This window comes from Flavobacterium sp. FlaQc-49 (assembly GCF_044005985.1).
GTDB lineage: Bacteria > Bacteroidota > Bacteroidia > Flavobacteriales > Flavobacteriaceae > Flavobacterium > Flavobacterium cupriresistens.
The window spans coordinates 1-57,671 of the sequence record NZ_JBIPCS010000011.1 but is presented as its reverse complement, the minus strand read 5'-3'; the positions used below and the strand labels follow the sequence as shown (position 1 = coordinate 57,671).

47 protein-coding genes and 3 tRNA genes (1 of these 50 running past the window's edge) are annotated in these 57,671 nt (G+C 34.7%); 26 read left to right on the top strand and 24 right to left on the bottom strand.

Annotated features, from left to right (window positions below):
* On the bottom strand, positions 1–858 hold the 5' portion of the coding sequence (locus ACHRV3_RS18885) for a lysylphosphatidylglycerol synthase domain-containing protein (RefSeq protein WP_395435846.1). 87 nt of this gene lie to the left of the window's left edge; 858 of the gene's 945 nt are visible here — the first part of the coding sequence; it begins with the start codon at positions 856–858; its stop codon lies off the left edge, out of view.
* 177 nt (positions 859–1,035) lie between these two features.
* On the opposite strand from ACHRV3_RS18885, the gene ruvC reads away from it, so the two are divergent.
* The 8 genes from ruvC (at position 1,036) to ACHRV3_RS18845 (ending at position 6,761) form a co-directional block, all read left to right on the top strand.
* On the top strand, positions 1,036–1,590 hold the full coding sequence (gene ruvC, locus ACHRV3_RS18880) for a crossover junction endodeoxyribonuclease RuvC (protein WP_082210647.1): 555 nt from the start codon (positions 1,036–1,038) through the stop codon (positions 1,588–1,590).
* 62 nt (positions 1,591–1,652) lie between these two features.
* Complete coding sequence (hemW, locus tag ACHRV3_RS18875) at positions 1,653–2,783, top strand: radical SAM family heme chaperone HemW (protein WP_395435847.1); 1,131 nt, start codon at positions 1,653–1,655, stop codon at positions 2,781–2,783.
* Between the two features lie 87 nt (positions 2,784–2,870).
* A complete protein-coding gene (locus ACHRV3_RS18870) occupies positions 2,871–3,653 on the top strand; it encodes a cyclase family protein (protein WP_395435848.1) in 783 nt (260 codons plus the stop codon).
* Positions 3,654–3,702: 49 nt separating this feature from the next.
* A complete protein-coding gene (locus tag ACHRV3_RS18865; protein WP_395435849.1) occupies positions 3,703–4,104 on the top strand; it encodes a GNAT family N-acetyltransferase in 402 nt (133 codons plus the stop codon).
* Positions 4,101–4,454 carry a DUF4260 domain-containing protein gene (locus ACHRV3_RS18860; protein ID WP_395435850.1) on the top strand — a complete coding sequence of 118 codons (354 nt, stop codon included), beginning with the start codon at positions 4,101–4,103 and terminating at the stop codon, positions 4,452–4,454. Before ACHRV3_RS18865 ends, ACHRV3_RS18860 begins: the two co-directional genes overlap by 4 nt.
* A 93-nt stretch (positions 4,455–4,547) precedes the next feature.
* On the top strand, positions 4,548–5,609 hold the full coding sequence (locus ACHRV3_RS18855; RefSeq protein WP_395435851.1) for a DUF4421 family protein: 1,062 nt from the start codon (positions 4,548–4,550) through the stop codon (positions 5,607–5,609).
* A 4-nt stretch (positions 5,610–5,613) separates the two neighbouring features.
* On the top strand, positions 5,614–5,985 hold the full coding sequence (locus ACHRV3_RS18850) for an MmcQ/YjbR family DNA-binding protein (protein WP_395426502.1): 372 nt from the start codon (positions 5,614–5,616) through the stop codon (positions 5,983–5,985).
* Positions 5,986–6,056: 71 nt separating this feature from the next.
* Entirely contained in the window at positions 6,057–6,761 is a 705-nt protein-coding gene (locus tag ACHRV3_RS18845) for a PH domain-containing protein (RefSeq protein ID WP_395435852.1), read from the top strand.
* A 329-nt stretch (positions 6,762–7,090) separates the two neighbouring features.
* On the opposite strand, the gene ACHRV3_RS18840 is transcribed toward ACHRV3_RS18845, so the two are convergent.
* Positions 7,091–8,191, bottom strand: a complete 1,101-nt coding sequence (locus ACHRV3_RS18840; protein ID WP_395435853.1) for a DUF4407 domain-containing protein — start codon at positions 8,189–8,191, stop codon at positions 7,091–7,093.
* Positions 8,192–8,432: 241 nt separating this feature from the next.
* Here ACHRV3_RS18840 and ACHRV3_RS18835 point away from each other — a divergent pair, with 241 nt between their 5' ends.
* Both ACHRV3_RS18835 and ACHRV3_RS18830 read left to right on the top strand, forming a co-directional pair.
* Positions 8,433–11,243 (top strand): TonB-dependent receptor, encoded by a 2,811-nt coding sequence (locus tag ACHRV3_RS18835; RefSeq protein WP_230004348.1) that lies wholly within the window; start codon positions 8,433–8,435, stop codon positions 11,241–11,243.
* 75 nt (positions 11,244–11,318) lie between these two features.
* Complete coding sequence (locus ACHRV3_RS18830) at positions 11,319–12,377, top strand: phytase (protein ID WP_395435854.1); 1,059 nt, start codon at positions 11,319–11,321, stop codon at positions 12,375–12,377.
* A 199-nt stretch (positions 12,378–12,576) separates the two neighbouring features.
* Here ACHRV3_RS18830 and pckA read toward each other — a convergent pair whose 3' ends face one another.
* Positions 12,577–14,181 carry a phosphoenolpyruvate carboxykinase (ATP) gene (pckA, locus tag ACHRV3_RS18825; protein WP_395435855.1) on the bottom strand — a complete coding sequence of 535 codons (1,605 nt, stop codon included), beginning with the start codon at positions 14,179–14,181 and terminating at the stop codon, positions 12,577–12,579.
* A 209-nt stretch (positions 14,182–14,390) separates the two neighbouring features.
* A complete protein-coding gene (locus ACHRV3_RS18820) occupies positions 14,391–14,777 on the bottom strand; it encodes a DUF423 domain-containing protein (RefSeq protein WP_230004345.1) in 387 nt (128 codons plus the stop codon).
* Between the two features lie 193 nt (positions 14,778–14,970).
* Here ACHRV3_RS18820 and ACHRV3_RS18815 point away from each other — a divergent pair, with 193 nt between their 5' ends.
* A complete protein-coding gene (locus tag ACHRV3_RS18815; protein ID WP_047777731.1) occupies positions 14,971–16,335 on the top strand; it encodes a saccharopine dehydrogenase family protein in 1,365 nt (454 codons plus the stop codon).
* Between the two features lie 88 nt (positions 16,336–16,423).
* On the opposite strand, the gene ACHRV3_RS18810 is transcribed toward ACHRV3_RS18815, so the two are convergent.
* The 5 genes from ACHRV3_RS18810 to ACHRV3_RS18790 all read right to left on the bottom strand — a co-directional run bounded on the left by ACHRV3_RS18810 (position 16,424) and on the right by ACHRV3_RS18790 (position 21,342).
* On the bottom strand, positions 16,424–17,899 hold the full coding sequence (locus ACHRV3_RS18810) for a M56 family metallopeptidase (RefSeq protein ID WP_395435856.1): 1,476 nt from the start codon (positions 17,897–17,899) through the stop codon (positions 16,424–16,426).
* The gene (locus ACHRV3_RS18805) at positions 17,896–18,267 is read right to left on the bottom strand and encodes a BlaI/MecI/CopY family transcriptional regulator (protein ID WP_205625362.1); all 372 of its coding nucleotides are present in this window, start codon (positions 18,265–18,267) and stop codon (positions 17,896–17,898) included. The genes ACHRV3_RS18810 and ACHRV3_RS18805 overlap by 4 nt, the downstream gene beginning before the upstream one ends.
* A gap of 2 nt (positions 18,268–18,269) precedes the next feature.
* Positions 18,270–19,229 (bottom strand): DUF6624 domain-containing protein, encoded by a 960-nt coding sequence (locus ACHRV3_RS18800; RefSeq protein ID WP_395435857.1) that lies wholly within the window; start codon positions 19,227–19,229, stop codon positions 18,270–18,272.
* A gap of 11 nt (positions 19,230–19,240) precedes the next feature.
* Entirely contained in the window at positions 19,241–19,666 is a 426-nt protein-coding gene (locus ACHRV3_RS18795) for a hypothetical protein (protein WP_395435858.1), read from the bottom strand.
* A gap of 287 nt (positions 19,667–19,953) precedes the next feature.
* Positions 19,954–21,342 carry a dipeptidase gene (locus ACHRV3_RS18790; RefSeq protein ID WP_230004341.1) on the bottom strand — a complete coding sequence of 463 codons (1,389 nt, stop codon included), beginning with the start codon at positions 21,340–21,342 and terminating at the stop codon, positions 19,954–19,956.
* 109 nt (positions 21,343–21,451) lie between these two features.
* On the opposite strand from ACHRV3_RS18790, the gene ACHRV3_RS18785 reads away from it, so the two are divergent.
* From ACHRV3_RS18785 to ACHRV3_RS18775, 3 genes are all read left to right on the top strand, one after another.
* Positions 21,452–21,533 (top strand) — tRNA-Leu (locus ACHRV3_RS18785).
* 466 nt (positions 21,534–21,999) lie between these two features.
* Positions 22,000–22,539 carry a DUF6934 family protein gene (locus tag ACHRV3_RS18780; protein ID WP_047777721.1) on the top strand — a complete coding sequence of 180 codons (540 nt, stop codon included), beginning with the start codon at positions 22,000–22,002 and terminating at the stop codon, positions 22,537–22,539.
* 60 nt (positions 22,540–22,599) lie between these two features.
* On the top strand, positions 22,600–22,770 hold the full coding sequence (locus ACHRV3_RS18775) for a hypothetical protein (RefSeq protein WP_165579381.1): 171 nt from the start codon (positions 22,600–22,602) through the stop codon (positions 22,768–22,770).
* A 357-nt stretch (positions 22,771–23,127) separates the two neighbouring features.
* Here ACHRV3_RS18775 and ACHRV3_RS18770 read toward each other — a convergent pair whose 3' ends face one another.
* The 11 genes from ACHRV3_RS18770 to ACHRV3_RS18720 all read right to left on the bottom strand — a co-directional run bounded on the left by ACHRV3_RS18770 (position 23,128) and on the right by ACHRV3_RS18720 (position 35,904).
* A complete protein-coding gene (locus ACHRV3_RS18770; protein ID WP_395435859.1) occupies positions 23,128–23,358 on the bottom strand; it encodes a hypothetical protein in 231 nt (76 codons plus the stop codon).
* Between the two features lie 244 nt (positions 23,359–23,602).
* Positions 23,603–25,186 (bottom strand): MFS transporter, encoded by a 1,584-nt coding sequence (locus ACHRV3_RS18765; RefSeq protein ID WP_395435860.1) that lies wholly within the window; start codon positions 25,184–25,186, stop codon positions 23,603–23,605.
* 1 nt (position 25,187) lies between these two features.
* Positions 25,188–26,234, bottom strand: coding sequence for an HlyD family secretion protein (locus tag ACHRV3_RS18760; RefSeq protein ID WP_395435861.1), 1,047 nt, complete (start codon positions 26,232–26,234; stop codon positions 25,188–25,190).
* Positions 26,235–26,252: 18 nt separating this feature from the next.
* Positions 26,253–27,563 (bottom strand): TolC family protein, encoded by a 1,311-nt coding sequence (locus tag ACHRV3_RS18755; RefSeq protein WP_395435862.1) that lies wholly within the window; start codon positions 27,561–27,563, stop codon positions 26,253–26,255.
* A 384-nt stretch (positions 27,564–27,947) separates the two neighbouring features.
* Positions 27,948–28,772, bottom strand: a complete 825-nt coding sequence (locus ACHRV3_RS18750) for an AraC family transcriptional regulator (protein WP_395435863.1) — start codon at positions 28,770–28,772, stop codon at positions 27,948–27,950.
* A 210-nt stretch (positions 28,773–28,982) separates the two neighbouring features.
* Positions 28,983–29,056: transfer RNA gene (locus tag ACHRV3_RS18745), tRNA-Asp, on the bottom strand.
* Between the two features lie 1,721 nt (positions 29,057–30,777).
* Positions 30,778–30,851, bottom strand: a tRNA-Asp gene (locus tag ACHRV3_RS18740).
* Between the two features lie 86 nt (positions 30,852–30,937).
* Positions 30,938–31,864, bottom strand: coding sequence for a DUF58 domain-containing protein (locus ACHRV3_RS18735; RefSeq protein WP_047777708.1), 927 nt, complete (start codon positions 31,862–31,864; stop codon positions 30,938–30,940).
* Positions 31,861–34,437, bottom strand: coding sequence for a M1 family metallopeptidase (locus tag ACHRV3_RS18730; protein WP_395435864.1), 2,577 nt, complete (start codon positions 34,435–34,437; stop codon positions 31,861–31,863). Before ACHRV3_RS18730 ends, ACHRV3_RS18735 begins: the two co-directional genes overlap by 4 nt.
* Before the next feature lie 155 nt (positions 34,438–34,592).
* Positions 34,593–35,189, bottom strand: coding sequence for a hypothetical protein (locus ACHRV3_RS18725; RefSeq protein ID WP_395435865.1), 597 nt, complete (start codon positions 35,187–35,189; stop codon positions 34,593–34,595).
* A gap of 139 nt (positions 35,190–35,328) precedes the next feature.
* A complete protein-coding gene (locus ACHRV3_RS18720) occupies positions 35,329–35,904 on the bottom strand; it encodes a hypothetical protein (protein ID WP_395435866.1) in 576 nt (191 codons plus the stop codon).
* A gap of 237 nt (positions 35,905–36,141) precedes the next feature.
* Here ACHRV3_RS18720 and ACHRV3_RS18715 point away from each other — a divergent pair, with 237 nt between their 5' ends.
* Positions 36,142–36,849 (top strand): LytR/AlgR family response regulator transcription factor, encoded by a 708-nt coding sequence (locus ACHRV3_RS18715; protein ID WP_395428080.1) that lies wholly within the window; start codon positions 36,142–36,144, stop codon positions 36,847–36,849.
* Entirely contained in the window at positions 36,846–38,924 is a 2,079-nt protein-coding gene (locus tag ACHRV3_RS18710; RefSeq protein ID WP_395435867.1) for an ATP-binding protein, read from the top strand. Before ACHRV3_RS18715 ends, ACHRV3_RS18710 begins: the two co-directional genes overlap by 4 nt.
* 51 nt (positions 38,925–38,975) lie before the next feature.
* On the opposite strand, the gene trxA is transcribed toward ACHRV3_RS18710, so the two are convergent.
* Positions 38,976–39,293: a thioredoxin gene (gene trxA / locus ACHRV3_RS18705; protein WP_012023423.1), complete on the bottom strand. Its 318-nt coding sequence runs from the start codon at positions 39,291–39,293 to the stop codon at positions 38,976–38,978.
* A gap of 264 nt (positions 39,294–39,557) precedes the next feature.
* On the opposite strand from trxA, the gene ACHRV3_RS18700 reads away from it, so the two are divergent.
* The 5 genes from ACHRV3_RS18700 (at position 39,558) to ACHRV3_RS18680 (ending at position 49,558) form a co-directional block, all read left to right on the top strand.
* Positions 39,558–42,020 (top strand): AsmA family protein, encoded by a 2,463-nt coding sequence (locus ACHRV3_RS18700; protein WP_395435868.1) that lies wholly within the window; start codon positions 39,558–39,560, stop codon positions 42,018–42,020.
* 197 nt (positions 42,021–42,217) lie between these two features.
* On the top strand, positions 42,218–43,288 hold the full coding sequence (locus ACHRV3_RS18695; protein WP_395435869.1) for a DNA cytosine methyltransferase: 1,071 nt from the start codon (positions 42,218–42,220) through the stop codon (positions 43,286–43,288).
* Positions 43,278–46,226, top strand: a complete 2,949-nt coding sequence (locus ACHRV3_RS18690) for an ATP-binding protein (protein WP_395435870.1) — start codon at positions 43,278–43,280, stop codon at positions 46,224–46,226. The genes ACHRV3_RS18695 and ACHRV3_RS18690 overlap by 11 nt, the downstream gene beginning before the upstream one ends.
* A gap of 11 nt (positions 46,227–46,237) precedes the next feature.
* Entirely contained in the window at positions 46,238–47,917 is a 1,680-nt protein-coding gene (locus ACHRV3_RS18685) for a response regulator receiver domain (RefSeq protein ID WP_395435871.1), read from the top strand.
* A gap of 3 nt (positions 47,918–47,920) precedes the next feature.
* Positions 47,921–49,558, top strand: a complete 1,638-nt coding sequence (locus ACHRV3_RS18680) for a hypothetical protein (protein ID WP_395435872.1) — start codon at positions 47,921–47,923, stop codon at positions 49,556–49,558.
* Here ACHRV3_RS18680 and ACHRV3_RS18675 read toward each other — a convergent pair whose 3' ends face one another.
* Positions 49,559–50,572, bottom strand: coding sequence for an HNH endonuclease (locus ACHRV3_RS18675; protein ID WP_395435873.1), 1,014 nt, complete (start codon positions 50,570–50,572; stop codon positions 49,559–49,561).
* Positions 50,573–50,632: 60 nt separating this feature from the next.
* Between ACHRV3_RS18675 and ACHRV3_RS18670 the strand changes: the two genes are divergently transcribed.
* Entirely contained in the window at positions 50,633–51,055 is a 423-nt protein-coding gene (locus tag ACHRV3_RS18670; protein ID WP_395435874.1) for a very short patch repair endonuclease, read from the top strand.
* 36 nt (positions 51,056–51,091) lie between these two features.
* Here the strand turns inward: ACHRV3_RS18670 and ACHRV3_RS18665 are convergent, their stop codons facing one another.
* Complete coding sequence (locus tag ACHRV3_RS18665) at positions 51,092–51,325, bottom strand: hypothetical protein (RefSeq protein ID WP_395435875.1); 234 nt, start codon at positions 51,323–51,325, stop codon at positions 51,092–51,094.
* A 634-nt stretch (positions 51,326–51,959) separates the two neighbouring features.
* Here ACHRV3_RS18665 and ACHRV3_RS18660 point away from each other — a divergent pair.
* Positions 51,960–52,274 carry an HPF/RaiA family ribosome-associated protein gene (locus tag ACHRV3_RS18660; protein WP_047777697.1) on the top strand — a complete coding sequence of 105 codons (315 nt, stop codon included), beginning with the start codon at positions 51,960–51,962 and terminating at the stop codon, positions 52,272–52,274.
* Between the two features lie 227 nt (positions 52,275–52,501).
* Complete coding sequence (gene wrbA, locus ACHRV3_RS18655; RefSeq protein ID WP_230004322.1) at positions 52,502–53,668, top strand: NAD(P)H:quinone oxidoreductase; 1,167 nt, start codon at positions 52,502–52,504, stop codon at positions 53,666–53,668.
* A 368-nt stretch (positions 53,669–54,036) separates the two neighbouring features.
* On the opposite strand, the gene ACHRV3_RS18650 is transcribed toward wrbA, so the two are convergent.
* Positions 54,037–54,717 (bottom strand): hypothetical protein, encoded by a 681-nt coding sequence (locus ACHRV3_RS18650; protein WP_395435876.1) that lies wholly within the window; start codon positions 54,715–54,717, stop codon positions 54,037–54,039.
* Positions 54,718–55,086: 369 nt separating this feature from the next.
* On the opposite strand from ACHRV3_RS18650, the gene ACHRV3_RS18645 reads away from it, so the two are divergent.
* Both ACHRV3_RS18645 and ACHRV3_RS18640 read left to right on the top strand, forming a co-directional pair.
* Complete coding sequence (locus ACHRV3_RS18645) at positions 55,087–55,578, top strand: nuclear transport factor 2 family protein (protein ID WP_395435877.1); 492 nt, start codon at positions 55,087–55,089, stop codon at positions 55,576–55,578.
* Between the two features lie 263 nt (positions 55,579–55,841).
* Positions 55,842–57,224, top strand: a complete 1,383-nt coding sequence (locus tag ACHRV3_RS18640) for an ammonium transporter (protein WP_395435878.1) — start codon at positions 55,842–55,844, stop codon at positions 57,222–57,224.
* Positions 57,225–57,671: the final 447 nt, after the last annotated feature.

Genomic DNA, 57,671 nt, shown 5'->3' with positions numbered 1-57,671 from the left:
CGAGATAAAAACAACAATCCATTCGTTTACGCCTAAAATTCCGAAGAAATAAATGGCAACACTTCCTTTTACCGCGAAATCCAAAAACTGAAAAGTGGGTAAAGAAGAAGCTAAAAAGTAAACCACTGCAATGGTTGCAATGAGTGTGAAATAAGGCAATTCAACATCAAAAGCCAGAAATAAAAAATAATACTGATGCGAGAAAACCAAATAACGACAAATCCCTAAAAGTATATTTTTTTGGTGAACGGACTTCGGAAGCTCGTTAATCTTATGAAGCAATTTCTCGATGGAGTATCCTTTGATTTTTATTTTCTTCAACGAAAACAAAACAATAAAAAATAAAAAGAAAACCGCAAACAGTATTGCCACCGTTTTGGTGGTAATTACATTGTATTTGGCATTGAAATACAACAATCCGAAAATCCCAAAAATCACGGTCAGAACCATTTGAATTCCATTACAGATCAGATTCAGAAAAACCACTTTTTTGGCTTCCGATTTCGAGTAAAACAAGGCTTTTCCGGCATATTCCCCTACCCCGTTTGGCGTAAAAATTCCGGCGGTTAAGGCCGCCAAAACTTCTTTGGTAGCTTGTCCTACCGAAATTTCATGCAATACTTTAGCCAGATTCTGCCATTTTAGAATCTCAAAATAACGATTCAGAACACTCAAAAGCAAAATAAAAGCTATTCCTAAAACGGATTGGTTTTTACGAAATAAAGTAATAAACTTCTGCCAATCGAGTTTATCGTTGTGCGCCAACTGATCGTAAATAAAATAAAATGCACCGCCTACAATCAAAAGTTTGGCTAGAAGAACAAGGAATTGTTTAGCTTTGTGGGGAATTGAAATCATAGCGCAAAAGTAAGCAATTAGAGAATGTGACCATTTGAAAATTAGAAAATGTGTCAATTTGAAAATGAGACAATGAGGAAATATGTCCTTATCCGTTTTCAACTTGAAACTTGAAACGTGACATGAGACTGGAAGCCGAATGGCGAAACAAACAAAAAACTTGAAACAAAAACTCTCTTGACAAAAGAACGCATCATATTAGGCATCGACCCCGGAACAACGATTATGGGTTTTGGATTGATTAAAGTCATTAATAAAAAAATGGAATTCCTGCAGCTTAACGAATTGCAACTTTCCAAATATGACAATCATTACCAGAAACTTAAAATCATTTTTGAGCGTACCATAGAATTAATCGAAACACATAATCCGGACGAAATTGCGATCGAAGCACCTTTCTTTGGCAAAAACGTACAATCGATGCTAAAATTAGGTCGTGCGCAAGGCGTTGCAATGGCGGCGGGACTTTCAAGGGATATTCCGATTACAGAATACGAACCCAAAAAGATAAAAATGGCAATTACCGGAAACGGAAATGCCAGCAAAGAACAAGTTGCCAAAATGCTCCAACAGCTTTTAGGCTTGAAAGAACTTCCAAAAAACCTCGATTCAACTGATGGTTTGGCGGCTGCGGTCTGTCATTTTTTCAATTCCGGAAAAATTGTTGCCGGACAAAGCTATTCGGGTTGGGATGCTTTTGTGAAACAGAATGAGGAACGAGTTAAGAAATAATTTTCAGTCTCAGTTTTCAGTCTCAGAACTGAAAACTGAGACTGGGACTGCAAACTAAAAAAATGAGCGGCATCTACATCCACATACCTTTCTGCAAACAGGCTTGCCATTATTGCGATTTTCATTTTTCGACTTCGATGAAGAAGAAAGAGGAAATGGTTTTGGCTATTGCCAAAGAAATCCGGATGCGTAAAAATGAGTTCGACAACCAAATTGAAACTATTTATTTTGGTGGCGGAACTCCATCTGTCTTAGAGAATTCAGAATTACAACTTTTGATTGACACCGTTTACGAGAATTATAAAGTTGCTGAAAATCCGGAAATCACACTCGAAGCCAATCCGGATGACTTGTCTAAAGAGCGAATTTTTGAGTTATCTAAAAGTCCTATAAACCGCCTTAGCATTGGTATTCAGTCTTTTTTTGAAGAGGATTTAAAACTGATGAATCGCGCTCATAATTCGGCGGAAGCCAAAAATTGTTTAGCCGAGGCAACTAAATATTTCGATAACATTTCGCTCGATTTAATTTATGGCATTCCGGGAATGACAGATGAAATGTGGAAACAGAATATTGAAACTGCCTTAAGTTTCGGCATTCCGCACATTTCAAGTTATGCTCTTACGGTTGAACCCAAAACTGCCTTGAAGAAACTTATCGATACCGGAAAAATTGCTGAACCCCAGGATGAAGTCGCTTCCAATCACTTTATGATTTTGGTAGAAATGCTTCAGAAAAACAATTTCATTCATTACGAATTATCCAACTTTGGTAAAGAAAACTACTTCTCCAAAAACAATTCGGCTTATTGGCTGGGTAAAAAATATATTGGCGTCGGACCTTCGGCACATAGTTATGATGGTGAAAAAAGAGGCTGGAATGTGGCGAATAATGCACTGTATATCAAATCCATTCAAGATAACACTCTACCGATAGAAACTGAAATTCTTTCAAAATCAGATCGCTACAACGAATACATCATGACGGGATTACGAACCATTTGGGGCGTTTCTCTCGAAAGAATTAAAGATGAATTTGGCACTGAATATTTAGATTATCTGAAGCAACAAGCACAAAAATTCTTAAATGACGAATTGCTTTATATTGCTGACAACATTTTAAGACCAACCCCAAAAGGAAAATTTTTGACGGATGGGATAGCATCGGATCTATTTTTCTTAAATTTGAAATGAGAAAATTAGCCACGAAGACACAAAGGCGCAAAGTAAATTGTAATTTCATTTTGCGCCTTTGTGCCTTTGCGGCATAAAAAAACAACTGTGTTAGCTAAAATAAACAACTTCGAAATTGACTTATCTAAACCTATAGACATCTCAATCCCATTAACAAATACCGATGAAAACCCGATTGCCTGGTACATTGAAAAACCAACTATTGAACCCGTAGTTTTTGGAGACTGGATCGGCAAAGTTTCGGAAGGAAAATCATCAACTAATTTCAATAATATTTTCTTCAACCCACACGGACACGGTACACACACCGAATGTTTGGGGCATATTACGACTGATTTTTACAGCATCAATCAATCCCTGACCCAATTTTTCTTTTCGGCAAAATTGATCACTATTGCACCTGAAACAATTGGAGAAGATTTGGTAATTACGAAGGAGCAAGTCCAAAAAGCAATGAACCTTTCGACTTCACACAATTTGACCACGGAGGCTTTAATTATCAGAACTCTACCCAATCAAAAGGATAAAAAATCAAGAAAATATTCGAATACCAATCCGCCTTATTTAGCTGAAGACGCTGCTGTTTTTATTCGTGAAAGCGAAATCCAGCATTTATTAATCGATTTACCAAGTGTTGACCGAGAACATGACGAAGGAAAATTGTTAGCCCATAAAGCCTTTTGGAATGTAAAAGACACGCTTCATTTAAATCCTGATGCCCGACTAAAAGCTACCATTACAGAAATGATTTATGTTCCCGATGAAATTAAAGACGGAGATTATATACTAAATTTACAAATCGCTTCGTTTGAGAATGATGCGAGTCCGTCTAAACCAATTTTATTTCAGATTTCAGATTTTAGACTTTAGATTGCTAATTTCAAATCTGAAGTCTAAAATCTAAAATCAACAATTAATTATGATTACAGTTTCAACCGATAAAAGCAAACTTGACGTTCCGTTTATTCAGCACTTTTTAAAAGACATTTATTGGGCTGCGGGGCGCACAATCGAGGAAGTACAACGAACTATTGATGCTTCTGTTTGTTTTGGAATTTATCTTGACGACAAACAAATTGGTTTTGCACGTGTGATAACCGATTACGTGGTTTTTGCTTATGTCATGGATGTTTTTATTACTGAAGAACATCAGGGAAAAGGTTATTCGTCTATTTTAATTAAGAAAATGATGAATGAACCGCAACTGAACGAAATTAAAATCTGGAGATTGGCCACAACCGATGCCCATTTTTTATACGAGAAATTTGGATTTAAAGCATTAGACCATCCGGAAAAAATGATGGAAAAAGTGATCAAATGAAAACAGTTATCAAATTAGAAGAATTAGGTTTATTTATCCTTGGCCTCTATCTATTCAGCCTTCTGAGTTATGAATGGTGGTGGTTTTTAGTACTGATTTTAGCACCCGACGTATCCATGTTGGGTTATACTGTTAATGCTAAAACAGGAGCTTTTTTATACAATTTATTTCATCATCGTGGAATTGCTGTTTTGTTTTATATTTCAGGTTGTCATCTAAAGATTGAAGTGGCCCAGCTAATCGGAGTAATTCTATTTTCTCACGCTGCAATGGATCGCTTTTTTGGTTATGGTTTAAAGTACGAGACCGGTTTTAAAAACACTCATTTAGGAGAAATTGGTAAAAACTAAACTTTAAAAACCTATTAACTTTCTTCTATCGAATTGTCTTTTGGTAATAAAATACTATATTTAGACTGTTCTTTAATACATCATTTTTCCGAAATGAGAATAGCTGAAAAATTAAATACTAAAATTAATCCTTTAAGTTTATTCCAATCTTACGGCAGTCTGTTATTTATTTTTTTCCACTTCAACTTCGGGTTTGCACAAAATAATTCTAAAAAGGACACTACAAATTTCATTTATTATCCTGACAAAATAATGGTCCGTGCCAATTTGAGTACGCAAACCGATACGTATTTTTATACCGCCAAAGAAAGTCCGAATCTTAAAATTGTTCCTAATAATGACTACAAATTATTCCTTACTGTCGATTATAAGTTTATTGGTTTCAGTTATGGATTTTTCCCGAAGTTTTTCGGAGTAAATAATGACAATAGTCTAAAAGGCAAATCTTCCTTTTCTGATTACAACTTCCGTCTGTTTCTAGGACATTGGCTGCAAAATTTTCAATACAGTAAAGTCCGTGGGTACTATGTAGAGAATACAGCCGACTTCGTGCCGGATTGGACAGAAGGAAAAGATCCGTATCTGCAATTTCCAAATCTCAAAAATGAAACTTTTGGCATGTCAACTTCTTATGTTTTTAATCCGAAGTTTTCACTCAAAAGCATTACTTCCTTTACGGAATGGCAAAAGCAAAGCGCCGGAAGTTTTATTCCTACTTTAACATACGATTACAACCGTTTTTCATTCGATCAAAACGGAAATAAAAGCAAAGAAGACAACTATAATATAAGACTGGGATTGAGTTATTTTTATAATTTTATAGTTCATGAGAAGTTTTATATTGCGCCCAATTTAACTCCTTCAGTCGGAGTTCGGTTTTCAAAAAATAAATCTGCCGATACAGATGGAAATACAATTGAGAAAGAGACGTATTTTACACAGTTCCTTGAAGGTGGCATAAAAATGGGCTATAATTCGAACCATATTCTTTTTGGAGCCAGTTTTAATTTTAATGTTAACTGGTACAAAGAAGATCGAAAAAATAGCATTGAGAACAACAAAATATTTGGTCTGTTGTATTTTGGATATCGTTTTGACGCTCCCAATTTTATAGCAAAACCGGCAAAAAAGATTGAAGAAAAAATAAAACTATAAAAATATGAACCTGGAAACTTATTATGAATATTGTCTTTCTAAAAAAGGAGCAACAGAACATTTCCCTTTTGATGAAGATACTTTAGTCTTTAAAGTAGGTGATAAAGTATTTGCTTTAACCTCTTTACAACGATGGGAAAAAAACGAACCAGCTGCAAATTTAAAATGTGATCCTGAGCGCGCACAGGAGCTAAGAGCGGAATATGACGAGATAAATCCCGGGTTTCACATGAATAAAGTGCATTGGAATACGGTTACCTTAAACGGGAATTTACCAACGGGTTTTGTTAAAGAATTAATAGATCATTCCTATGAATTGGTTTTCAAAAGTTTGACCAAGAAAATTCAAAACGAAATTACTGAATTAGAAAATTAGGCATTACATTTGCAGCGTAAGAAAAAAAACTTAGCAACTCAGTTACTTTGTAACTTAGCAACTTATAACACATGAAAGAACAATTTAAAAAGTTTTTAAACGAAGAACAAGACCCTAAAGCGATTGAAAAAATCACTTCTAAGCTTAACGATCTAATGATGAGAGGCGAAGAAGTAGGTTATATTGCTGTTCAGAAAAAACCGGCAATTACTGTTTTTCCTGATAGTATTGTATTAACAAACAAGAGAATCATTATCTGTAAACCTAAAAACTTAGGTCTTTCTATGGATTTTACAGATTATACCTGGGATGATATTGTTGGGACTTTTGTAAAAGAAAATATTCTGGGTTCAGAGTTTTCTTTTTCTACCAAAACAGATATTCAGGTTTCGATCGATTATATTCCTAAAATTCAGGCTCGAAAAATCTTCACTTACGCTAAAGAGCAATTGGACCTGCTAAAAAATCCGGTTGTTGCAACTCCGGTAGCGGAAACTATTCAAACAGAAGAAGTTGAAGCAGAGGAAGAAATCGAAGAAATTGAAACAGAAGAAGTAACTAGTTTTGCAGAAATTATGCCTGCTACTACTCCCTCTTTTACAGAAACTTTTGAGCCAATTCAGCCTCAGGCACCGGCAGGAGATCGTAAATTAAGTGAATTGTCTAAGGAAGAACTTTTCGATAAATTACAGAATTATAAAAAATTATTAGACAACGGATTAATCATGCAAGGGGAATACGATACGTTTAAGAAAGAAATTTTGAGTTATATGTAGCATTTGCTTAACCGCAAGGTTCGCAAAGATTTACGCAAGGCTCGCAAAAGGTTAAAAAAAGGGAAAGCCCAACATTATATTATGTTGGGCTTTTTATTTTTCATTTATACCGTATTAATGTGAGATCAATACTCAAAAAAAATGGCCACAGATTACAGGATTAAAATGATTTTTTTAATCTGTGTTAATCCTCTAATCTGTGGCAAAAAATTGTAGCTAGTTTTTTTAAAAGCTCATAGTAACAAAGATCATAGTTCTTAGTTTAACAGATTTGAATAAACCTTTGCGAGCCTTGCGTAAATCTTCGCGAACCTTGCGGTTAAACCACGCTAAAGAGTTGCCTTCTGCTTCTCAACAAAATTATGTGCTTGCAGTTCTAACAATTCTGTGGCTTTTTTTCTTTGCAGGTCGTAAAGTTGTTTGTCTTCTGCAATGTCTGCATATACCTTATCGTGCATTTGAGCACTGGTTTTAACCAATAAATCGCGTTGGTATTTGTTCTGTGATAAAGTGGCTTTGATCGCTGTTTCGGCTTCTTCTTGTTTAAAATCAAATTCTCCTTTTGGAGATAATAATTTAGCTATAATCGGTGAAGTTTCGATCGCCAGGAACAACAACATTATAAAAAATGACGGTAGCCAAGGTAATTTATTCAAAGCGTTGATACGCGCCATTAAACCATCAAACCCTTCGATGATTGGCTGCGTTTGTGAAACCTTTTTATCTAAATCTGCCTGAAGTTGTTTTCCGGCTTTTTCTTTCTCCGCAATCTTAGCTTCGTTAGCTGTTTTTAGGTCTGCAAATTCTTTTAAAGAAGCATCGTGTTTCTCTCGTTTTTCTTTATAAACCGGACCTTTACCTAATTTCTTGGTTCCTGTAGTTCCTTCGGCCTCGGTAATGTAGGTTGAATATAAAGCGTTTACTTCCTTCTCTTTCTTTACAATATCTGCTTTTAAAGCTGCAATCTCTGCTTTATTTTTATCTAAATCTGATTTGAAATAAGTTCCAATTTGTTTTTTATTGGCTAATTCCATTTCATTTTTTTCTTTCAATAAAACCGTATTGATTTCTTTTTCGAAAATTTTAATCTCCAATGGTTTCGAAATTACAATTGCAATAATAACCGCCAACATAATTCGAGGTGTCGCCTGTAGAAATTCGTCTAAAAAACGATCTCTCTTTTTGATGGTCGAAACAATAAAACGGTCTAAATTGAAAATTAGTAAACTCCAGACAAATCCAAAAATTAAGGCCGGATAAATAGAGTCAAAAACGGTGAAAAGTGCATAAGCACTGGCCAGAAAAGCCATAACTGCAGTAAAAAAAACGGTAGCTCCAATACCTACATATTTGGTTTGTTCACCTTCTGAACAACCGTCCAGAAGGTCTCGGTCGACTCCTGAACAAAGGATAAAAAATTGCTTTAACATGATTGATGATTTTTGATTGTGATTGATACGGCAAATTTAGCGCCAATTTTTTGATTCTCATGTAAATAGTCCATTTGTTTTTGTCTGATTCGCTTCTAAATCCTACAAATGAAATGTTATTTTAACTTTAATAGGTTTTTCCTTTTTACTGGAAATCATAACACTATGTTAATTTTTTTCCGTGTGTTTAATAATACTAAGGTTTTAGTTTCGCAACTAAAATCAAACCAAAAAAAACACAATGAAAAACTTCTATTTAGTAGTAACACTCTTTCTATTAACCCTAGCAGGTTATGCTCAGAAAGCGATAATATCCGGAAAGGTATTAGATGCTGATGACAAACTTCCCTTGCCCGGAGCAATGATTCAAATTGTAGGCGAAAACAAATACACCGTTTCTGATTACAATGGTCGTTTTGAATTACTTAATATAAATGCAGGTACTTATCAGGTTTTAGTAAAATACATTGGATATACTTCCATTACTCATGAAATTACAGTACAACAAGGAAAAAACAATGTACTTGATTTCACCCTTAAAACTTCGGGAACAGAATTGAATGAAGTGGTTGTGGGAGACATTTTAAAAGGTCAGGCCAAAGCCTTAAATCAGCAAAAAAACAACAAAAATATAGGAAACGTAATCTCCTCAGATCAAATGGGTCGTTTTCCCGATGCCAACGTAGGAGACGCTTTAAAACGTGTTCCCGGTATCACCATGCAAAATGATCAGGGAGAAGCCCGTAATATTATCATTAGAGGTTTAGCTCCATCACTGAACTCGGTAACATTAAACGGTGACCGAATTCCATCAGCTGAAGGAGACAACAGAAACGTACAAATGGATTTGATTCCATCTGATATGATTTCGACGATTGAAGTCAACAAAACACTAACTTCTGATATGGATGCAGATGCTATCGGAGGTTCGGTAAATTTAATTACAAGAGCCACTCCAAACGGTGAAAGAATCTCTGCAACACTTGCCGGCGGCTATCTACCAATACGCGAGCACGCAAGTTATACAGCAGGTTTAGTATACGGAAACAGACTTTTCGATAATAAACTTGGTCTCGTTTTTAGTGGTTCTTATAATAATGTAGATTATGGTTCTGACAATATCGAAAACGAATGGGTAAAAGATGATTTCGGAAATCAATATTTACAGGCATCTGAAATTAGAAAGTACGATGTACAACGTATTCGTCGCAGCGGATCTGTTGCTTTAGATTACAAATTTGATGAAAACAACACCATTTTTGCCAATGCCATTTACAACTGGAGAGACGATCGTGAAAACCGTTTCAGAACTACTTACGATGATATTGAACCTATTTACAATGGAGAACAAATTACTGGTTTTGAAGGCCGTGTAAAACGTCAGACAAAAGGCGGAGTTGACAACAACAGAAACAAAAACAGACGATTAGAAGACCAACGCGTACAGAATTATTCTATTCGCGGAGAGCATTTAATCAATTCTAAATTAGATTTGGATTGGTCTGCCAATTATGCCAAAGCGAGAGAATATCGTCCGGGTGAACGTTATATCGAATACCGCCAGAAAGGTCTTGAAATGACCGAAGATTTATCGGATTTGAGATTTCCTTTAATCACAACAAGCGGAGAAGCGCTAGATAAATTCAAATTTGATTCGGTTACAGAAAACACAGACGATACCAGCGAAAGTGAGTTTGGTGCCAAAGTAAACATCCGTTTTCCTTTTACAATTATTCCTTCACAAAAAGGAAGACTTAGAACCGGACTTCGACTACGTTTAAAAGAGAAAAAGAGAGATAATATTTTCTTCTCCTACGAACCTACAGGTGACGGAATGGAATTACTATCCGGAATCCCGACAAGTTCTTTTGATGGTAAGAACTTCAATCCGGGGAGCAAATATGTTCCGGGAACTTTTGCATCGGCAAACTTTTTAGGAAGTCTTGATTTAAACAATCCATCTTTATTCGACAAAGAAGCTGACGCCGCAGAATATCTGGCAGTTAACTATAATGCTAAAGAAAATATTTATGCCGCTTACGTAAGATGGGATCAGGATTTTAATGATAAATTATCAATGGTTTTAGGTTTCCGTGTAGAGAATACGCACATCGATTATACCGGAAATCGTGTTCTTGATGAAGAAGAATTAGAAAGTAAAATCAACACTACCAATTCCTACACAAACGTATTGCCAAGTATTTCTTTCCAATACAATGCCACTAAAGATTTGGTTTTAAGAGCAGCTGCTACAACGGCTTTGGCAAGACCTAATTATTATGCCTTAGCTCCTTATGTGAACAATATTGCGGCGGACAAAGCAATTACAGCCGGAAACCCGGATCTTGATGTTACTTACTCCTACAACTATGATTTCATGGCAGAGAATTATTTCAAATCTGTGGGATTAATTTCAGGTGGTGTTTTCTACAAAAAGCTAAATGATTTCATTTACAACTACAGCGACAATCAATATACAGCTGCAAAATTCGCAAATGATTTCCCGAATCAAATAAACCCAATTCCGGTTGGCGAAAACTGGTCGTTTGTACAATCCCGAAACGGAGACAATGTGGATGTTTATGGTTTTGAAGTTGCTTTTCAACGTCAGTTAGATTTCTTGCCTGGGAAATTCCTTAAAGGTTTTGGTATCTATTTGAACTATACCTACACCAAATCTAAAGCAAAAGGAATTGCTGACGAAGATGGAAACGAAAGAAACAACATTAGCCTTCCGGGAACAACTCCACATATGTTTAACGGGTCATTATCTTGGGAAAACAAACGTTTTTCTGCCAGAGTTTCCACCAACTTTACCTCCGATTATTTAGACGAACTGGGTTCAGAATCGTACAAAGACAGTTATTATGACAAGCAACTTTTTGTTGATGCTAATGCCTCTTTCAAAATTACACCTAAACTGCGTCTTTTTGCCGAAGCCAACAATTTAACTAACCAACCATTGCGCTATTATCAAGGAATTGAAGCGCATACCAAACAAGTAGAGTACTATCAGGCCAGATATAATTTTGGTTTGAAGTTAGACTTGTAATAATCCATATATATAATTCTTAAATTAGACAGAGTTTAACCGCTCTGTCTAATTGCATTTAAAAAAACAAACAAAATGAAAAATATATCAGCACTGACTTTTTTACTTTTTACGCTTTTATGCATCGCTTGCAAAGACGACAAATTAGCGCCTGTCGCTAAAAATGCAGTAAAACCAACCGTTACGACAGAAGCTTTACCACATGACACTGATGATCCTTCTATTTGGATTCACCCCACAGATTCTTCAAAAAGTATTATTATAGGAACAGATAAAGATACTGACGGCGCTTTGTATGCTTTTGATTTGAATGGAAAAATTCTAAAAAAATCAATTCCTTTAAAAAGACCAAACAATGTTGATATCGCTTACGGTTTATTAATTGATGGTAAAAAAATAGATATTGCCGTTACTACAGAACGTGAAAGTAACAAAATAAGAATCTTTAGTTTACCAAATTTAGAGCCAATTGATAATGGTGGAATCCCTATTTTTGAAGGCGAAACTTTAAGAGATCCAATGGGAGTTGCGTTATACACGCGTCCAAGCGACAAGAAGATTTTTGCTGTTGTAGGAAGAAAATCAGGACCATCAGGAAGTTATTTATGGCAATATGAACTTTCTGCTTCCGGAAAAACGGCAACTGCTAAAGTAGTTCGAAAATTTGGAGCCTACAGTGGAAAAAAAGAAATTGAAGCCATCGCAATTGACAACGAATTAGGAACTATTCTATACTGTGATGAACAATTCGGAATTAGAAAATACAAAGCAGATCCCGCCCTAAAGGACAACAAAGAACTGGCTCTTTTTGGGAAAACCGGATTCAAAGCAGATAATGAAGGAATCGCAATTTATAAAAAAACAGACTCGACAGGTTACATTTTAGTATCCAACCAACAAGCAAATACTTTTATGGTTTATCCGAGAGAAGGTGCCAACGGAAATCCAAACGATTATCCTTTATTAGCGGAAATCCCAACCTCAACAATTGAATGCGACGGAGCAGATGCCACCAGTGCAAACTTAGGCGGAAAATTCAAAAACGGCCTCCTGGTAGCCATGAGCAACGGAATGACCTTTCATTACTATACTTGGGATTTGATGCAACAACGTATTGATAAAGCCAGGAAATAGTTTTCAGTCGCAGTCGCAGTTTTCAGTTTTTACCCGGAACTGAAAACTAAAAAGTGTCAGGCTGAGCGAAGTCGAAGCCCTTAATAACGTAAAACCCTTCGACTTCGCTCAGGGTGACATCGCAAATCAAAACTGAGACAAAAACAAAAAAGCTGTTCATAACGAACAGCTTTTTTTAAATTTGAATTAGTAATTTTCCTTATTCTGTAATCGGTGCACCAGCCAAAATTTCAGCATTGGCAAATTCTTCAAATTTGGCAAAATTAGCTTTGAATTTCTGAGCTAATTCAATTGCTTTTTTATCGTATAAATCTTTGTCTTCCCAAGTGTTTCTAGGGTTAAGGATTTCATTTGGAACATTTGGACAAGTTTGCGGTTTTGCAATTCCAAAAATCTCATGATTTTCAAACGCTACATTGTCTAATTCACCGTTTAATGCTGCAGTGATCATTGCACGAGTGTATTTTAATTTCATACGGCTTCCTGTTCCGTATGCTCCACCTGTCCAACCTGTATTGATCAACCAAACTTTTACGTCTGCGTCTTTCATTTTTTTAGTTAGCATTTCTGCGTAACGTGTTGGGTGTAACGGCATAAATGGCGCTCCAAAACAAGCTGAGAAATTAGGTTGTGGCTCTGTAACTCCTGCTTCAGTTCCGGCAACTTTAGCCGTATATCCTGAAATAAAGTGGTAAGCAGCCTGACCTGGAGTTAATTTTGAGATTGGAGGCAAAATTCCGAAAGAATCTGCCGTCAAAAAGAATATATTTTTAGGATTATGTCCTATAGATCCCAGTTGAATGTTATCGATGTGTGTGATTGGATAACTTACACGTGTATTTTGTGTAATTGAAACATCATCAAAATCCACTTCATTTGTTCCCGCTTTGAAAACTACATTTTCTAAAAGCGCTCCTTTTTTAATTGCTCTAAAGATATCCGGTTCGTTTTCTTCGGTTAAATTAATAACTTTAGCATAACAACCTCCTTCAAAGTTAAAAACAGAATTTTCGCCAGTCCAACCGTGCTCATCATCTCCGATTAACTTACGTTGCGGATCTGCTGATAAAGTTGTTTTTCCTGTTCCGGACAATCCGAAGAAAATTGCTGTATCTCCTGCTTCACCAACATTGGCGCTACAGTGCATTGGTAATGTATTCTTGAAAACCGGTAAAATGAAATTTAAAGCAGAGAAAATTCCCTTTTTCATTTCTCCTGTGTATCCTGTACCACCAATAAGTGCTATTTTTTTAGTAAAATCTAAGATAGCAAAATTAGACTGACGTGTTCCGTCTACAGCAGGATCTGCCATAAAACTTGGCGCACAAACTACAGTCCATTCCGGGCTAAAGTTAGCTAATTCTGACTCTTCCGGTCTTAAAAACATATTGTAACAAAACAAGTTAGACCAAGCCGTTTCTGTTACTACACGAACATTTAATCTATAATTTGCATCAGAACAAACATAAGAGTCTCTAACAAAAACTTCTTTATTAGATAAAAACTGTGTTACTTTATTATATAGTTTTTCGAAAGCTTCAGAAGAAAACGGGATATTTACTTTTCCCCACCATACCTGATCTTCGGTAATACTGTCCTTTACGATAAAACGATCCTGAGGAGATCGACCTGTGAACTCGCCTGTATTAATTGCCAATGCTCCAGTAGAGCTCTCAACACCTTGGCCTGACTGCAAAGTAATCGCATGCAATTCATCAGCTGATAATTGATAGCGAACTTTTGCATTTTCAATTCCTAGTTCCTTTAACGAAATCGATTGCGTGTAAAGTGTGTTAGCGTCCATAAATTTTGTTGTTGTGTATGTTTCTTTTTTTAGTGAACAAACATAATTTTTACTTTGATTCTTAAGCAGTTATACTTTTGAAATCCGAATTGTTATATTTTTTACCAATACAGATAAAAACCAATAAAAATTCACATAAGTAATATCATATGTTATTTATGAGACAAAATTAAAGATTAATTTTTAGATAGAATTTTTTATTCTGAATTTTATGATTTTTTCTTCAAAATAGTAGCAAATAACACCAGCCAGGCTAGAATTAATAAAAATCCTCCCAAAGGTGTTGCGAATACTATAATTTTCGAGTCAAAAACAGTGTAGTCTTTTGTAACTAATAAATAGATAGACCCACTAAACAGTAGGACACCAGCGACAGTAAGGTTGTAGATTGTTTTTAAAGTCTTCTCGGCAATCTCTTTTCTGGTTGAAAGAAAAAACAGAAAAAAAGCATGATACATTTGATAACGAACTCCAACTTCAAACGTATTTAATTGATCAACCGATAACCATTTTTTTAACAGATGAGCTCCAAAAGCACCCAAAATAATAGCCACCATCCCTAAAAAAGCACCTGTCAAAACAATTTTTCTTTTCATTTTTTCTATGTTTTTTAATATTCAAACAAAAATACTGCAAACAATCTGAAAAGCTTTTCACTTTTTAAAAATCTTTTTCAATAAAAGGAATTCGGCTGTTTTACTCTTAAAATTAAAAATAAATGATTTTTTTCAACTCTTTATATTGTTATATTTATAACATTTTAATATATTTGTGTTATAAATATAAATTATGAGAAGCATTTTAATTATTGGAGCCGGTCGATCTGCCTCTTCCCTGATCCGTTATTTACTGGCAAAATCTGAAAGCGAAAAGTTACATCTTATTGTAGCCGATTTATCTTTGGCTTTGGCCGAAAAGAAGACACAGAAACACCCGAACGCCACTCCAATGGCTTTAGATATATTTAATACTGCAGAAAGAAAAGCGGCAATAGAAAAGGCATCTATTGTAATATCGATGTTGCCGGCTCATTTGCATATTGAGATCGCAAAAGATTGTCTTCAATTTAAAAAACATCTTGTTACTGCTTCTTATATCAGCGATGCCATGCAGGCTTTGGACGAAGAAGCAAAAAAGAACAATTTAATTTTCATGAACGAAATTGGTCTTGATCCGGGAGTCGACCATATGAGCGCCATGAAAGTAATTGATGAAATCAGATTGAAAGGCGGCAATATGTTGCTTTTTGAATCTTTTTGTGGCGGATTAGTAGCTCCCGAATCAGACAATAATTTATGGAATTACAAATTTACCTGGGCACCAAGAAATGTAGTTTTAGCTGGTCAGGGTGGCGCTGCCAAATTTGTACAAGAAGGCACTTATAAATATATTCCGTATTGTAATTTATTTAGAAGAACTGAATTTCTTGAAGTGGAGGAATATGGAAAATTTGAAGCTTACTCCAACCGTGATTCACTAAAATACCGCTCTATTTACGGTTTAGACGATATCCTGACTTTGTACAGAGGAACCATCAGAAGAGTTGGTTTTTCTAAAGCGTGGAATATGTTTGTACAACTGGGCATGACGGATGACAGTTATGTGATGGAAGATTCCGAAAACATGAGTTACCGTCAGTTTGTGAATTCTTTCTTGCCGTATCACCCAACCGATTCTGTTGAAATCAAAACACGACTGATCTTAAAAATTGATCAGGACGATATCATGTGGGACAAACTTTTGGAATTGGATTTATTCAATCCGAACAAAAAAATAAACCTGCCCAATGCTACTCCTGCGCAAATCTTAGAAAAAATACTTTCTGATAGTTGGACTTTAGAGCCTGACGATAAAGATATGATTGTAATGTATCATAAATTTGGATACGAACTTAATGGAGAGAAAAAACAAATTGACTCTAAAATGGTTTGTATTGGAGACGATCAGACTTATACGGCTATGGCAAAAACAGTTGGCCTGCCGGTAGCTATGGCCACCTTGTTGATTTTGAATGGAAAAATCACAACACCGGGCGTACAACTTCCTATAAACAAAGAAGTTTATTTACCGATTTTAAAAGAATTAGAAGAGTATGGTGTCGTTTTTAACGAGCAAACCATGCCTTATTTTGGATATAACCCGGACCTATTCTAGTTTCTGGTTTATTTTTTTTTCGAGATTTTTTTTTTTTAGTTTTTAATTTTATCCGCTTCTCTTTTTCAAGAAGCGGATTTTTTTATTCTTACTCTGCCGACTGAACGGTAATTGGCAAACTGTACATGACTGCCACCGGCTCCCCATTAACTTTTCCGGGTATCCATTTCGGGCATAATTTAAGCACTCTTATTGCTTCTTCTCCACTTCCGTACCCAACATCTCTCAGCAATTTAAAATCAGCCAAAGTCCCGTCTTTTTCTACCACAAAAGTGACATAAACCCTGCCCTTCAATTTTACATCTGCCGGCGTTGTTGGCATTTTATAATTCTGACCTACAAATTTATAAAATGCCACCACCCCGTCAGGATGAACAGGATTCTCTGTTAAATCAGACGTTTTATAAACAGTCCCTTCTTCTTTTTTTACTTTTTGATTCTTTGAGTCGTACAAATCAATTTCAACAGATTCCGGCCCTCCTTTTTCTAGCTTTTCTTCCAATTCCTCATTATTGGGCGGGAATTTCGATCCTTCAAACACATTTGGAACCACCTTTTTCTCTGCGGGAGTAAGTTCTTTGTATTTTTTCTCTGCTACCACAGTTCCTTTGTCATCTTTAATTTTAAAAGTTGTATTATCGTAATAAGTAGCAAAAAGACTTGCCTTTTTAGCGGTTTCTTTGCCTGAAGCTGTTTTTTCTTTTACTTCCTGCGCTACTGTTTTGGTACACAAAAAATACACGAGCCCGGTTAGCAATGGCAAAAGAAGTGTCTTTTTAAACAATCCTCTTGAAACTGACGTTGTAGTTGTCATCATAATTAATCTTTTTTTGGTTATTGAATAGTTCAAATTACTGGCCAGGTAATATATCGGACTTTGGTTCGCTTTAGACAGTAATAAATACTGATAAAACGAAACATTGTTATGTGATTTGACAACTTTACTATCAGCAAGAAATTCGTGATTGAGTTGTATTGCTTTTTTGTAGAAGATAAAAATAGGGTTGAACCAAAAAACAGTTTTAATTAATTCAATCAACAAAACATCCACAGAATGTTTTTGATTTACATGAATCAGTTCATGGGTAAACAATTCGCTTTCTATTTTTTTGTTTTGATAGTCTTCTTCATTCACAAAAATTGTATTCAAAAAAGTATAAGGCAGTGTTTGTTCTTTCAACAAAACCAATCTTACATTTTGATATTTTAATACCGAAACTGCATTTGTCTTTTGAATTAACTTATACAAGTTTTTTATAAATCGAAAAAACAAAGCTGCTGTAATTATTCCATACAAAAGCCAACCTATAATCTCGTAAACAGGCGTTTTCTCTTCTACTATTTCTGCTGTCAGTTGTCCGGAAACTGCAACACTATTGGTCGCGACATTCGAAACTTCTCCTATTATCTCGATAGTTACAAACGGAATAACAAACGAAATCAAAAGACTCCCCAACAAGAAAAACCTGTTAAACTGATTAAATTTCTCTTTTTCCAAAAGCAAATAATATACGCCCAGAAGCACACATAATGCGATCGTCGATTTTATAAGAAAGGCTGTCATTTTTTCTTCTTTTGAATTTGTGAATCGATTATTTTCTTAAGCTCCTCCAATTCCGAAGTCGATAAATCGGTTTCTGTCGTAAAAAACGAAGCAAATTGCGAAGCCGAATTATTAAAGAAATTACTAATCAGACCGTTGACATGTTTCGAGAAATAAGCCGTTTTTTTAACCAACGGGTAGTACTCTCTCGAATTTCCAAATTCATTATAAGCGATGAATTTTTTATCAATCATTCGCTTCAGCAAAGTTGCTACTGTTGTAGTGGCCGGTTTTGGTTCCGGATAAGCTTCCAACAAATCTTTCATGAAAGCTTTTTCGAGCTTCCAAAGATGCTCCATTAATTGTTCTTCTGAGTTTGATAGTTGCATAATTATTTAAGATTTTCTAGTTTTTCCAATTCAGGTAATTCTTTTTTATAAGCTTCTAAATTCCAAACGAGACCGACTTTTGGTGCATATTCCGCCATAGTTCCAAGCCCGACTTCGGCACGTCTCTTATCTACATTATCCGGATCAATCATTGGCGAAATATGAGGCTTTCTCGTTGTCCTGTCCATTGAAGTCTGACTTCCGTAAATTTGTTTCCTTCCTTCTCTTAATGCCACACGATCTTCAAGCAAAGCCAATGAGCCGGCTTTTGCATCTCCTTTTTTAACCGCATCCCGCATCATCGGAAGGTATTTTTGCTGGGTTTTCAAAGGTGCGTGCTGAATAACCAAAAACAAGGTTTGATTCGCTTGTTCACCAACCGTGTTCTTCCCTACCCATCCTCTTTCGTCCAGAATCTTTGTTACTTTAATCAAATTCAGACTGTCTTTATAAATCATTATCGTACCAATACTGTCTATCTTTTTCTTGTCAGACTTTTTATCTTTATAAACAGCCATAAAGTCTTTTCGAATATCCTGATCTTCATCATAGATCGCAAGCAGCTCTTTCTGTAACGTTTTGTCATAATTCGCCTCAATACCATCCATTTTCTTTTGAAACTTCTCAATTAGCTCCTTCCATTCTTTTTGTGAATGCAATACCGTTAAATCTCTGTCTTTTTTTAAATGACCTAAATTCTCATAACCATTATCGATTGCCAGATTCAACCATTTAAAGGCACTTTTTGACTCATTTGCTAATGCGGCAGAACAGGCTCCGTTATACAAATGAGCAGACTTTACAGCTTCTTTTTTGAATGCTTTTTCATAAAACCCTACCGAAATTTTATATGCTCCACCAGCATAGCACGAATCGCCTTTACGAACAAAATCGCTATAAGTTTGCGCTTGAAGCAAAATACTATTGAATACAACTAAAATAAAAACAAACCTTTTTTTCATAACCTGAATACTTACTTATTAATTTTTTGTTCTGATACTAATTCTCCGTTTTCGTACTTTTTAATCCCTTTTAATTTTCCTTTATCCGAATAGAATTTCCAATCTCCAAAATAAAACCAATGTGATTGCAAAGCCGTTATTTCTAATTTTGTATTTCCTTTGGACTCTAGTTTTCCGTTTTCATAATAGTTTTTCACTACACAGATTCCGTTTTTGTATTTCTCCGTTTTATAAATTTTTCCATCTATATAGGTCTTCCACTTTTTTACAGGCTCATCATGCTTGTAATATTCTATAGACTTATATTCAACATTATCCTGAACATAAACATCCATCCACTTCCCTTCCTTCTTTTTATCGATTTTCTGATTAATTGGTGCGGTTTTGCATCCGAGAAATGCAAACAGGAATAATATAAAAAGTGTTTTCTTGTTCATTTTTGCTCTACATTTATAGATGTTACTCTACAAATGTAGAAATAAAATTTAATTACGCAAGTTTTCTTTTGAAAAAGATACTGAGGCGCTAAGTTTCTGAGACACTAAGATCTAAGTAAGACCCTAAAAATTCTTGCTGCGGCAAGCCATCGAAATGAAATTCCAAAACTCAAATTCCAAATTCCAAAACTGAGATAGAGTAGACAAAAAAAAAAATCCGCTCATTTCTGAACGGATTCTATTGAATTTATCTTTATCTAAGTTTGACAAAGAGTAGAAATCTAAAATTACTTAGACAGCTCTACAAAATACTTATAAAACAATGGAATAGTTTCGATTCCTTTCAAGTAATTGAAAATTCCAAAATGTTCGTTTGGCGAGTGAATTGCGTCACTATCCAATCCGAATCCCATTAAGATGGTTTTGCTTTTTAGTTCTTTTTCAAACAAAGCTACAATTGGAATACTTCCTCCTGAGCGAACCGGAATTGCAGGAACTCCGAAAGTTTCTGTGTAAGCCATATTTGCTGCTTTATAACCAATACTATCGATTGGCGTAACATATCCTTGACCACCGTGATGCGGAGATACTTTTACGGTAACACCAGCCGGAGCAATGTTCGTAAAATGTTTAGCAAAAAGTTCTGTGATTTCTTCCCAATCCTGGTTTGGAACTAAACGCATTGAGATTTTTGCGAAAGCTTTGCTTGCAATAACCGTTTTTGCTCCTTCACCTTGGTAACCACCCCAGATTCCGTTTACGTCTAAAGTCGGACGAATCGAATTGCGTTCATTCGTTACATATCCTTTTTCTCCGTAAACATCATTTAGGTCTAAAGCTTTTTTATAATTTTCTAAACTGAAAGGCGCTTTTGCCATTTCGGCTCTTTCTTCAAGAGATAACTCTTCTACTTTATCATAGAATCCCGGAATGGTAATATGATTGTTCTCATCATGAAGTGAAGCAATCATTTTTGCCAAAACGTTAATTGGGTTTGCTACTGCTCCACCATACAATCCTGAGTGTAAATCACGGTTTGGTCCCGTAACTTCAACCTCTACATAACTCAAACCACGTAAACCTGTAGTAATAGATGGTTGTTGGTTAGAAATCATTCCTGTGTCCGAAATCAGAATCACATCGTTTTTTAATTTTTCCTGATTGCGTTCTACGAACCAACCTAAACTCTTAGATCCTACTTCTTCTTCACCTTCGATCATGAATTTTACGTTACAAGGCAAGGTATTGGTTTGTACCATATATTCAAGCGCTTTTACGTGCATGTACATCTGACCTTTGTCATCACAAGCTCCACGTGCGAAAATTGCTCCCTCAGGGTGAATTTCGGTAGTTTTAATAACCGGTTCGAAAGGAGGAGACGTCCATAAATCGATTGGATCCGGTGGTTGAACATCATAATGTCCGTACACTAAAACAGTAGGCAGATTAGGATCGATTATTTTCTCCCCATAAATGATTGGATAACCCGGAGTGTCGCAAATTTCGACTAAATCACAGCCTGCTTTTGTTAAACTTTCCTTAACAGCTTCCGCCGTATCGATAACATCTTGCGAATATGCAGTGTCGGCACTTACCGACGGAATTTTCAATAATTCGATCAACTCATTGATAAAGCGATCCTTATGTTGTTGAACGTAAGCCTTAATATTTTCCATTTAAATGATTTTTATAGAAATTCAAAAGTAGCAAAAAAAAAAGATTATTTTTTTTTGAAAAAAGGCTTTGAATATTCGAAGTTATGTCTATCTTTGCACCCACAATTGAGCGGATATGGTGAAATTGGTAGACATGCCAGACTTAGGATCTGGTGCCGCAAGGCGTGTAGGTTCGAGTCCTATTATCCGCACTGAAAAAGCTTCTGAGAAATCAGAAGCTTTTTTGATTTATGGAGGTTTTGGTTTTTCGCCAACTTACAATACTCTTAAATACTCTAAAAATAAATCTGACAGGTTTCAAAAACCTGTCAGATTTACTTCTGGAAAACCGAGGAAATGATTTTATATAAGGAATAAGAAATCACGTCCGCAACTCGACAAAGATTGGCGACTTACTATACGGAATTCCTTGTGTGATTTCTCCTTCGTCGAAATGACACGGTGTGCAAAACCTCTGTTACTTTACTCAATCTCCAAATAAGGATCTAAAACTTCTGTCAATTCATTAAGCCAAAAAACTATATTCAAAACCGACTGCTTCTATTTGTTAAAAATGTAAGAATTTAAAATAAATTAACAAGTAAAAAATGTTTTTAAAAACAGAACTATCTATCTTTATGCCATTATATCAAACTCATTTTAAAAGGTTTAAACACTTTGAATACTCTTCCAATATATGCCACTGAACGAACTGAAGCTGAAATAAAAATTAGATATTTATTTGCCAGTGTTGGCGAAAAAACCATTGTTAAAGCAATTGAATACTCGCCCGTAACTATTATAGACTCAAAAACTGTTTATAATCTGGGATTCGGAGATTATGATGAAGACAAGGGTACAATTATTGACAATATTAATAGCAATAATGGAGATATCTATATTGTATTTAATACGGTCTTAAGTACTATTCCAAGTTTTTTCGAAACTAATCCTGACGCAGTAATTATAGTAAGTGGTAGTGACAGTCATGAGAATTTTATAAATGATTGTCTTCCGAAGTGCACAAAAAAATGTACAGATAAATGCAAAAACCATCAAAGAAGAATAAAAACATATCGATACTATGTAGACAAAAATTTCGATGAACTCTCTGAAAGTTTTACTTTTTTTGGACGTAACAAAACCAAAGAAAACCTATTTGTACAATATATTCCAAACCAAGATTACGACGACATTTTGGTTTATAAGAAAAAATAATCTAATTTTACCTGTAGTTAAAGTGCTCTTTTTTAACCAAATACTAATAACTAAACAATCATGAAAACAATTAAAACAACCTTAAAAGCTTCTAAAGTTATTGTTGCATCTGCCACAACTAAAGAAAAAATTGCTGAAGCTGCCAACACTCTTAAAGGAAAAGAATTGTTTACAGATAAAATAGAATTAGCAAAGAAAAACTTAAGCGATTTAAAGTCGCTACCTATTTAATACAAACAATCAAAGTGAAATAGAAAAAAGTCGATTTAGCTCTCTAAATCGACTTTTTTATGTTTTACCATAGACAATTATCCGCACTGAAAAAGCTTCTGAGAAATCAGAAGCTTTTTTGTTTTATGCAGGTTTTGGTTTTTCGTAAACTTCCAATACTCCTAAATACTCTAAAAATAAATCTGACAGGTTTTTGAAACCTGTCAGATTTACTTCAGGAAAACGGAGAAAATGATTTTATATGAGGAACGAGAAATCACGTTCACAACTCGACAAAGATTAGCGACTTACTATACGGAATTCCTTGTGTGATTTCTCCTTCGTCGAAATGACACGGTGCGCAAAACCTCTGTTACTTTACTCAATCTCCAAATAAGGATCTAAAACTTCTGCCAATTCATTAAGCCAATAAAAATCGTCTTTGAGGCTGGTTTTTTCAAATGGAAAGACTTCACGTTCCTCCATTACAATCAAAACAATTAAATACTTAAATCGTCGTATGGTTTTTGCCATATCTTTCGGATCTATTTTGTTTGCAAAAAAATCTGTTAGTCTGGTCTCGACTTCTGAAAGGTTACTTGTAATCATAATTTTAAATTTTAGTTTGAATAATATCTAGACGCCAAAATTCACAAGATTTATTTTTCAATTGGGTACATATATGTGTCTAACTCTATTTTATTTTTTCTTATAAAAAATAAAATTTCAAAAGCGCACTATTCAGCAGAACAACATTCATCACTTTGAGAAACAAAAAAGCCCCAAGCTAAAACTAGAGGCAATTCATTTATATTTTTGGAATTTGGAATTTCAAAAAATTGGAATTTCCAATCTACCCGATCCAAACCTTACTCTTAACCAAATTCACGGTCTGCTTTAGATGCTGATTAAAAGCAATCAAAACGATCAAAACCAACAGACCATACCCCACAATTGTATAAATTTCCATATCTGCCAACAAAGTCGATTGTTTGGCTACAGTACCAAAAATCTTTTTTAAGGCTAATGTATTGGCGTTTTCTGCCGTATATCCTTTTGCTATAAAACTTTGCGTTGTTTTGGCAATTACCTCCTGTGTTTCGGCGCTATTATCGTTTACAAACTGACTTAATTTCAAGAAGTGTTTTTTGTTTAAAAATACTATTGCATTCTGCATAATACAAAAACCAATAGTGCTGCCCCAGAAACGTCCTGAAACTCCAATAATTCCTGATGACGCAGCCATTTTAGGCGGTACTGATGATGTGGTGAACAAAATCAAAGGCACAAATAAAAGTCCCACTCCGATTCCCTGCAAAACGTACGGAATTATAATATCACTCAAAGCAACGTCGGGCACAAAAAGAAACGTAAACCAAAAATGAAACAAGGCTATAAGCGAAAAACCAATCAGAAAAATATACTTTGTGGATATTGATTTTATCAAAAAGAAAGCCGCCAGAATTAATCCGATCACATTTCCCAGTCCGTTAATGTATTGCACTCCGGCCACGCGGGACGGATCCCAATTCCAAATCTGGAACATAGCAGCATGACAAAGACTAAGCGTTGCTCTGCTGATATAAAAAAGGAAAAACAACAAAAATCCGATTCGAAGATTGGCATATTTAAAAACTTCGAAATTAAAACTCGGTCGTTTTACCGAAAGCTCTTTGAAAACAAACAAACCCGCCGTAATCAAAGCAATCATCAACATAAGAATCATTTGAGACGATTCAAACCAGTATTTTTTTTCGGCATACACAAAAAAATAAGCTCCTGTGAGAATTGCTGTCAACACCAAAACATAACTTATCCAATCGATCTGATATAACGGAATTTTCTTTGTAATCCGATGACCTTTAAACGTAATCCAAATCAAAAAGACATTCAAAACCTGCAGCATTCCCGAAACGTACAACATGTATTTCCAGTCGTAATGATCCAGAAACCAAACGGCAATATTCATAATAAACGGCGTTGACAATAATAACGCTCCATAATAAAAGGAGAATCCAATTACAATTGCATTTTTAGAATTAAAACGTCCAATCAACAATTGTCTAATGGTAATTACCGGTAGCGCCATTAGAATTCCTTCGAAGACTCTGAGCAGCAAAAAAACAGTAAAATTAGTAACGTATGCTGACGAAACTATCGTAATTCCAACCAAGGAATAAACCGCCATAAGGTAGTTTTTGGTCGGAAAAAAACTGGAAAATCGGGCTTCAATCAAAATTGTCGCCAGCAAGGTTCCGTAGGTCACACACATCGCGAACTGCAAATCTTCGGGTTCAATATCCAGAAAACTTGCCGCATAGGTTACGTTTGAAGTATACACTCCAAGCAAAATCATAGAATGCAGTAAACAAACAAACAGAATAATTACAATTGCCCAATTGGGAACCCAGGATTTAAAAATGTCTTGGTCATTCATTTTAATCGTGTTGAGCAATAACGGTTGTATTCATTCCGGCTCTTAGAAAATCTGTCTGCGCATCGTTCTCCTGAAGTTTTATTTTTACCGGAATTCTTTGTTCAATTTTTACAAAATTTCCGGTAGCATTATCCGGTGGCAATAATGAAAATCGCGCGCCACTTGCAGGTGACAACGAGGTAATCACGCCAACAAAATCTCTTCCTTTTACTGCATCTGCTTTAACAGTGACTTGCTGCCCTACTTTTAAGTATTGCAGTTGTGTTTCTTTAAAATTTGCTGTCACCCATTTTTCTTTACTCACAATAGCAACCAACGATTGCCCTTCTTTAATCAGTTGCCCGGGCTGAATTGTTCTTTTTCCAACCCAACCGTCATAGGGCGCCGTAACAACCGTATAAGACAAATACAAAGCCGCATTGTCTGCGATCGCTTGCTTCGAATGAATTACAGTTGTCGCAGTAGGAACATTTGCCGCTGCCTGAGAAGTACTTAAACTTGCCAATTGAATTCGGTTTTTGATCTCCTGACAATGCGCCTGAGCCAATTCGTAATCTGCTTTCACTTTTTCTAATTGTTGTTGCGTTGCCGCTTCTTCTTTTACCAAAGCTCTGTAGCGATCGTACTCTGATTTTGCCTTCCACAAATCGGTTTTCGCAGCCAATAATTGCGATTCACTAATCGCCGAAGTCCCAGATGTTGTTTTTACATTTTTTTCAGCAACAACACTATTTTGTTTCGCATTTTGAACATCGGCCAAAGCCACCTCTAACTTTGATTTATATTCTCTGTTATCTACCACAACCAGCGTATCGCCTTTATGTACCAACTGATTTTCTTCGTAACGAACTTCCTGAACATAACCTGTAATTCGGGACATAATCGGGGTAACATATTGCTCTATTTGCGCATCGTTGGTTTCTTCGTGGTTTTTAGTAAAAACGTAAAACCAGATTCCCAAACTAATTCCGCTCACAATAAGCACAATTGCTACTAATTTTACAAAAACATGAAAAAACGCACCGGTCTTTTTTCCTTTATTTGCCATAAATTCTATTCCTAATTTTTATTGAATTTTAAACTCTTCTTTTAGCATTCCTGCCGTGCGCAACAATTCGTAATGTTTCATTGCCGCGTCAATACGGGTTGAAATTTTATTGAATTTAGCTTGTAATAAAGCATTATCTGCATCGACCATTTCGGTCACCAAAACCAACTGATTGAAGTATTTCAATTTTACAATGCGGTAATTCTCATCAGCCAGTTCCAAAGCCTTATCGACCACTTTAAATCTTTCGAGAATTTCCTGATACTGGGTATGGTTTCTATACAATTCGTCTTTTACCTTGTCTTTTACAATTTCGGATTGCAGGACCTGCCACTGAATTTTGGTGTTCGCGATCTCTACTTTGGTTCTGTTTTTATACAGACCCGAAAGATCAAAACTGGCCGCAATACCAACCTGTCCCAATGAATACAAATACGGATCTGGCGGGAAGAACTTATAATTCGGATAGTTTAAACTGTAATTTCCAAAGAAATGAATACTTGGGTAATAATTCCCTTTTACCAAATTCAATTCTGTTTTTTTGACTGCAAGTTCCTGACTGGAAATTCTCATTTCTTCGTTTTGCAAAGCATGAGTCATATAAGAGTCATACGGATCAATACTATTCATTTCATCAATATCTGCCGTTGTATCAATAGCTATCTCTTGCTCTTCGGATACTTGAAGCAGCGTTTTGAAATCATGAAGTGCAATTTTGATATTTTTAGAATTGGTCAGCGCATTCAATTCCCGATCCGAGAGTTGCAACTCAGCACGAATCACTTCGTTTTTAGTTACCGTACCGTGCTTTTGCAGCGATTGAACTTCTTTGAGTCGGTTGTATTCTTCTTTGATATTCTCTTCAATGATTTTCTGAAGTTGCATCATTTTGTAAATCCCCAAATAGGTTCCAATGACTTCTAATTGAATATCATTTTCTGATTTCTCCTTTTTTATAAGGGCGATTTTACTTTCCTGATTGGCAATCTTAATGGCATTGTTGATTTTATTCCCAACATAAATTGGCATTTTAACAGCAGTACCAACCTGATAGATTTCAGGAATTGTATTGGTAACTTCTTTGTCTTTCAGGAATCCTCCTTTGAATTCTGTCAAATTGGTGATTCGCGAATACATTCCGTTCAATTCAACTTCAGGCAAACGAAGTTCTTTGTTTTCTTTAATATTTTCTTTTGAAAGCGTAACTTCAAGATTGGATTTGAGAATATTTCTGTTGTGCTCTCTGGCTATTTTAATTGCTTCTTTTAATGAAATCGTAGCAACCTGCTGAGCGTATGAAGTGGTAAATCCTATAAAAAAAAGAAACAAAGTCAATCTTTTAAGGAATTTTTCCGGTGTGGAAATCGGTTTTATAAGGAACATGAATACATAAAATAAATTATGATGCAAAGTTCCTGCATTTTTTTAATGACTGATACTTCTAAAAAGTCAATAACATATTCATTTCGGACATTTCTAAAAATTCTTATTTTAAGCGAAACCGTTTTAAACTATTGAAAAATAATGCGCTAAATTCTCACGCAGATTTAGCAGATTAAGCAGATCCTTTTAATCTTACTAAAAGCGGAACTTTGCGGCGTGAGATGTTAGTAACCAACCAGGATTCTTCCTCTTCCAAATATTGGATGCGATTTCTCCTTCGTCGAAACAATAAAAATCCGCCCAATCTGCTAAATCCGCATGAAACATTCCCTACCTAGTTCGTACCAAAATCTCCTCACCCCCCAGATAATCAGACGGGCGTTGTCCTAAAATCTTAAAAAAAGTATTGCTAAACGTGGGAACACTATTATAGCCCACTTCCTGAGCCACTTCTTTTACAGAAAGTTTTCTTTCTAATAATAGCTCAATTGCTTTTAAGATTCTCCTGATGGTATAATATTGAATGAATGACATCTTAAGATCCTTTTGAAACAAGCGATACAAAGAGCGTTCGCTATAGCCGAATTCATGCGCAACTTCAGCAAACAAAATCGTTTCTCCCAGATTGTTTTCTATGTGTCGCAGAATTTTACCCAATCTCGGGTCTTTCGGCAAAGGCAATTCTAAAGGTAAATTGATCAGACAGATTTGAGGAAGAATCGCTTTTATCGCTTTGGCAATTACAAAATTCGGACTTCCATCCTTAAGATCACCGTTCCATTGATTCGTAAAAAGCATCATTTGAAGCAGCAGATTATTTACGGGATAGATTCCTTCGTTTTCATAGAAATCATTTTCGTTCCTTTCAACGGGGAAATATAAATTTCGCATCATCACATTTTCAGATTTTGGATGAATGCTGTGCTCTACTCCACCCGGAATCCATATAAAATGTCGTGCTGGTAAAAAATAGGTTTTGGTTTCGGTAGTAACAAACACGACATCGCCTTCGGCATAAAGCAACTGTGCTTTGTCATGTTTATGCGTCGGAACAAATAATTCGCCCATTACATCATGATGACAGTAAATGCTTTTTTGATCGGCATCTACTTTTTTTATGTAATACTTATCTACTTTATGATTTGTTTGTTCCATCGAAAAATAAAGATTTCAACCGCAAGGAATGCAAAAGGAAAATCGCAAGGTTTACAAAATACAACCATTACAACTTTACAAACTTGCTTAAATCCAAACGCTTTTTGCAGTTTAATTTATTACCTACTAAATATAAGGAAGAAAATGAGACGATCGAAAGTACTAAAAATAAAAAAGCCTTTCCGTTAAGAAAGGCTTCTTCCAATATTGCGGTCTGGACGGGACTCGAACCCGCGACCCCATGCGTGACAGGCATGTATTCTAACCAACTGAACTACCAAACCAACTGCGTTATTGTGGGTGCAAAACTACGACAGAAGTTCTGATTTCACAAGCTTTTTCACGTTTTTTAAACAAATAAAAATGTTAATTTTTCGAACATCCTGATAATTAGATTCGTTGAAATTAAAATTCCAATCTTTTAAAATTCCAAATTCCAATTTTGGGGATGAAAAGTCTTCTTTTTTATGCTGTAAATGTTTTTTTTCACCATATAAGTGATGTAAGTTTATTTGAAAAATTTTCTTGTTTGCGTGCTTTGCGCAATCTTTGCGGAACTGGCGGTTAAAATTTCGGCACAATTTTGGGTTTTGGAATTTTAAAAGATTGTGATTTATAGAAACAAATAATTCTCTTCACCATATAAGTGATGTAAGTTCATTTAATCCAAATTACGCAATAGAAACTTGAAAGGAATAAATCTGCGTTTGCTGAGCTTGTTTTTGCGGAGTTTCTTGCGGAGATTTCTCCTTCGTCGAAAGGACAAACCGTGTGTGTGTGTGTGTGTGTGTGTGTCTTTTTTAGATAAACTTAAATCTGCGTGCAAAAAATTAGTCATAAAATTAAAAGGATTCATATTGCTACAATTAAACTTTGCGAATCTAGCGGTTAAAATTTCGACACAATTCTGGAATTTGGAATTTTAAAAGACTGGAATTTATAGAAACAAATAATTCTCCTCACCATATAAGTGATGTAAGTTCATTTAATCCAAATTACGCAATAGAAACTTGAAAGGAATAAATCTGCGTTTGCTGAGCTTGTTTTTACGGAGTTTCTTGCGGAGATTTCTCCTTCGTCGAAAGGACAAACCGTGTGTGTGTCTTTTTTAGATAAACTAAATCTGAGTGCAAAAATTAGTCATAAAATTAAAAGAATTCATATTGCTACAATTAAACTTTGCGAACCTAGCGGTTAAAATTTCGACACAATTTTGGAATTTGGAATTTTAAAAGATTGGAATTTATAGAAGCAAATAATTCTCTTCACCATATAAGTGATGTAAGTTCATTTAACCCAAATTACGCAATAGAAACTTCAAAGGAATAAATCTGCGTTTGCTGAGCTTGTTTTTGCGGAGTTTCTTGCGGAGATTTCTCCTTCGTCGAAAGGACAAACCGTGTGTGTGTCTTTTTTAGATAAACTAAATCTGCGTGCAAAAAAAAAATTAGGCATAAATTAAAAAGGATTCGTAATTCTATAATTAAACTTTGTGAACCTTGCAAAATCTTTACGAACCTAGTATAAAAAGAAATTCACTTTAATCTTAAAAATCTGTGGCAAAAAAATAATTCGTGCAAATTGGCGCAATTCGTGGCAAAAGATTAAAAAATAGAAAACATAAACGACTTAATGACACTATTCCCTTTATAATGATTTGTAATTTTCTATGCGGAATTTCTAGTGTGATTTCTCCTTCGTCGAAAGGACAAACAAAACGCACAACTATTTAAAATTAAAAACTCAGTGAAGTTTTTATTCCCCCACAACTTTATAGACTTGACCCCACAATTTTGGAATTTGGGATTTCAAAAGATTGGAATTTACAAAAAACACTAATTGGTATAAATCAAAAAAGCCATCCACAAAAGTGGAAAGCTTTTCATTGGTCTAACTACTAAACCAGCTACGAGTTACAAATTCGTAGCAAAACAACACAACTAATCTTAGATACCGTATTTGGGCAAAAAAGCCTTTCCGTTAAGAAAGGCTTTCCCCAATATTGCGGTCTGGACGGGACTCGAACCCGCGACCCCATGCGTGACAGGCATGTATTCTAACCAACTGAACTACCAAACCTCTGCGTTATTGCGGTTGCAAAGATAGTATAGAATTTCGTTTCTGCAAGCGTTTTTGTAAAAAAAATAAAATAAATTTTCAAAATATTAGCCAAAGTTTTGTTTTTCAACTAAATATGTCGTGAGTATTTTTTCAAAATTATCGCCAACATTTACCGGAACGTACTTAATTTGGTTCTTTGCACAGGTCAAAGACAATTTTTTAAAGTACTCCTCTGCCCTTTTTTCATATTCTTCTTTTACATTATCGGCAAAAATAGACACTTCTTCCCCTGTCTCTACATCTATAAACTTGCGAGGGGTGTTGTCAAAGTCAAATTTAAGCTCTGTTTTATCATCGATCACATGAAACAAAACCACTTTGTGTTTATTATGCTTCAAATGCTGCAGTGCATTAAACAATTTTTCATCTTCTTCTGTCTGCAACATATCTGTAAACAGGATAATCATCGAGCGGCGGTGTATTTTTTCAGCGATCTGATGTAAATAAGTAATCGTATCGGTGCTTTTTTTGATTTTTGGTTGCTCTAACAATTGCTCTAATTTGTTGAGCAGCATTCTATGATGGCGGTCACTTCCTTTTTCGGGAGCGTAATATTCATAGGTATCGGAGAAAACACTCAAACCAACGGCATCACGCTGTTTCTTAAGGATGTTCATCAAAACCGCTGAGGCCAAAACCGAAAAACCAATCTTCTTTTCATAAAAAGGTTGATTTGATTTTAGTTCCGGATAATGCATTGACGACGAATTATCGACAATAATATGACAACGCAAATTGGTTTCTTCTTCAAATCGTTTGGTATACAAACGGTCTGTTTTGGCAAATAATTTCCAATCGATGTGTTTGGTACTTTCTCCCGCATTATACACCTTATGTTCGGCAAATTCAGCCGAAAATCCATGAAACGGACTTTTATGCATTCCGGATATAAAACCTTCTACCACCTGATTGGCCAGCATTTCGAGATGCTGAAAACTTGAAACTTTCTCTATTTCCGATTCGATTTTCATTCGGTTTCTTTTTTAATTTTTTGAGCACGATATAAACCGTCTGTTGCCTGCAATACTTTTCTTTTAAGAATTGGACTAAACTCCGGATTCTCTTTTAAAAATCGCTGTACTTCGTCAAAAGCATACTTTGAAGAATATTTACCAATGGTATTATTCAACCAGTCCTTTGGAAAGAAAATATCTCCTGTACGCTGAATTTCGTCTGTCAAATCTAATGAAAATCTAATATACTTTTGCGCACTTTCCTGACGTAACGGATGATGTATATTAGCCAAACCAACAGAAACCCACGATTCTTTCTCTCTGTTTTTATCGTCTTTTAAAGACTCTACAAAAGTATTTCGAACGGATTCTTCTTCAGATAAAGAGGGAAGCAGAAACTCAAAACGTTTTTGCTTGTCCGGATTTGAAATTGTTGTTCTGGTTTTCTCTAAAATCTCAACGGCTTTTTCATGTTTAAATATAGCCAAATTCATAGCGATATTGGTATAATCGTCCTCGTTTAATTTCAAACCTGAGACAACCCTTTCTTTAGTCCAGATCTTATATAACTTTTCTTTCCCTGAATCTGAATAGGCAATTGAACTAAACAAATTAAACAACGTCTTTTTGATATTTCCCGGTAAATTAGCCTGCAAACGTTCGTAAACGATATCTTCCAATTGTTTTTGCTTTGCGTTTTGTTGTTTTTCGGTAAGGAATTTCCAAAAAACCGAACTGGTCTGATTGGCGATTATTTTTAGCACCAATTCATTTTGTTCGCTTTGAATTCCTTTCACAAAACAATCAAACGCTTTAACGGGTAAAACAGTTCCCGTTAAGGTATTTTCATACATATTGCTGTAGGTTGAAGCTCTTGCAACCTCATCTTTTAAAGTCAAAACAGTTTCCAGATTCTTCCCGTCAAGCGGAAAAACACCATATCCAAAACCGTTGTAATTGTAAACCACACTAATCGGTTTCGGGAGTCCGGTTAACTCTTTTAAAAGAAGGCTTTTACCTTTTAGATTAACACTTACCACTTGTACCTTATCGGCATAAACCAAACCAATTTCAAAGATCTGAGGCCATACATTTGCCGATTTATCTTCTGCCTCTTGTAAAATTTCAAACTTCGAGATTCGGTTTTGGGCATCGTATTCTATTTTGTCTTTCAATAAGGGCCTTCCTGATTTATTCACCCATACCGTACTCCATTTTTGCATATCGAGTGGTGTTTCTGCATCTAGAATTTCAACCAGATTATTCCAATCCGCATTATCATTGGCGTATTTTTTAATGTATTTTTCAATTCCTTTCTGAAAAGCTACTTTCCCCATCGAAGCTTCTAATTGACGCATCATTATAGGTGCTTTGTTGTAAATAATACTTCCATAAAGAGAACCTGCATCTTTTAGATTTGCTAAGTTTTGTCTTATCGGGTGTGTTCCTAATGATCGGTCTTCGGCGTAAGCACTAGCATAGTGGGCTGTAAAAAACTGCAGATTGTGATTGACCTTCGGAAAAATCGGATTCATAATTTTATCTGCCATAAAATTTGCAAATACCTCTTTCATCCAGACATCATTGAACCATTTCATCGTCACCAAATCTCCAAACCACATGTGTGATGTTTCGTGAGCGATTAATTTAGCACGGTCCAGTTTCTCACTATCGGTTGCTGTATTGTCTAAAAACAAAGTCGATTCTTTGTATTGAATGGCGCCAACATGCTCCATGCCGCCATATTGAAAAACAGGAATCGAAGCGTAATCCAGCTTTTGAAATGGAAATTTACAATTCGTATATTTTTCTAAGAAATCCAACGATTGTTGGTGCAATTTAAAAATAGTATCGGTACTGGTTTGCAGTTTTTCGGGATTATTTTCCCGATACAACATCGTCATCTGTCTATTACCCGGCTTCTGAGTAACGCTTTTAAATTTTCCGGCAACAAATGAAAACAAGTAGGTACTCATCTTATCCGATTCCCCAAAAGTATATTTCACAAAATCACCTTGTTCTTGTTTGTCCTTTACAAAGCCACCTGCCAAAACTGACCATTCTTTTGGAACGGTAAGATTCAATTTATAAGTCGCTTTAATATCAGGCTGATCAAAACACGGAAATAAAGTACTCGCTCGATCCGGAACTAATAAAGTATACAGAAAATCATCGTTGCGGTTTAAGGATAAATTCCCGGCAATAAAGGAAATTACAACTGTATTTTTACCTAAAATTAAATTTTCAGTCGGAATAACGACATGCCCTTTCTCCTGCAAAATGGCACTGCTTTTTCCGTTTATTTCGATTGTTTTTAGGTTCTGCGCTTTCTCTTTAAAGTCTAAATACAAAGGCTCTTTTAAAGTAGACAAGGTAAGATTCAAAACCAGATTGGAGTTGATATCCTGCTCTTTTTGATTTGGAATCTCAAATGACAATCCGTAAGACACCTCTGAAATTTGTTGTTTTCGAAAACGTGCCAATTGCTCCGAGACACCGTTGTCTAAAACAAGAGTTCCTTTTTGTTTCGTTTGTGAGCACCCAATTGCTGCGATTGTAAAACAGAGAAGAAAGCTGTAGAAAATTTTCATTTTTAAGGATATTAAGATTTGCTAAAATTAAAGAAGACTTCCTTAGCTTTTACTATAGATCCTGACTTTTTATTCGATTTAACCAAATAGAAATAGGTTGCTGTTAAAATATAACAACAACCTATTGGTAAACTTAATTTCTTATTGGAATTAAATTATTCCTTAATATTCAAAGACTCACACACTTCCGAATAGGACATTTTTGAATAATCCGGCAGCACTTTCTTTGCTGCTTTTACACCTCCCGGAATAATAATATAACGATATTCTAAACTCTGAGGCAAAGTTAACATCACAGGCTGACCCGGAAAAGCCTCTGCTACGGCTGCTGTAAATCGACAAGAATCAAACGTATGTCTGTATATCAAGATCTTGTTTAAATTGTAAATAGAACTTATTTGATTGGTAGCTCCTCCTGCATCACTGATATAGGGAAGATTGTAAGGACCAAGAGAACCAATACGAAAATACGTCAGGATTACACCACTTTTTAAAATGTCAGCACTAAGCTCCGGTACATTTAAATGTCTTACTCTCAAACAAGTTCCGTCAACCGTTGTATCACGGCTTACATAAGGGGAGGTTTTCCAATCGCTATAAATAACATTTGCAGAACCGGTTGCTCCGTTGGTACCATTGGTTCCGTTAGTTCCATCCTTTCCATCTGCTCCATCCGCTCCGTCATCTGGTTTAGAACAAGAAGACAACATGGTTAAGATCATAATTCCCAGCATTAAAAAATTCTTTTTCATTTTTTCTGTTTTTTAAATTATTAATAATCAAACTTGTGATGTCTTTTTCAAATAAAAACAACACCAATAGGCCAACGACTTCCTTAATAGACGTCCTTGCATTCTAAAATATTCTGAATCAAAATTTTCAAAAAAAGAATTATTCCGTTTGTTGAAAATCGAAACTTAAATCGCCAATGAGCTCTTTTGTTGAAGTATCAGGAAAAGTCTGCGCTGCTCCTTTCGTCCACCTGAATTCATTAAATGTGATATTGGCTGCAACAATTGGGTATTTAACCACAGAAAACAAGCCTCCGTACTGATAAAAATCCTTGTTGTTCATACTTATCAAGTACTTTTTGTCTTTTATCAGGTTTAGATCTTCTATTTTTTTCCAGACCTGAATATTTGCCTCTTTTACATTTATTATTTCGGTACGCAGAACGGCTCTTGAATCAAAATCCCAAATCGTTACCCGCAGCCCCGGACTTGCGCCAGGCAATTTTACCGTAATTGCTTTGATGTTTCCTTTTACAGTAGGGGTAAAAACCAATCCCAACTCTTCTGATGGGTTATTCATATAATCGTACCTCTTTAATCCGATTTGAGCAACAACTGAGTTTAACGGGTTCTCCACTTCATAATTTGTGACAGTCTCTTTATCATTGTCGCTGCTGCAGGAGACACTAAAGAGAGCAGCCAATAAAACGGTGAAAAATATTTTTATAGTTTTCATAGTCATTTTAGTTTTAAATCTTAGTAAATAGCTCTTATTTAATTCAATAGCCTTAATTTTGTAAAAGTCAAAACGGGACAAACAACAGTTCCTTTTTCTAATGAATTAATTCCAAAACAAATTTGCACGATTAAAACCGACGCAAAAACAGCTAATAGACGAACAACATTTTAAATAGACAGACGACTGTTTTTTTAGTTGTTCTTATCGTTTTTTGCATTTATTAAATTCTGTTTTATGATAAAAAAATACACCTGCATTATTATCGACGATGACGAAATAGACAGACTAACTGTTCTTTCTTATGCGAAGAAGTTCCCTGTGCTGGATATTTTAGGTGTTTTTGAATCGGCAGAAAAGGCGCTTCCTTTTATAGAAAAAGAAAAAGTTGACATCTTATTTCTGGACATCGATATGCCGGGGTTAAACGGAATCGATTTTAGAAAACAAGCTTTGGCTATTCCGGTTTGTATTTTTATAACGGCACATCCCGAGCATGCCGTAGAGAGTTTTCAGATCGAAACATTAGATTTCATCGTAAAACCTTTAAAACAGGAACGTTTCACACAAACGATAAATCGTATCGAAGAGTTTATGGAAATCAAACTCAAAGCCTCCCTTTTTGAAGCAAGTATTGGCGGCGACACCATTTATATCAAAGAAGGCCATGAGCAAACCAAGGTTAAACTCCATGAAATCCTATACCTCGAAGCTCTTAAAGATTACACACTGCTGATCACAAACAAAAAAAGGCATTGTGTTTTATCGAGTATCGGAAATTTATTAAAAGAAGATCATTTTCAATCTTTTATCCGAATTCACAGAAGTTTTGCCGTTCAGAAACAATTTATTCAAAAAATAAATGCGACCGAAATTGTACTAAACAACAACATCGCTATTCCTGTTGGAAGAAGTTACAAAGAAAATCTAAATCTGTTCTCATGAGAAAAATAGGTTTTTTGTTTTTTATCTTATTTGCGATTGCTGCTTATCCGCAACAAAAGCCCGATTTAACCCCATACAAGACTACAGAACAAAAACTTAAAGTCTGGCTAAAATATGCCAATACTGCTTTAGATTCAGAAAATTATCCCAAACTGTTATTAATTACAGAGAAAGGAATTGATCTCGCCAAAAACCATCCTGCTTATCTTGGTCGCTTTTACCTTTATCGTGGGATTAGTTATGAATTCAGCAACAATCAATATCAAAAAGCTTTAACAAATTACGAACTCGCGTTACAGTATGCCAAAAGCAGCAAACAAATTAAAACCGAAACATCGGCTTTAATGCGCCTCAATTATACGTATTATGCACTTAATGAAACAGCCAAAAACAAAGAGCTGATTCTTTACATCAAAAAAATACTGGATACCACAAAAAGCAATTATATGAAGGCCGTTCTTTACGGAAGTCTTGGAGAATATTATCTGAATTATTCGGAGTATGAGCCTTTCATTCAGTATCAGTTAAAAGCAATCAATTATAAAAAACTTCTTGAAAAAAGCGTCGCTAATACCGAGAACATTGGGGTTTCTTATAGCCAGATTGCCAGTGCGTATGTAAAAATGAAACAGTACCATAAAGCCATTGAATACTTAAACGATGCCAAACCTTATATCAAAACTTCTCCCTACATAAGTGCTTTCTCCTGCAACTACTATATGCAATCTTTTGTTGCATTAAATAACCTTGACAGCATTAAAAAATACTACAATTTAATCCATACCTACCCATCGGTAAACGATTCCTTATTTCTTAATTTAAGTTTTGCCAACCGAAGTATGTCTGAATATTACATCGGGAATCATCAGTCAAACACCGCTTATAAATACGCTCAAAAAGCCGTTTTATTCGGGCAAAAATCAAATGATGATGAAATTCTCATGGAAGCCAACACCATAATGGGAAAAGTATGGTATGAAAAAGGCAATTATAAAAAAGCAATCGAAACACTGACCCTGGCCTCTAAAAGCGCCCTTACTTACGACAAAGAGTCCTTTGTAACCATCAATAAAAAACTTTCTGAAAGTTATGCTGCTCTGGGGAATTGGAAAGAAGCCTACCGATACAATAAAATCTACAGCAAATACAATGACGAAATGCTGCAGGAATCAGCCAAACAAAGTATTGCCAACGCCGAAGCCCATTATCAAAACAAAACCAAAGGGCAAAAAATAAAGAATCTTTCAATTGAAAATACCATAAAAAACATTCAGATTAAAGAGTCGGAAAAACAACGTCTGTTTTTAATTGGCGGACTTAGTCTGGTTGCCATTATTGGATTGTTGTTGTTTAATCAGAGTCGGAATCGCAAAAAAACGAATCAAAAACTGCAGCTTTTAAACAAAGAACTCGACGAAGCCAATAAAATAAAAGCACGCTTTTTTGGCATTCTAAACCATGACTTAAGAAGTCCGATTTCGAATTTAATCCACTTTTTACACCTACAAAAAGAGAGTCCGGAGCTACTCGATGAAGCCACAGCTTTGCGCATGCAAAACAAAATTATTACCGGAGCTGAGAATTTATTATCGTCTATGGAGGATATATTATTGTGGAGTAAGGGACAAATGGAAAACTTTAAACCGCTGCAAAAGAAGGTTACTGTAGCGCTTTTATTCGAAGAAACACAGAAACATTTTTCGAGTGTAGAAAATGTAACATTTGTATTTGAAAATCCCGAAAATATCATCCTTGAAACCGATGAAAATTACCTCAAAACAATCATTCGGAATCTGACCGGAAATGCTATTCAGGCGCTTAATCAAACTTCGGACGGGGTAATAACCTGGAAAGCCCACCAAGAAAACAACAGCTATTTTCTTTCTATAACCGACAATGGTTCAGGCGGAACTCGAGAAGAATTTAAAGCCTTATACGATCATTCTGAAGTAATCGGAATTAAAAATGGTTTAGGATTGCATTTGATCCGCGATCTGGCAAACGCCATTAATTGCAAAATCGAAGTGGTGACAGCCCTTGGTTCCGGAACAACTTTCACTATTCTATTTCAATAAAAAAAGGTTTGACTTTCGCCAAACCTTTGAGTATAAATTATAATCTTACGATTACAACAAAGCGTCTAAACTATCTGCATAGGTTTGTTTCGGAGCAACTCCTACTTGTTTCCCTACTACTTCACCGTTATGAAAAACCAAAACAGTTGGTATGTTACGCACACCATATTTTGCAGCAAATTCCTGGTTTGCATCTACATCTACTTTCCCAACAACTACTTTTCCTGCGTATTCGTCACTTAATTGGTCAATGATTGGACCAACCATACGACAAGGACCGCACCATGCTGCCCAAAAATCTACCATTACCGGTTTATCTGATTTCAAAACTACTTCATCAAAAGTAGCATCTGTGATTGCTAATGCCATAATAATTTCATTTAAAGTTCATCCCTTTGATAATTCTCCGGGAACATTTTCTAATTAGTTCTTTAACTTGGGTACAAATTTAGAAATTTAAAACCAATCAAGCGCCATTCGTAAATTAGTTTTCATTATAAATGCATTGTCATAAATTATACCAATAGTAAATTCTTTATTCCCACACCCTGAATTACAAGTCATTAAAAGACATCTTTTTAAAAATACTTTCCTTTTTTAATGTATCTTTAATAATTCGGAAAATTCGTTCAGATGAAAGCAACTTTACTTCAAATAAAAGATTTTTTGCAATCAGTGCATTTTAAAAAATATGCGAAACGCTTTGGCCTTTTTGTCTTAGGATGTATAACGCTCCTTTTTATTACTTCGGGCGCTTTGTCTTTTTATTTCAATCGGAATAAACCGGAAATTATAGCCAAAATCAATGCTAAAATCAACGAAAATATCAATGGAGAATTTCATATTGGCGATTTTCAATACAAGTTTTTAACTGGTTTTCCGAACTTTACGCTGGCCTTAAAAGAAGTCGAACTCAAAGACAAACAATGGAAAACGCACCACCATACCCTATTAAAAGCAAAAGAAATTGAAGTCCGTTTGAATGTCTGGAGTTTGCTGCAACACGAAATCAACATTCGTAAAATCCTGATCAACGAAGCCGACATTTATCTCTACAAAGCCGCAAACGGTTATTCTAATTCTGATATTTTTAAATCTAAAAAGAAAAAATCACCGGAAAACAAATCTGAAACAGAAACCACAATTGGTCAAATCAACCTCAACAACGTTCATTTTATTCTGGACAATCGTGTTGGTCATAAACTTTTTGATTTTGATGTTGCGAGTTTAAAATCAAAGGTAGATTACGATGGTGACGACTGGCAAACGGATTTGTTTTTAAAGACTACTGTTAAAAGTTTAGCGTTCAATACCGTTCATGGGAGTTTTGCCAAGCAAAAAATACTTCAAGGTACTTTTGACATTTCGTACTCGTCTGAAAACCAAAAAATAAGCGTAGACACCCAAGGCTTACAAATCGGAACGGATTCTTTTGACATCATTGCTTTTTTTACGGTTGGCAAAACAAATTCACCTTTCGGAATCAATATCGGAACTACCATTTTATGGCAAAATGCGTCGAACTTATTATCGGATAACATCAGTTCTAAGCTTAACCGATTTAATTTAAAAAAAGAAATCAAAGTCAATTGCGACATCAAAGGGGATTTTAATGATCAGGGCGACCCCAGAATTGTCGTTCAGGCCGAAGTCGCCAATAATGAACTCACTATTCCCGACGGACTTTTTACCGATTGTAATTTCAAGGGGATTTTTACCAATAATTTCAAGCCAAAAGAAGGCTTCAATGATGCCAATTCAGCTATTGTTCTGAGTCATTTCTTTGGGAAATATCAAAAAATGCCCATTAAAATTCCGCAAGTTGTCATCAATAATTTAGAAAATCCCATTGCTACAGGAAACATGAGTTCCGATTTTGACATTCAGAATATCAACGAAATGTGCAGTGACAAATGGATCAATTTTACAAGTGGTCATGCGCATGCGGGTTTGAAATTTCAATTTAATATTGTCGATTTGTACATCACCAAACCCCGATTTACCGGTGATGTCAATATCAGCAACGCTTCTTTTGATTATATTCCTAAAAAGATTCATGCTAAAGAAACCAACATTCAGCTCAACTTTACTCAAGAAGCACTACTCATCAAACAAATTACCTACAAACATAAAAACAACAGTTTTCGCATAGACGGAAAAATCGATAATTTCCTGAATCTCTATTACGATGCTCCCGAAAAAATGGTGATCAACTGGAACATCTATTGCCCGAATATCGACGTCAAACAATTTCTGGGAATTCTAAAAAACTCCCAATCCAAAAAAGTAGCGCAAAAACCGGTTAAAAATGTCAATTTTTCGAATCAAATGCGCTCCGTAATCGAGAAATGTGCCGTTGTTATTAACCTCAAAGCCGACAAAATCAATTACGGAAAACTAACCGCTACCAATACCTCAGCGACAATCCAGATGATTAATTCGAAGCTATCTTTAAAAAACGGTTCGTTACAAACTTCCGGCGGATCGATTGCTTTTAGCGGGTCGATTGAGCCACGAGGGAACAATTATACCTTTCAATCTAACGCACAGGTTAATCGGGTTGATATTGCAAGTTTTCTGCGTTCGTTCAACAATTTCGGAATCCGTTCTTTTAGTCCAAAAGACATCAAAGGAAAACTCAGTTCCCATGCCAATGTTACCGGTTTAATCAACGACAAAGGCGAACTCATCACCAATTCTATGACCGGAAATCTGGGCTTTACTGTCAATCAGGGTGCCTTACTGGACTTTGAACCCATTGTAAGGATTGGCAAGTTTGCGTTTCCATTTCGCGATGTCAAAAACATTACTTTCAGCGATTTGTCGGGTAATGTAAATCTACGCGGAGAAAGAATCGACGTTCATAATTTAACCATCAGTTCGAGTGTTTTAAACTTCGACGTCGAAGGGATTTATTCCTTTGGCCGTGGTACCAATCTGGCCCTCACCATTCCTTTACGAAATTCCAAAAACGATGTAAAACTCGCCAGCAAAGCTGAGCGTGATGCGGTTCGGGAACGTGGGATTGTGCTGCATTTGATTGCGCTGGATGATGAGGGGAAGATGAAGATTAAGTGGGGGAAGAGGGGGAAGTAAATTTTTCCTTCTAAAACATCAGAATTTTCAACAAAAACATTGTTTTATATCTTTTATTAAATAAATTTGGAGAAAAAAGAAAAACTTTAAAAAAAGTCCCAATTTTGATTATCAAAAATCTCTTGAAAACATTTACAACTATTATCTCTGTTTCAAAAACCGGGAATAAATAATTCATATTTCAAGATTATTTAATTATGAAAAAAAAATCCAATCTTAAAGCTGTCGATTTCTTTTGCTCAGGTGGTGGAATGAGCCACGGAATGCAAAAAGCAGGAGTTAAAATTCTTGCCGGTATTGATTACGACAATACGTGTCAAGAAACTTATGAAGCAAATATTAAAGGAGCAAAATTTATACATGCAGATGTTTTTGAATATCAACCTAAAGAACTTGAAGACCATCTTAACTTGAAAAAAGATGATGATAATTTAATTCTAATAGGTTGCAGCCCATGCCAATTCTGGAGTGTTATAAATACAAAAAAACAAAAATCTGAAAAATCAAAAGATCTATTAAAAGAATTCAGGCGTTTTGTAGAATACTTTATGCCTGGTTATGTAGTAGTTGAAAATGTACCGGGTGTTTTCAGAAAAAAAGAAGAAAGTGGACTACAGGATTTTATCGATTGGTTAAAAGAAGGAAACAAATACAAAGTACATTGTAAAATTCATGAAGTAAGTAATTACGGTGTACCACAATATCGCAAACGATTTACACTTATAGCAAACCGAATTACAGAAGATGAATTAGCTCCGGTTCGTGCTCTTGGTGAAAAAATAACAGTAAAAGATGTCATAGGAGAACATAATGGGTTTCCAAAAATAAACCCTGGAAATAAAGATTCCAGTGATTTTATGCATACAACATCCGGTTTATCCGAAATTAACCTAAAGAGACTCGCCCTCACGCAAAAAAACGGAGGAACTCGAATGGCTTATGTTTTTAACAAAGAATTAGCCCCTAAGTGTCATTATGGCAATACAAAAGGATTCAAAGATATTTATGGTAGAATGTGGTGGGAACGACCATCACCAACTATTACAACTAAATTTTTCAGCTTTTCAAACGGTAGATTTGGTCATCCTGATGAAGATCGTGCCATTTCTTTAAGAGAAGGGGCTGTCTTACAATCCTTCCCAAAAGATTATGCATTTAAAACTAAGACCATTGCAAATACAGCGCGTATGATTGGAAATGCTGTACCACCTAAATATGCCGAAGCAATTGCTAAGGCAATAATAATAAATCATCAAAATGCAATTTAGAACCAAAGCAAGAGCAGTCGATTTATTAGGGAAAGGACAAATTGCCGATTTACCTACAGCCATAAGTGAATTGTGGAAAAATGGCTATGACGCTTACGCTAATCAATTAAAAGCGATTCTCTATACAAAAGGCTACGAAGATGTAGAAAAACCTTTTTTTGTTCTCTCAGATAACGGAAAAGGAATGTCTCATGATGAACTAGAAAACAAATGGTTAATTTTAGGAACTGACTCTAAAAGTAGAAACAAACCTCCTGAAAAAGGAATTGATACACTATGGAAAGAGCCACGACCAATAATGGGAGAAAAAGGAATAGGAAGGCTATCTGTTTCATATTTAGGCTCACCAATGTTAATGCTTACTAAAAAAATTGGACATCCATTACAAGCTCTTTATTTTGATTGGAGAGTTTTAGAAAACTATAATCTTTTTTTAGACAATGTTAATATTCCTATAATTTCAATTAAGAATGAAATTGATTTTTTTCAATGCTTAGAAACTTTAAAGAAAGATTTTTTAGCAAATTTCTACTCTAATAATCCCAATATCGAAAGCGCAAAAAAAGAAACAGAAAAGAATTTCGCTCATTGGGCTGATCAAAAAGAATTACTCGATAAAATTATCAAAAGCACTCAAGAATTAACTTTACCATCTTTCTTTACTGATGAATTAATTAATGATTTCATAGGAGATACAGATGAAATACATGGAACAAAGTTTGTAATTTTTGAACCAGATGAACAATTTCTACTATTAAAAAAATGGGCAAATCAACAAAACAACTCAGACGATGAGGATATCGAAACCGTTGAAGATATTAGAACCGGCCTAGTTGGTTTTTTTAATGAATTTAAATATGATAATGATAACACGTTTCTTGATACAAGTTTTATAATTAAAGATAATACAGGAGAAAGAGATTTTATAAGCAATAATTCATTCTTTACATTAGATGATTTTAATAATTCAGATCATCTAATTGATGGAGAGTTTGATGAATTCGGAACATTTAGAGGTACGATAAGAATCTATAATGAAATTGTTACTGACTATATTTATCGTCCCAATAAACCTATTAATCAAAAATCTTCCTACGGAACATTTAAATTAAAACTGGGTTATGTTCCTGGTATTACAGAAACATCACTTGATGAAAACATTTTTAGATATATTGATGCAAAATTAAAAGCTTTTGGAGGATTATATATTTATCGTGATGATTTAAGAGTTTTACCTTATGGTCGACCTCACTCGGATTTTTTAGAATTTGAAGAGAGAAGAACTAGAAGGGCTGGATCTTATTTTTTTAGTTATAGAAGAATGTTTGGTTATATTGACTTAAAAAGAGAAAATAACCGTCCATTAAATGATAAAGCAGGAAGGGAAGGATTCATAAAAAACAAAGCATACCGAGAATTCAAAATGGATCTCATAGGTCTATTCTTGAATCTTGCAAAGGAATATTTCGGAACTGATGCGAAACAAGATATAAAGAAAAAACAGTTAGAAGAATTTAAAGATGCTAAAGCTTCAGAAATTGAAGAACAAAAACTTGAAAAAGAAGAAAAAAACAAATTTAAAAGTTATCTAAAAGCTTTCCCTAATGAATTAGCAAATTTTAATTCTAAATATCTTATTCTTAAAACTGAACTAAAAGACAAGCTACACGATTCAAATGTTATCTATCAAGATATACAACAATTACTCAGACAAATCGACAAATTAAAGGCTGATTTTGAAAACTTAGAGCCCAAAAAACCAAAGAGATTTTCAATGGATTCTAGAGATCGTGAAAGATTCGAAGAAGTCAACGAAATCTATAATACTTCTAAATTAGAGTTTGACTCTATTAATAAAATTAGAAAGGAAGCACACGATAAGATAGCAGAAGAACAGCTATTAAAAGAATATGAAAACAAATTTCGTAATTACAATGCATTATTAAATGAAATTACATCTAAAAGTAAATTAGATTTAAAAAAAGCATTCGAAAACATAGATATTGAATTTGAAAAAACTGAAATTACTTTTAAAAGTAACTTAGATAGAATATACAAAGACAACGTCCCTTTTCCTGCTTCAAGAGAAAATCTGGAAAGAAGTCTGCAAAATTTAGAATTTGAATTTTCTGATTTACGTTTAAAATATCAAACCGTTCTTGATGCAAAGTCAGATCATCTTTTAAGAATTAATTTTGAAATAGATGATGATGCATTAGTTGGTTACTATAAGAATAGGTATGAAAAAGCGTTAAAAGAACTTGGTGATTTTAAAAATTTAGCTCAATTAGGTATTTCAGTGGAAATTATAAATCATGAATTAAATACAATGTATAGCCAGCTTAGTACATCAATTAATGAAATTCAAAAATATTTAAAAGATAGTAACGAGGCTAATAAACACTTCAAATATCTTAAAAATGCCTTTGAGCATTTAGACACAAAATATCAATCTCTAAATCCTCTTTACAGAAAATCAAAAAGAACAAAGAAATACATTAAAGGATTTGAGATAAAAGAGTACTTAAAAAACTTTTTTGAAGAAACGTTCAAAGACGAAAAAATCAATTTTCATTCCAGTAAATTATTTGATAATTCTGAGACATACTCATTTGAATCTGTTTTATTTCCTGTCTTTGTGAATGTCATAAATAATGCTATTTATTGGGTTAGATCTTCAAATAATCCAGAAATCTTACTTGATTATATAGAAGAATCAAAAACGATGATAATTTGCAATAATGGAATTCAAATTAAAGACGCAAGACTGGAAGAGATTTTTGATTTATTTTATACAAGAAGAGAAAAAGGTCGTGGAATAGGTTTATACCTCTCAAAAGATAGCCTAAATACTGTTGGATTTGACATTAAAGCTACAAACGATAAGAAGTTCAACATTTTAAATGGTGCTTCATTCATAATAAGCCCAATTAAATAGAATTTAAAAATATGAGTATACCACTTACATTTAACGACGTTGCTAAAAATATCATTAAGGAAACTATAAATTCAGCTATTTTTATTGATGATCACGCATTGGAAAATTTTAAATCTAAAAATTCAAAATATAAAGATGACAATAATAGAACAATAACCCTTTTTAATGATTTTAAAAAAAATAGATGTTTGCTGCACTCTTTTAAATTCACAAAAAAAGGTTGGAAAGAAAACAAAAAATTTTACTTAAAGAACAAAGATTTATTAATCTTGGATTGGCAACTTGTTAAAGAAGATCATTCTGAGGCATTAAAAATATTAGACGAAGCTGTATCAGAAAAAAGTCTTCATTTCATATGCATATATACTAAGGAGGCACTAGATGCTGTAAAAAACGAAATTAATAGATTCTTTTTAGGAAATATTAATGAAGTTGTGAAAAATGAAATAAGAGACTCCCTAAATGACACAAATCTAAATGAGTATTGGGATTTTGATTATCATGAAGAAGAGTGGGAACAACTAGATACATCAATAAACAATATAATCAATGCTAAAGAAAATGACATTGAAAGCCAAATTGAAGAGTTTAGAATTTACTATAATTTAGAACCTGAAATTATTAAATCTATTATAGATTTAGATTCACTGAATCTTATGTCCGCATTTGCAAGATTAAGAACTGCATTATCAAAAGAAAACCTAATTTTCTCAAAACATTCTAATCATAATTTTTTTAAAAAATCTTTAGATGATGATAATACATTCTATATCGGGCATACAATTATAAAAATCTTTAAAAAAGATGTAGTGACTGGAGATCAACTTTACACCTCTTTCTTATCCTCATTTCTTAAAGAAAAAAATATATTTCTTTCTTTAATGGGATTAGAAATGCGAAACAGATTTCGAGAGAATTCAGCATTCATTGGAAAGGATTTTGATGACTTAAGTGAAAATGCATTTTTTTATCACAAAAACAACAATGGAGAACATCCATATATATTCTTTGATTTTTTAAGAGAAATATTAAAGGATCAAGTAGCAACTTTTATGTATGAAAAAAATCTTGACTTATTTGACGTATTAGAAGAATATTTCATCTCGATAGACGGACGAGCAAAACTTGCGGGTTTTGAAGCTGGTGGAAACATTCAAACTTTTAAAAAAGAAGTTTTTAAATTAAATTACTTTTATAATAGAATAAATATTAATCATCGATTAACAAATGATTTTTTAAGATTTGGTGACGTTTTTAAAACAAATATTCCTAGTTTTGATAAAGACCAAAAGCCAATTTTATTGGAACGTTTTTTTATATGTATTACCCCACATTGCGATTGTTTAAGACCTAAAGAAAAAATTAAAAATCAATTTTGGTTTGTTGAAGGGAAAAAAGAAGAATCACAAGAAAGTGTTTTAAAGAAAACCGATGGTAAATTCATATCGTTTGTAAAAGAAGACAACTCTACCGAAATTATTGCCATTAATTGGATAATGAAAGAATTTTGCCAACCGTTCACAATGTTGGTCCCTAATAATAAATTTACCGATAAAATTAATGCAAACTATTATGGCACCAACTTGGAATTCAAATTTATTGATAGCATAAAAGAAAATTATACCCAGCGTATAGCAAATGAAGCTTTCGGATACCCCATGAGAGTTGGAATTGATTATGTTAAAAAATAAAAATTGGAGTCTTTTGAAAAATCACTAGAAAAAGAGCTTAATTACCTAAACTCATTTTTAGATAATCAAATAAGTATTGGACTACTTGTTCATTTTATTAGAACTTTAGATTATCTTTTTATTGGCAATTACGACCAAAAAGAAAAGTGGGACTTATATATGGATTACGGGTTTTCACAAATTTTAAATAGAGTTTATCAAAAGCTTGATATAAACTATGATTTTCTGAGTAAGTTTCAGACAAATCAATCTGATTTTGATTACTGTTTCAATAACTTAAAAAGTTACGGCCAATATAGAATGGTTGAAAGGTTTTCAGAAATGAATTTCCAAAATTTAGCAACTATTAAAATTAAAAAACCAGAAGAGTATATCGTAGAAGTCGATTCAAATTTAGTAGCAACCGATAAATATGAAATGACACAATTCGAATCGTATTTTCAAGAAAAACAAAATTTATACGATAATAGTAGCGAAAAAGCAGAATACTGGAACAAAAAAATAAAAGATAAATTCAAGAAAAAAGTATTTATTGGCAAGTTTAATTACATCGGTTACGACTCAACACCTGAAATTGACGATCATTATAATATCAAAGGCAATATTCATTTAAATACTTCACAACTTTTTGATGACTTTGATGAAAATTTTGAATTTGGAGGCATACCATACAAACAACATGTCACTGTAGTACAAAGCTTAATGGGTGTAGCTCTAAAACACGTAGATGCGTGTTCCATCCTAAATGAAAGTAAAGATATAAATGTAATTGATCTTTTGCCTACCTGTGATATTCAAGAAACTATAATTGACCAATATTCAGACTACTTGCAAATTCCCATAAATAATATTCGTGAAATTTTTAATCTTTTAACTGTAACTCCGGAAAACATACATCACTATTTAAAAGCAGATAAATCATTCTCTCCTCCTTTTATTAAAATAAGCAATTTATATACATTAAGATCTATAAAGGGGTGTCTTTACCATCCAATAACATTTCTGCAAAAATCTCTCAGCATTAAATATTCAGCTGATTATTCAAGAGGTTTAAACATGAGAGAAGATATATTCAGAAATGAATTATATTCATTGTTTGAAGAAGAAAGGATTATAAAAATTAATAGAAGTGTCAAGATCAAAATAAAGAATGAAGGCATAGACACCGATATTGACGCCGCCCTTTTTGATCCAAAAAGTAAGCATTTGGCATTAATACAATTAAAATGGCAAGATAAATATTCTACAAATTTAAAAGAACGAAACTCAAGATCCAAAAATTTATGTAGTATGGCCAATGAATGGGTAAACAAAATTGTTCGATGGAAAGATATAACTAACCAAAAAGAAATTTTAAATGCATTAGGAATTTATGAATACAAAAACTTCAATAATTGTAGTATCTTCGTAATTGGAAGATATAATACTCATTTTTCAGATAAAGAAATAAATGAGAATGCAACTTGGGGTTCATGGTATCATATTTTAGCTTTAAACAAACTAAAATTAACTCTTGACGATCCAATTATGGAACTAAAATTAAAACTTGAAACAGATTCCCCAAGAAGTAAAAATATAAACATTGCGGAGGAAGAAATAAGCCTTCATACTTTTAAAGTTGAGTGTAAAACTAAACCATAATTATAAATTATTGTTTTTTGAAAATTTTTCCCATCTCAAGTTTAATGCTTCTTTACTCGGTCTTTTATGTTTAAGTATTAATTGCAAAGATTTATTTTCCAAAACTTGGTAACCGTCTTTTTTAATAGTTTTACTCAAATATACTTTTAACTCAGTAGGTTCAATTCCAATCAAATCTAAATCAAAAAGAGTATGAATATCAGCTCTAAGCAGCAAACCATTTGTAGCATGATTATCTTTTTCTCCTTTGTAAGGATTAATGTGAGCTGCTTCTAATATATCCAGTATTTCACAACCGGTAATAACACATTTATTGTCATACATTTCCCTTACTTCATCTCTGAATTTCTTTTGCCCTCTTCGTTGTATAATAGACTTATATACTTTTACTCTTTCATCATTTTCCCTTGGAAAATAATCATCAGATAAAATTTCACTTAAATAATTCTCGGAATCCTCTGCATTCGGATAACTTAATTCTGTTTTTAGTTGTTCAATTTCAGTCTTAAAATAATCCTCAAAAAAAGATTCCGACAAGCTTTGCATGGACATATTTCTATTGTATTTTTTATCAAAATATGGTCTTAGTTTACTTACTTGAACTTTTTCTTTCGGAATAATGAAAGTACTACCATAAAAAGCTTGATATCTTACAACGTTAACAATTTCAGAAATAGGCTCTTCGAATTCATGTCCCTGATTGCATCTAAATTTCGGCAGCTTAGTTTTTCTCTCTTCATAATTTGTATTCCCACAAATTGGACATCTTCTCCTATCTTTAGTAGAATCATTTAAAATAATCCTTGAGATTTTGGCCAGACCTAAAACTTCTTTTTTATTTACAATTGCGACAATATCACCAGTTTTAATTTGTTTATGATTTGGAACCGAATTGTCATAAACATATTTAATTTTAAATTCATCTGCATAACCGTCATTACTTTTGTATGACTGTTCTTCATCCGAAACCGATTTTAAAGCCCAATACGATGTGGTATTTTCTAACTTAGGCATTTGTTTAATTTTATCTAAAAATAAGTTTTTATTTTTAGATACGTTAATTATCTTTAAAATATGGACAAATTAACTCCAGAACAGCGCTCCAAAAACATGCAAGCTGTCCGTAGCACAAATACCAAACAAGAAGTTTGTTTGGCAAAAGCATTATGGAATTTAGGATACAGATATCGAAAAAATAATAAGAGTGTCTTCGGCAAACCCGATCTAACCTTCAAGAAGCTAAAAATAGCCATTTTTGTAGATTCAGAATTCTTTCATGGGAAAGATTGGGAAACCAGAAAGAAACCACAAACCAATGCTGAATTCTGGATCAAAAAAATCGAAAGAAACATACAGCGGGATATTGAAGTAAATGCATTTTTAGAATCTCAAAACTGGAAAGTTCTGCGCTTCTGGAGCGACAATATAAAGAAAAACCTCAATTCTTGCATCTTGGAAATTCAGCAAACAATAATCGAAAGACAACCCTCAAAATAAAAAAAGCCACTTTCTCAGTGGCTTTTTTACATTGAATCATTCAACATCCAAATAAGGATCCAGAACCTCAGCTAATTTATTCAGCCAGTAGAAACTGTCGTCGAGATTTAATTGATCCGACTGTAAGGATTCATTTTCTCGCATAACATTTAAGGCAAGCAGATAATTTACTTGACGAATTGTTTTAGCCATACTTTTAAGATCAATTGATTCATTAAAGAAATCAATTAATCTTAATTCTGTTTCTTTCGAAAGGGTGTTTGTACTCATAATCTGAAAGTTTAGGAAATATAAAACCCGCATAGATTAGCTGTCCTACGCCTTTCAGAGCGTTGCGGTTGTTTCCAATACCACCAGCATACCATGCGGGAAAATCTTTTAAAATCATAATCTGAAAGTTTAGGACTGCAAACATACAAAACTTAAAAAAATGTAAGCAATTTCCTTAATTCATGACTTCTGCTATTTTATAACTGTTCATTAGAATCCCTTCTTTCGTTTTTTGGATACAAAATAAAACCAATAAAGAAGACAAACCACAAAATATAAAACCCGTATAGCTTAGCTGTCCTACGCTGTTAAGTTGGCGTTGCAGTTGTTTCCAATACCACCAGCATACTATACAGGTAGAAGTTTTTCGAATTCAGATCCTTAAAATTTAAGACTGCTAATATACCCAAAAAAAATTACGCTACTTACATGGGTTTCTTACAATTTAGTCTCATTACTGCTGCGGAACTTCGCATGTAATTCCTCTTGCGCCGAAATTGACAAACGAGGCGTAAAATCTCAAAAAAAAATCTTAATGTTTTATTAACTCAATTGTTTTTTAATTGATAAAATAATAGCTTTGAGAAACAAGATTTAAACCAATCAAGTATTAAACATATAAACAATAAGTAATATGAAAATTCAAATTAACACCGACAAAAACATTGAGGGACACGAAAGATTAGAGGCTTATTTTTCTGGTGAATTAGAAAAAACACTGGCTCGTTTTGAAGACAAAATTACACGCATAGAAGTACATTTCGGAGACGAAAATGGGGAGAAATTCAGTCTGCACGACAAGAAATGTGTTATTGAAGTTCGTACCGCAAAATTGCAACCGGTTACAGTTACAGAACATGCCGAGAGTATCGAAAAAGCCTTTCAGGGTGCCTCTGCTAAAATTAAAAAATCACTTACTACTACTTTCGAAAAAATGAAAGCGTATTAATTCATATACTAACAACTAAAAAATGGCATTGTCTTACGGGATAATGCCATTTTTTAGTTTTCAGCTGTTTTTCCTGCTCTCAAAATTTATCAATCAATTAAGATAATAATAACGGTTTTCGGTATTGCATGAAGTAAATTTGCAGCCCCTAAAGAGAGTCTTTTTTACCTTACATGAATTGATTACTGTTTTAGGTTTTTCAATAACAAATCATTTAAAATACATCCATGAAAAAGCAACTACTCGTATTACTAACAGCAATTTTTATTGGCTTTGGTGTAAATGCGCAAGTAAAAACAACCGAAACAACGGTACTGGTTCTGATTCATTCTCAAAACGGAGGAACCTATAAAATGGCAAAAGCAATCGCCGAAGGAATTCAGGATTATCCGAACTCAAAAGCAATACTTAAAAGAGTTCCCTCGATAAATTCAAAAGAAAAATTAAACGCTGATGTAGAAAAATTACCTGTTGCAACGATAGAAGAATTAGTCAATTATGATGGAATCGCTTTTGGAAGCCCCGTTCATTTTGCTAACATCAGTGCAGAGATGAATTCTTTTTTCAGTCAGAGTATCCCACTTTGGACTTCAAGAGCTTTAGAAGGAAAACCGGCAACCGTATTCATGTCCGCAGGATCGGGAGCAGGAAAAGAAGCCGCCATTTTATCTTTTTGGAATATCCTTGCCTCACACGGGATGATTATTGTGCCAACAGGGATTATGGGAACTGCAACTTTAGACAAAACCGTTCCACAGGGAAATACGCCTTTCGGCGCTACTTCATTGGCAGGATCAACGGGAACAAGACCTTCACCAAGCGAATTGAATCTAGCGAAGGAACAAGGAAAAGCTTTGGCCAGAGCTGCTTCAGGATTGAAAAATACCGAAAGCGCTAAAATTCTAAAAACAACTTCGGTAGAATCTAAAGTTGGTTTTGACATCAATAAAACGTTAAAAGACAATAACATTACACTTCCGGAGGCTCCAAAACCGGTTGGGAATTATGTGCCGTTTACCATTTCTGATCATAAAGTTTACATCAATCAAGTGGCTTTAAAAGATGGTAAAATTCTAAATCCCGGTAAAATTGGCGCAACCGTTACAGATGAACAAGCCAAGGAAGCTACTTATCAAACGATGCTAAATGTAATTGCGGTGCTAAAAGAAGCTTGCGGTGGTGATTTAAACAAAGTAAAACAATGTGTGCAACTAACGGGTTATTTTAACACTACTCCTGAATATACGCAACATGCGGCGATCATGAATTCGGCTTCGAATCTTACTGCTTTGGTTTTTGGAGAGAAAGGCAAACATGCCAGAGCTACAATTGGTGCTTTTTCTTTGCCAATCAATTCGGCTGTGGAGATTCAGGCGGTTTTTGAAATCGAGTAAGGGGTTGGAAATTCCAATTTTTTTAAATTCCAAATTCCAAACTTTTGGAGATGCAGAGGTGTAAAGGTGCAGAGGAACAAAGGTTAAAAAACTGACAACTCCTTTGTGTTAAAACCAGTTTTAAAAAATACGAATCCTCTTCCTGATAAAATTTCTATTTTATACTATTGTCACCCTGAGCGAAGTCGAAGGCTCGTTAAGTTAAAAAGGGGCTTCGACTTCGCTCAGCCTGACATTTGGAGGGGGAGAGAGGGAACTTTGCGATTTTGCTAGAACCCAAAAGCAAGAAGGCTTAAAAACCTATGACAAAATAAAAAACCCGAATACAAACTTCTGTATTCGGGTTTCTATTTATATGAAATAATGTTTTACGATTTTGGTAAAGGTGCACCAACGGCAACATCACAACGATGTCCTGGTTGACCGTGTGCGGGATTCATTCCTTCGGCTACTTTTGTTTCGGTTTCAGTACTTAATAAGGCTGGAACTGCATTGTTTGCAGCTGGTGGTGTTACGGTAAATTTCTGTGTAGAAGTTCCGCTTTGTGAAGGGGTTCCTGCTTGTGAAGTCGCCACTGGTTTAGCACCTGCCGGAGAGTTCAATGGTGATCCGACCGGAATATCACATCTGTGTCCGGGTTGTCCGTGTGAAGGATTCATTCCTTTAGCAACTTTTACAGGAGCTGCGGCCGTTGTTGTCGTTGTAACTACAGGCTGATTCGGTTTTACTTGTACCGGTTGCCCTGCAGTTGTTTGCTGCGTTTGCTGTGCTTGTGTCGGAGCTGAATTTAAAGGCGCTCCAACGGCAATATCGCAACGATGTCCGGGTTTTCCGTGAGCCGGATTTATCCCTCCTGTTGCATTCATAACCGTATTTTGATTGGCAACGGGTGCCTGAACTACCGGATTGACTTTCGTCGTATCTTTCATCAATCCTAATTTTATCAATTCTGATGTTGGAGTATTCTCCTGTGGTTCCAGTTCTTTTTTACAAGACACTAAAACTAGAGAAGAGATAACCAGGGAACTTATAAAGATTTTCGGGTTCATAACAGTAGTATTTTAAAGTAATCAAATATACTGGTTTTTGATTGATTTCTAATTTGTATTTTATTAAAAAAAATTGAAACCATATAAGTGATGTAAGTTCATATTAATAGTATGCTAAACTTTAATGGGTTTGAAATCTTTGTCTTGATTTAACCGCAAGGTGCGCAAAGGTCTACGCAAGGTGCGCAAAGTTTTTTTCACAAAGCTTTGCGGACTTAGCGTTTAAATAAACACAGCAATAAAAATTCTTTGCGCACCTTGCGGTTAACCCTCACACAGAACCACAAAGTTTATATGAACTTATATCACTTATAGGATTTAAAAAACTTTTACTATATTTCTTAACTCTAAAACCAAATAATCTCACTTATGAAAAAAGCACTGTTACTCCTACTCTTCATCACCACTTTTACGAATGCCCAAAATGTCGAAAAAGACAAAATCAATCAAACCCTTAACAGTTGGCACAAGGCTGCTGCCGATGTAAAGTTCGATGCTTATTTTGATTTAATGGCCGAAGATGCCATTTTCATTGGTACAGACGCCACCGAAAATTGGGTAAAACCGGACTTTAAAACATGGGCAAAACCTTTCTTCGACAAAGGAACAACTTGGAATTTCACCACCTTAGAACGTCATATCTTTTTTGATAAATCCGGAAAAACAGCTTGGTTTGATGAATTACTGAATACACAAATGAAAATCTGCCGCGGATCAGGTGTTTTGGTAAAAGTTGGGAAAGAATGGAAAATTCAACATTACGTTTTATCCATGACTGTTCCGAATGACGAAGTTGATGCCGCCATTAAAATAAAAACTCCAATTGAAGACGTATTAATCGCAAAACTTCAGAAAAAATAAACATTTCTCCGTTTTCTTATTACAATTATAACTTTTCGAACCTCTTATAGAAGTAATCTCTCATATACTTGTAACACATTTATCAATTAGGGCTCTTTTTTTGATAGTCAAAATAGAATACTATCAAAAAAATGAGCCTTGTTTTGAAAAATTAACTAAAATTAGACAATAACCCCTGTTTTTCAAGCCATTAAATCCTTAATATTTATTTTTTCATAACTTTAACCCTAAAAAAAATAGGGTTCACACAAAGTATTTGAAAAATGAAAATAGAAAAACGCTGGATCATTTCCTTTATTATTATCAGTATTGTTTGTATTACGGGAGCCTTTTGGCCAACTGTTACAGAAAACAATTATGTATTGTCTGAATTTGGCACCACCGATCATATCGTTCCTGCCGATGTAGCCTGGATGTTGACATCCTGTTGCCTGGTTTTGATTATGACTCCGGGATTGTCTTTCTTTTATGGCGGAATGGTTGGCAAGAAAAACGTTATTTCGACTATGTTACAGAGTTTTATCTGTTTGGGGGTTGTAACACTTTTATGGGTAACAGTTGGTTTCAGTCTGGCTTTTGGTGATCCTGTCGGTTTTGGCTCAGGAGACCATTTTTACAGTTTCTTTGGCAATCCGACCACTTTTGCTTTTATGGATTATGTGGGCGTTCTTCCACATAAAAAACTGGCCAGTACGATTCCGTTTATGTTATTTGCTTTGTTTCAAATGAAGTTTGCCATAATTGCTCCGGCGATTATTACGGGTTCATTTGCAGAACGCGTTCGTTTTATTTCCTATTTAATTTTTATCAGCTTATTTACTATTTTCATCTACGCCCCTTTATGCCACGTGGTTTGGTATCCGACCGGTATTTTGGGAAGTTATTTTGGCGTGAAAGATTTCGCCGGAGGAACTGTAGTACACATGAGTTCGGGTTTTGCAGCACTGGCCGGAGTTTTGGTTTTGGGAAAAAGAAAAAACAGTTTACATATCCCCACCAATATTCCTTTTGTATTGTTAGGAACGGGTATGTTGTGGTTTGGCTGGTTCGGATTCAACGCCGGTTCTGCTCTTGCTGCCAACGGAACGGCTGCAATGGCATTTGCGACTACCACTACTGCATCGGCAGCAGCAATGTTGACCTGGGTTTTCTTTGACAGAATGAACGGCAGAAAAGTTTCGGCTTTGGGAGCTTGTATCGGAGCTGTTGTCGGATTGGTTTCTATAACGCCTGCTGCGGGTTATGTTTCGGTTCCTGAGAGTATGTTTTTTGGATTTATTACGGCTTTAGTCTCCAATTCTGTAGTCAATTGTAGTCTTTCCAGAAGATTTGATGATACGCTAGATGTTTTTGCCTGTCACGGTGTTGGTGGTATTATGGGAATGATTCTGACTGCTATCTTTGCTCATGGCGAAAATGCCAGTTTATTACATGGTGGTTGGAGTGTATTTGGGCATCATATGATGGCATTGGTTTTGGTTTCGATCTTTACTTTCTTCGGAGCATATTTCCTGTTCAAAGTAACCAATTTCATTATTCCGTTGCGTGTTTCTGAAGAAAACGAACATATTGGTTTGGATTTATCACAACATGACGAAACACTCGATCCAAAATTATTAGCGGTCGCGGAAGTAGAATATCATTAAAAAAAACTAACACGAATTACATTGATTTTCACTAATTTTTTATGCTCTAACACTTAAAAAAATCCGTTTTTATCAGTGCTTTGCTCCAGCAAATCCGTATAATCAGCGTCTAATTCTGCGCAAGCTTTGCACGCGGATCAAACCGATTCGCTTTCGCGAAGACGCGGATTGAACACGGATCTTCTATTAGATTTTAAAACTGAGAATAATCTTGAAATTTGCCGCAAAAAAATAGAATTAGGCTCTGTAGAAGTAGAATATCATTAAAAAAGGCTAACACGAATTACACTGATTTTCACTAATTTTTTATGCTCTAACATTTAAAAAAATCCGTTTTTATCAGTGCTTTGCTCCAGCAAATCCGTATAATCAGCGTCTAATTCTGCGCAAGCTTTGCACGCGGATCAAACCGATTCGCTTTCGCGAAGACGCGGATTGAACACGGAT

Coding starts and splice junctions, on each gene's coding strand:
- hemW (WP_395435847.1), top strand. CDS start 1,653: ATGAGCGGCATCTACATCCACATACCTTTCTGCAAACAGGCTTGCCAT.
- ACHRV3_RS18865 (WP_395435849.1), top strand. CDS start 3,703: ATGATTACAGTTTCAACCGATAAAAGCAAACTTGACGTTCCGTTTATT.
- ACHRV3_RS18860 (WP_395435850.1), top strand. CDS start 4,101: ATGAAAACAGTTATCAAATTAGAAGAATTAGGTTTATTTATCCTTGGC.
- ACHRV3_RS18855 (WP_395435851.1), top strand. CDS start 4,548: ATGAGAATAGCTGAAAAATTAAATACTAAAATTAATCCTTTAAGTTTA.
- ACHRV3_RS18850 (WP_395426502.1), top strand. CDS start 5,614: ATGAACCTGGAAACTTATTATGAATATTGTCTTTCTAAAAAAGGAGCA.
- ACHRV3_RS18845 (WP_395435852.1), top strand. CDS start 6,057: ATGAAAGAACAATTTAAAAAGTTTTTAAACGAAGAACAAGACCCTAAA.
- ACHRV3_RS18840 (WP_395435853.1), bottom strand. CDS start 8,191: ATGTTAAAGCAATTTTTTATCCTTTGTTCAGGAGTCGACCGAGACCTT.
- ACHRV3_RS18835 (WP_230004348.1), top strand. CDS start 8,433: ATGAAAAACTTCTATTTAGTAGTAACACTCTTTCTATTAACCCTAGCA.
- ACHRV3_RS18830 (WP_395435854.1), top strand. CDS start 11,319: ATGAAAAATATATCAGCACTGACTTTTTTACTTTTTACGCTTTTATGC.
- pckA (WP_395435855.1), bottom strand. CDS start 14,181: ATGGACGCTAACACACTTTACACGCAATCGATTTCGTTAAAGGAACTA.
- ACHRV3_RS18820 (WP_230004345.1), bottom strand. CDS start 14,777: ATGAAAAGAAAAATTGTTTTGACAGGTGCTTTTTTAGGGATGGTGGCT.
- ACHRV3_RS18815 (WP_047777731.1), top strand. CDS start 14,971: ATGAGAAGCATTTTAATTATTGGAGCCGGTCGATCTGCCTCTTCCCTG.
- ACHRV3_RS18810 (WP_395435856.1), bottom strand. CDS start 17,899: ATGACAGCCTTTCTTATAAAATCGACGATCGCATTATGTGTGCTTCTG.
- ACHRV3_RS18805 (WP_205625362.1), bottom strand. CDS start 18,267: ATGCAACTATCAAACTCAGAAGAACAATTAATGGAGCATCTTTGGAAG.
- ACHRV3_RS18800 (WP_395435857.1), bottom strand. CDS start 19,229: ATGAAAAAAAGGTTTGTTTTTATTTTAGTTGTATTCAATAGTATTTTG.
- ACHRV3_RS18795 (WP_395435858.1), bottom strand. CDS start 19,666: ATGAACAAGAAAACACTTTTTATATTATTCCTGTTTGCATTTCTCGGA.
- ACHRV3_RS18790 (WP_230004341.1), bottom strand. CDS start 21,342: ATGGAAAATATTAAGGCTTACGTTCAACAACATAAGGATCGCTTTATC.
- ACHRV3_RS18775 (WP_165579381.1), top strand. CDS start 22,600: ATGAAAACAATTAAAACAACCTTAAAAGCTTCTAAAGTTATTGTTGCA.
- ACHRV3_RS18770 (WP_395435859.1), bottom strand. CDS start 23,358: ATGATTACAAGTAACCTTTCAGAAGTCGAGACCAGACTAACAGATTTT.
- ACHRV3_RS18765 (WP_395435860.1), bottom strand. CDS start 25,186: ATGAATGACCAAGACATTTTTAAATCCTGGGTTCCCAATTGGGCAATT.
- ACHRV3_RS18760 (WP_395435861.1), bottom strand. CDS start 26,234: ATGGCAAATAAAGGAAAAAAGACCGGTGCGTTTTTTCATGTTTTTGTA.
- ACHRV3_RS18750 (WP_395435863.1), bottom strand. CDS start 28,772: ATGGAACAAACAAATCATAAAGTAGATAAGTATTACATAAAAAAAGTA.
- ACHRV3_RS18735 (WP_047777708.1), bottom strand. CDS start 31,864: ATGAAAATCGAATCGGAAATAGAGAAAGTTTCAAGTTTTCAGCATCTC.
- ACHRV3_RS18730 (WP_395435864.1), bottom strand. CDS start 34,437: ATGAAAATTTTCTACAGCTTTCTTCTCTGTTTTACAATCGCAGCAATT.
- ACHRV3_RS18725 (WP_395435865.1), bottom strand. CDS start 35,189: ATGAAAAAGAATTTTTTAATGCTGGGAATTATGATCTTAACCATGTTG.
- ACHRV3_RS18720 (WP_395435866.1), bottom strand. CDS start 35,904: ATGAAAACTATAAAAATATTTTTCACCGTTTTATTGGCTGCTCTCTTT.
- ACHRV3_RS18715 (WP_395428080.1), top strand. CDS start 36,142: ATGATAAAAAAATACACCTGCATTATTATCGACGATGACGAAATAGAC.
- ACHRV3_RS18710 (WP_395435867.1), top strand. CDS start 36,846: ATGAGAAAAATAGGTTTTTTGTTTTTTATCTTATTTGCGATTGCTGCT.
- trxA (WP_012023423.1), bottom strand. CDS start 39,293: ATGGCATTAGCAATCACAGATGCTACTTTTGATGAAGTAGTTTTGAAA.
- ACHRV3_RS18700 (WP_395435868.1), top strand. CDS start 39,558: ATGAAAGCAACTTTACTTCAAATAAAAGATTTTTTGCAATCAGTGCAT.
- ACHRV3_RS18695 (WP_395435869.1), top strand. CDS start 42,218: ATGAAAAAAAAATCCAATCTTAAAGCTGTCGATTTCTTTTGCTCAGGT.
- ACHRV3_RS18690 (WP_395435870.1), top strand. CDS start 43,278: ATGCAATTTAGAACCAAAGCAAGAGCAGTCGATTTATTAGGGAAAGGA.
- ACHRV3_RS18685 (WP_395435871.1), top strand. CDS start 46,238: ATGAGTATACCACTTACATTTAACGACGTTGCTAAAAATATCATTAAG.
- ACHRV3_RS18675 (WP_395435873.1), bottom strand. CDS start 50,572: ATGCCTAAGTTAGAAAATACCACATCGTATTGGGCTTTAAAATCGGTT.
- ACHRV3_RS18670 (WP_395435874.1), top strand. CDS start 50,633: ATGGACAAATTAACTCCAGAACAGCGCTCCAAAAACATGCAAGCTGTC.
- ACHRV3_RS18665 (WP_395435875.1), bottom strand. CDS start 51,325: ATGAGTACAAACACCCTTTCGAAAGAAACAGAATTAAGATTAATTGAT.
- ACHRV3_RS18660 (WP_047777697.1), top strand. CDS start 51,960: ATGAAAATTCAAATTAACACCGACAAAAACATTGAGGGACACGAAAGA.
- wrbA (WP_230004322.1), top strand. CDS start 52,502: ATGAAAAAGCAACTACTCGTATTACTAACAGCAATTTTTATTGGCTTT.
- ACHRV3_RS18650 (WP_395435876.1), bottom strand. CDS start 54,717: ATGAACCCGAAAATCTTTATAAGTTCCCTGGTTATCTCTTCTCTAGTT.
- ACHRV3_RS18645 (WP_395435877.1), top strand. CDS start 55,087: ATGAAAAAAGCACTGTTACTCCTACTCTTCATCACCACTTTTACGAAT.
- ACHRV3_RS18640 (WP_395435878.1), top strand. CDS start 55,842: ATGAAAATAGAAAAACGCTGGATCATTTCCTTTATTATTATCAGTATT.